The sequence below is a fragment of the Pseudomonas sp. EA_35y_Pfl2_R5 genome, from assembly GCF_963970805.1.
Lineage (GTDB): Bacteria > Pseudomonadota > Gammaproteobacteria > Pseudomonadales > Pseudomonadaceae > Aquipseudomonas.
Genome location: NZ_CAXAOW010000001.1, coordinates 683567 through 739812, shown reverse-complemented (window position 1 = coordinate 739812; position 56246 = coordinate 683567). Strand labels below are relative to the sequence as shown.

Sequence of the window (56246 nt, the reverse complement as noted above, 5' to 3'; positions counted from 1 at the left end):
CCATGGCCCTAACGCTGGCGTGCAGCGGCTCGACCTGGACGCGTAGCTCATCGGGCATCGACGGACGGTTGGCCTTGTACTCGGCGAACATTTCATCGCGGAAGGTCCCACCCTTGGCGTCGAACACCACGGCAAACGGGCTTTTCGGGTACTGCTTGCGCAGGCTCTTGAGCATGTTCAGCACGCCCTTCACCGCGCCGGTGGGCAAGCCCTTGGAGGTGGTCAGCGGCGGCAGGGCGTGGAAGGCACGGTAAAGGTAAGACGAACCGTCAACCAGAACGAGAGGGGCTTGGCTCATGAGCAGGATCAACCTTTTCGGCGGGGGCGGCGGTAGAATGGCCGCACCATTGGAATCAAAGGGACAAGGTTATCATGCGCGCACTCAATCGCCTGTTGCTGGCCAGCCTGCTGGCGTTCACCACCCTGGCAGTCCACGCCGAAGACCCGGTTTCGGCCGATCCAGACGTAACCATTCGCCAGGACGGCGACCGCACCATCCATGAATATCGGGTCAACGGTTTTCTCTACGCGGTCAAGGTCATTCCCAAAGGCGGTAAACCGTACTTTCTGGTACGCGCCGATGGCAGTGATGGCAACTTCGTCCGTTCGGACAGCCCGGATATGTTGATTCCGGCCTGGGAAATTTTCAGCTGGTAAGAAGGCAGTTCTGCAATGTCGGTGTTTACCCCGCTTGAGCGCCATGAGCTCGAGGCGTTTCTCGCCCCCTATGGCCTGGGTCGCTTGCGCGACTTCCAGGGCATTGCCGCGGGCAGCGAGAACAGCAATTTCTTCGTCAGCCTGGAGCAGGGCGAATTCGTTCTGACCCTGATCGAGCGCGGCCCGAGCGGCGACTTGCCCTTCTTTATCGAACTGCTCGACGTGCTGCACGACGTCGGTCTGCCAGTGCCCTATGCCCTACGCACAACCAGCGGCGAAGCGTTGCGCAGCCTGGCGGAAAAACCGGCGCTGCTCCAGCCGCGCCTAGCTGGCAAGCATGTGCATGAGGCCAACCCACATCACTGCCAGGAAGTCGGCGCACTGCTGGCGCGCATCCACTTGGCCACGCGCAATCAGCCACTGCCGCGCAAGAGTGACCGGGGCCTGGACTGGATGCTCGCTGAAGGGCCGAGCCTGGCCTTGCAACTGCCTGATGAACAGTTGCCTTTGCTGCGCGATGCGCTGGCGGAGATCCATGCACTCAGGCCGCGCATCCTCGCCTTGCCGCAGGCCAATCTGCATGCCGACCTGTTCCGCGACAATGTGCTATTCGACGGCAACCACTTGGCCGGGGTGATCGATTTCTACAACGCCTGCTCAGGGCCGATGCTCTATGACCTGGCGATTGCCCTGAATGACTGGTGCTCTTTCGAAGACGGCAGCCTCGACAACAAACGCGCGCAAGCGCTGCTCGGGGCCTATGCCGGCCTGCGACCATTCACCGCGGCAGAAGCTGAGCTTTGGCCGGCCATGCTGCGTATCGCCTGCGTGCGCTTCTGGCTGTCACGCCTGATCGCTGCCGAATCGTTCGCCGGACAGGAAGTACTGATCCATGATCCGGACGAATTCCAGCGTCGCCTGGCGCAGCGCCAGCAGATTGATCTAGCACTGCCGTTCGCGTTCTAAAGAAGTAGGTAGGTTGGGCTGAGCGAGGTCCAACAATTCCAAGAGCCGACTAGCGTTGGGCCTCGCTGCTGCGCAGCACAACCTATAGCGCCTCGAGACAACCCGCCAATTCGCCTGCCAGATTTTCCAGTAATACCTCATAGCCACGTGCGTCCACCTGCAAGGCGCCGCCCATAGCGTCCAGTTCAGCCAGGGTAACCGGCAGACCGGCGGTCAGGGTTTGTGCCAGCCGCGGGCGCAGCGGCGGCTCGTTGAATACGCAGGTTGGCCCCGCTTGCTGCAGACGTTTACGCATGGCGGCGACATGCTGGGCGCCCGGCTGCACTTCACCGAGCACGCTGAATACACCGGCGTGCTTGAGGCCATAGGCGGCCTCGAAGTAGTCATAGGCTTCGTGGAAGACGAAGTAGGGCTTGCCGGCCAAACCGTTCAAGCGGCTTTTCAGGCGCTGATCCAGTTCATCCAGACGCTCGCCGAACGCCTTGGCATTGGCATGGTAACGCGCAGCATTGCCCGGATCAGCCTGCGCTAGATCGCTGGCGATCTTGTCGGCAATCACCCGGGCGTTAGCCGGCAGCAACCAGAGGTGGGCATCCAGGCTGCCGGGGCGGTGTGCATGGTCATGCTGGTCGGCTGCGTGCGCGTGATCTGCGTGATCTGCGTGATCTGCGTGATCATCCTGATGCTCGGCATGTTGCCCTTCGCTATCGCCAAAATGCCGCAGGGACATACCCGGTACATCCTGCACTGCCACGCTTGGCTTATTCCGGCCGGCCAGCACGCGTGGCAGAAAGCTCTCAAGGTCCGCGCCAACCCAATACAGCAGGTCGGCATCGCGCACCCGGCGCACATCGGAGGGGCGCAATGCATAGTGATGCGGCGAAGCGCCCGGCGGCAGCAGTACGTCGGGCTGGCCGACGCCGTCCTGTACGGCAGCGGCAATCAGCTGCAGCGGCTTGATGCTGGTCAGCACCCGCAGCTGGGTTTGAGACTGGGCCTGGGCCACAAAACTCAGGGATAAAGTGATCAACAGCAGACTCAAAGCCGGAAAAAGACGTAACACGGGGAACACTCAAGCGGGAAGGAACGGGTAATATAATAACGTCTCTCACCTTATTCGTCGTTGCCCATGACTCAAGCGCCGCTGGCTTCACGCCCACACGACCATTCTCACTGCGTCACTCATGCCCTCGCAGAGGCGGAAAGCATCTGCGCGCGCCAGGGGTTACGCCTGACCACTCTGCGCAAGCGCGTGCTGGAGCTGGTCTGGGCCAGTCACAAGCCGCTAGGGGCTTATGACATCCTCGGCGTGCTGAGCGATGAAGATGGCCGTCGCGCCGCGCCACCGACGGTGTACCGCGCCCTGGATTTCCTCTTGGAAAACGGCCTGGTGCACCGCATCGCCTCACTCAACGCCTTTGTCGGCTGCAGTCATCCGGAACACGCTCACCAGGGCCAGTTCCTCATTTGCCGTGGCTGCCATGCGGCCATCGAGCTCGAACAGGCCGCGATCAGCAATGCCATCATCAACAGTGCGGCCGGGGTTGGCTTCGCCGTGGAAAGCCAGACGGTAGAAGTGGTAGGCCTTTGCGCAGGCTGCCAGGAGCCCGCATGAGCAACGCCCTGATCCGCCTCGCTGGGGTGGGCGTGACCTTCGCCGGACAGAGCGTGCTGCAGGATGTGCAGTTAAGCGTAAAGCCTGGAGAAATCGTCACCCTGATCGGCCCCAACGGCGCCGGTAAGACCACCCTGGTGCGCGCCGTGCTAGGCCTGCTCAAACCCGACACCGGTAGCGTCTGGCGCAAGCCCAAACTGCGCGTTGGCTATATGCCGCAAAAACTGCATGTCGATGCCACCCTACCGCTCTCGGTGTTGCGATTTCTGCGGTTGGTGCCCGGTGTAACGCGCGCAGATGTGCAGGCAGCGCTGGCGGAAGTGGGCGCTGAGCAGGTGATCGACAGCCCGCTGCAAAGCATTTCCGGGGGCGAGCTGCAGCGCGTGCTGCTGGCCCGCGCCTTGTTGCGCGAGCCGGAACTGCTGGTGTTGGATGAGCCGGTGCAGGGCGTCGATGTCGCCGGCCAGGCCGAGCTGTACCGGCTTATCACCCAGCTGCGCGACCGCCATGGCTGCGGCGTGCTGATGGTGTCCCACGACTTGCATCTGGTGATGAGCACCACCGATCAGGTGGTCTGCCTCAACCGCCACGTCTGCTGTTCCGGGCACCCAGAGCAGGTCAGCTTCGATCCGGCCTTTGTCGAGCTGTTCGGCGAGGACGCCAAGAGCCTGGCCGTCTACACCCACCACCATGACCATGAGCACGACTTGCACGGCGCTGTAGTTACGGACGCCCCCGCCGGGTTGAGCATCAAAGGCCCAGTAAAACCCCATATCCACGGAGATGGCTGCAAGCATGGCTGATTTTCTGCTCAACGCCCTGCTCGCCGGTCTCGCCCTGGCGCTGGTTGCCGGTCCACTGGGTTCCTTTGTGGTGTGGCGGCGCATGGCCTATTTCGGCGACACCCTGTCACATGCCGCGCTGCTCGGCGTCGCCCTGGGTCTGATGCTCGACGTCAGCCCGACCCTGGCGGTAACCGTCGGCTGCGTACTGCTGGCGGTGCTGCTGGTCACCCTGCAAAGCCGCCAGCCACTGGCCTCCGACACATTGCTCGGCATCCTCGCCCACAGCACCCTTTCGCTGGGCCTGGTGGTGCTGAGTTTTATGCAGGATGTACGCATCGACCTGATGGGCTACCTGTTCGGCGACCTGCTGGCCGTCGGCCCGACCGACCTGGCCTGGATCATCGGCGGCAGTGCGCTGGTGCTGGTGTTGCTGGCCATACTTTGGCGGCCGCTGCTGGCGATTACCGTGCACGAGGAGCTGGCCAAGGTCGAAGGCCTGCCCGTGGCGGCGATTCGCCTGAGCTTGATGCTGCTGATCGCTGTGGTGATCGCCGTGGCGATGAAGATCGTCGGCGTGCTGTTGATCACCTCTTTGCTGATCATTCCTGCCGCCGCCGCCCAGCGCCATGCGCGCACGCCGGAACAGATGGCCTTCGGCGCCAGCCTGCTGGGCATCGTCGCGGTGTGCGGTGGGCTGAGCCTGTCGTGGTTTCAGGACACTCCGGCCGGGCCGTCCATCGTGGTCAGCGCAGCAACACTGTTTTTACTGAGTTTTGCCCTGCCAAGACGCACCGCCTGAAACCTGCGGTTAAACGTCTTTTCGTGGGTTAGGCGCTTGTTACCAGCTGGATGGCCTGTGCGATTTGCCGTTGCGCCGTAACCCACCATCGACGCAACACGGGAGATCGCCTCGTGGGTTACACGACGCGCCAAAGGGCTGGTGTCTCGAGGTACGGAGCATGGCGTCGCTAACCCGCCCTACGATGAGCCTACCTCGGCCAACGGCTTGAACAGTTGGTGATGCTTTCGAGCGCAGTGTAGACTTGCGCGTTTTTTGCACAATTCGAGACGCGCAGTAATGAAATCGTTCATTTTCCGTGGATTCCCCCTGATTCTGGTTCTGCTGCTGGCCGGCTGCCAAAGCGCGCCGCAACCGGCCAACCTGCCGGTGGACGATCTGGTCAGCGCCTTTCGCCAGCTCGACCAAAGCCTCGCCAGCGGCGACCTGAGCGGTGCCGAAAGCCAGCTCGGTAGCCTGCAGCAACGCGCCGCCGGCGATACCCGCCTAGAGCAATACCAGCGCCAGCTCGCTGAAGCGCATCTGCAACAAGGCCAGAAAGCCCTGCAAGCCGGCGATCTGGATAACGCCACCAAAGCCCTGAGCCGCGCCCGCAGCCTGATGCCGCAAGCACCGGCGCTGACCACCGGCTTGGATGGTGCCATCGCCCAGGCCCGTGAAGCCGAACTAGCCGCCGCCGCACAACAGCGCCGCTCTGCTGAGCAGGCCGACGCCCGTGCCGAAGCCGCCCGCCTGGAGCAGGCGCGCCAGTTGCGTCTGGCTGCCGAACGCCAGGCTGCTGCGATCCAGGCCACTCAGCTGCCGAATACCCCGCCAGCAGAAGAACCAGCGCCAGCCAAGCCGCAGGCCCGACTGATCGACCCAGCAGCCGCCAGCAGCGTGATCGCCCTGCCGATGCTCGATAACCAGGACAACGAGCGCCTGCGCAGCCTGCTCGATGGGGTTGCGGCGGATATGGTCGCGTTCAATTGCGCAGTGCGCATCGAAGTGCGCCAGGCCAAAGATTTCCCCTGGGTCGCCTCCTTGCTCAACGCGCGGATCAAGCGCATCGACCCGAGTTTCAGCCCACGCATGAGCCAGGTGATCAAGCCGGCTCAGGTGCCGCAGCTGGTACTCAGCCCCAAACGCTGATGCGGCTTGGGCAGCACAACGACCGGGCTTGCCCGGTCGTTTGCATTGGCGCTGGCTACACTGCCCAGAGCGGCCAGGTATCTAATGCAATTTAGCTATAACCATAGGCCTACAAAGATTTTTGCGACCTAAACAGCGCCGGGTAGACTAGCCGCCGTTTCGGCCTACCCGGCAGCCCGAAAAACCCAAAAGGTTTATCCCGTGATCAATTTTCACCAGGTCCACAAGGCGTATCGCGTCAGTGGTCAGGACATCCCCGCTTTGCAACCGAGCGATCTGCAGATTGCCCGGGGCGAAGTGTTCGGCATCATCGGTCACTCCGGCGCCGGCAAAAGCACTCTGCTGCGTCTGATCAACCGCCTGGAACAGCCTTCCGGCGGGCGTATCGAGATCGACGGCGAAGACGTCACCGCGCTCGACGCCAGCGGCCTGCGGCGCTTCCGTCAGCAGGTCGGGATGATCTTCCAGCACTTCAACCTGCTCTCATCGAAAACCGTCGCCGACAACGTCGCCCTGCCGCTCAAATTGGCCGGCGAGCTGCCGCGTAGCGCTATCAATGCCCGCGTGACGGAGTTGCTGGCCCGCGTCGGCCTGCAGGATCACGCCAACAAGTACCCGGCGCAGCTCTCCGGCGGACAGAAGCAGCGCGTCGGCATTGCCCGCGCCCTCGCCACCGAACCGAAAATCCTGCTGTGCGACGAAGCCACCAGCGCCCTCGACCCGCAGACCACCGCCTCGGTGTTGCAGCTACTGGCCGAGATCAACCGCGAGCTGAACCTGACCATCGTGCTGATCACCCACGAGATGGACGTGATCCGCCGAGTCTGCGACCGCGTAGCGGTGATGGAAGCCGGGGTAATTGTCGAATCCGGCCCGGTGGCCGAGGTGTTTCTGCATCCACAGCACGCCACCACCAAGCGCTTCGTGCAGGAAGCCGAGCAGATCGACGAGAACGAACAGCGTGACGATTTTGCCCATGTCGCCGGACGTATCCTGCGCCTAACTTTCCAGGGCGAAGCCACCTACGCGCCCCTGCTGGGCACCGTGGCGCGGGAAACTGGAGTGGATTACAGCATCCTCGCAGGACGTATCGACCGCATCAAGGACACCCCCTACGGCCAGCTGACCCTGGCCCTGACCGGCGGCGATCTGGACGCCGCGCTGGCGCGCTTTGAAGCCGCCGACGTGCATCTGGAGGTGCTGCGCTAATGGAAGCCCTACTGACTCGCCTGCTGCCCAACGTGGATTGGGCGGAAATCGGCTACGCCAGCCTGGACACCCTGAGCATGCTCGGCGGCTCCATGCTATTTACCGTGCTTTTGGGACTCCCCTTAGGCGTGCTGCTATTCCTGACCAGCCCACGGCAGATGTTCGAACAGAAGGCCTTCTACGGCTTCCTCTCGCTGCTGGTAAATATCCTGCGCTCGGTGCCGTTCGTGATCCTGCTGATCGTGATGATCCCCTTCACGGTGATCGTCACCGGCACCTCGCTGGGCGTCGCCGGGGCCATTCCTCCGCTGGTAGTCGGGGCCACGCCGTTTTTCGCCCGTCTGGTGGAAACCGCGCTGCGTGAAGTCGACCGCGGCATCATCGAAGCGACCCAGGCCATGGGCGCAACCACCCGGCAGATCGTGGTCAACGCACTGCTGCCCGAGGCGCTACCAGGCATCATCGCGGCGATCACCGTGACCGCCATTACCCTGGTGTCCTACACCGCCATGAGCGGCCTGATCGGCGGCGGCGGCCTGGGCGACCTGGCCGTGCGTTACGGTTATCAGCGCTATCAGCCAGACGTGATGGCGGTGACAGTGATCCTGCTGCTGGTGCTGGTACAGATTCTACAAACCGTCGGCGACAAGCTGGTGGTGCATTTTTCCCGTAAATAGATCGTTTGACGTAGCGCGGCGACCCGCCGCCCCAAGCCAATCCCACAAGGAGCTTTATGATGAAAAAACTGATCGTCGCCGTTGCTGCCCTGGCAGCCTTTTCCGCCCAGGCTGAAAGCCTGAGCGTCGCCGCTACTGCCGTGCCGCACGCGGAAATACTCGAGTTCGTTAAGCCGGCCCTGGCCAAAGAAGGCGTTGAACTGAACATCAAAGTCTTCACCGACTACGTGCAGCCCAACGTACAAGTTGCCGAGCAGCGCCTGGATGCCAACTTCTTCCAGCACCAGCCGTACCTGGATGAGTTCAACAAGAGCCGCGGCACCGAGCTGGTCAGCGTTGCCGGCGTACACGTCGAGCCCTTCGGCGCCTACTCCAGCCAGCACAAAACCCTGGCCGACCTGCCGCAAGGCGCCAACGTGGTAATCCCTAACGACGCCACCAACGGCGGCCGTGCCCTGTTGCTGCTGCAAAAGGCTGGCCTCATCACCCTCAAGCCGGAAGCCGGCATCCTCGCCACGCCAAAAGACATCGCCGAGAACCCGAAAACTATCAAGGTGCGTGAACTGGAAGCCGCCACCCTGCCGCGCGTGCTGACCCAGGTCGACCTGGCGCTGATCAACACCAACTACGCCCTGGAAGCCAAGCTCAACCCGACCAAGGACGCGCTGATCATCGAAGGTAACGACTCGCCGTACGTCAACATCCTGGTTGCGCGTGCCGACAACAAGGACAACGCCGCCCTGCAGAAACTGGCCAAGGCGCTGAACAGCGCCGAAGTGAAAGCCTTTATCGCTGAGAAGTATCAGGGCGCTGTAGTTCCGGCGTTCTAAGACGCCGCGTTAGCTGCACCCTCTGCCAAACCCCGCCCCGTGCGGGGTTTGTCGTTTAGGGCAGCTTCGCTCAGGCACTCAAGCAGGCAATCCAGAGCCGGCTGACGCTGAGCGCGGCGCAATATCGCCACCAGTTCACGGTGGAAGGTCAGCTCGCCCAGATCGATCACCCGCAACTGGGTTGGCCGCTGCAGCCACAGACCGGCACGCGGAATTAGCGATACCCCAAGGCCGCATTCGACCATGCGTACAATCGCCTCCAGCTCATCCAGCTCCAGCGCTTCCTGTACCGTCAGGCGCTGCTCGCGGAGGAACTGATTGACCCGTCGCCCACCGAACGAACGTCGGTCGTAACGCACGAACGGCTGCTCGGCGAGGATCTGCAGCGGATTATCCGCCGTCACGCTGAGCGGCGTGATCAGCACAAACGGCTCACGCGCCAGGCTGATCTGCAGCAGTTCCTTAGGCAGCTCGAAGGGCGGCTTGATCAACAGCGCCAGGTCCAATTCGCCGGCATCGATCTGACTCAGCAGGTTCAGCGATACGCCCGGCACCAGCTTCAGCTCGACTCGTGGGGCGGCCGCGCGAAACTGCGGCAAGGCCTCGGGCAGCAGACCGGTCTGCAACGTGGCAATCGCACCTACTTTCAGTTCGCCTTGCCACTCGGCCGCGCTGGTCGGCAGGGCCATCTGCGCATACAGCCCGAGCATCTGCTCCGCCAGCGGCAAGGCATGTCGACCGACAGCATTCAGCACCGCCGAACGACCACTGCGTTCGAACAACCGGACGCCCAGCCCCCGCTCCAGCACACGCATTTGTGCGCTCACTGCAGACTGAGTCAGGCCAACCTGCTGGCCGGCCGCCGCGAAGGTGCCATGCCGCGCCACCGCCACAAAGGTTTTCAACTCGCGTAGCATCGACGCCTCAACTGATCAATTTTATTGGTGCTTGCGAGCAAGAATATTCGCTTTTCATCAGAATCGCTGTTGCTGAGAATCAGCAGACCGCCCTTTCAAGGAACTCCAGCATGGCTCTCGCACCTTTTCACCTGGCAATTCCCGTCTACGACCTGGCAGCTGCACGGCACTTCTACGGTGAGGTGTTCGGCTGTGCCGAAGGCCGCAGCAGTGAGCACTGGGTGGACTTCGACTTTTTCGGCCACCAGCTGGTGATTCATCAGGCGCCAAAGATGGCCTATCAAGAGGCGGCGCACAGCAACCCGGTGGACGGTCACGACGTACCGGTGCCGCATTTCGGTGTGGTATTGAGCTGGGAGGATTGGCAAACGCTGGCAGCGCGGCTACAGGCCAAGGGCACGCAATTTGTGATCGAGCCCTATGTGCGCTTCGCCGGTCAGGCGGGCGAGCAGGCCACGTTGTTCCTGCTCGACCCATGCGGCAACGCCCTGGAGTTCAAGGCGTTCAAGGACATCAGCCAGCTATTCGCCAAATAGTGCCTTATGAACGATCAAGCAGGCCGGGCAGCTGCGCGGCCAACTTGGAGTTGTTGATCGGCGCGCGGATAAAGCCGCGCTGCTTGCCATCCGGGCCGATGATCACCAAGTTGCCGCTATGGTCGACGGTGTAGTTTTCCTTGCTGGTATCAGCCGGGATATACGGAATGCTGACGCCGTTGGCGAGCTTCTGCAGAGTCGCCTGCTCGCCGGTCAGGCCGATAAAACCGGCATCGAAATAGTCCAGGTACTTCTTCAACTGCTCCGGCGTATCGCGATTGGGGTCAACCGTGACCAGCACGATACGCAACTTGGCCAGGGTTTCCGGCGGTAGCTGACCTTGCAGTTGGCGCAGCTGGGCGAGGGTGGCCGGGCAAATGTCCGGGCAGAAGGTGTAGCCGAAGAACAGCAGGCTCCACTGATCCTTGAGCTGATCGACCGCTACTTTCTGGCCATCCTGATTGGTCAGGCTCAGCTCCGGCAGGCTGCGGCTCTGTGGCAGCAGGACGATGCCGGCATCCAGCAGAACGGTGGGATCACCCTGGCCCTTGCTGGTCAGCACCTTGTTGACGGTCAGGCCCAGCACCAGGGCGACGATGGCAACGAGAACAAAAACGGTGATCTGGGTTCGGGTCATGGCACCAACGATTACAGGTTTAACAGCAGATTCTGATCATTTAGAAGCGTCGCGAGCGACGGTTATGCAAGGCGAAGTCAGCCGAGGAAGCGCAGTGTGCGAGTTGTACATGAGCATTCCGAGGCTGATTTCAACGCAGCAGAACCGAGCGCAGTAGCTTCTACATGATCAGATAGTGGTCGACCAGCAGGGCGATAAAAAGCGCGAAAAGATACCAGATGCTGTATTTGAAAGTGTTGATCGCGGCATGCGGCTTGCTGTCACGGTACAGCACCACCGCCCAATGCAGGAAGCGCCCGCCCAACACCACGGCGCAGGCCAGGTAGAGCAGCCCGCTCATATGGATGGCATAGGGCAGCAGGGTCACGGCAAACATCACCAGGGTGTACAGCAGGATATGCACCTTGGTGTAGTGCTCACCATGGGTCACCGGCAACATGGGGATGTCGGCCTTGGCGTATTCCTCTTTGCGGTGGATGGCCAGGGCCCAGAAATGCGGCGGCGTCCAGGCGAAGATGATCAGCACCAACAGCAACGGTTCGGCGCTGATATGCCCAGTCACGGCCACCCAGCCAAGCAGAGGCGGCGCCGCGCCGGCCAGACCACCAATGACAATATTCTGCGGCGTAGCGCGCTTGAGAAAGCCGGTGTAGAGCACGGCATAACCAAGCAGCGAAGCCAGGGTCAGCCAGGCCGCCAGCTCGTTGGTAAAGGTCAGCAGCAGGGCCATTCCCGCTACCGCTAGCAACAGGGCAAAACCCAGCGCGGCAGTCGGCGAGATGCGCCCCGAAGTGACCGGACGCTTGAGCGTGCGCGCCATTATCGAGTCGATGCGCCGATCGACCACATGGTTGACCGCCGCCGCCGCGCCAGCGCACAGGCCGATACCGAGATTACCGAAGATCAGCACTTGCCAGGCCACGCCCGCACGGGTGGCGAGAAACATGCCGACCAAGGAGGTGATCAGCATCAGCACCACCACCTTGGGCTTGGTCAGCTCCAGGTAGTCGCGCCAGCTGACGTGGGCTTGCTGTTCGCGCGCTAGAGTAGCCATAGGGTCTCTCCTCGATTGTTCTGATTATTTGCTGGGCAGTGCGGCAAAACCGCCCTGCGCGCTCGTCGTTTGGGATGCCCGCGCTAAGCTGCTACGCAGCCGGTAATTGATCAGCACTAAAGTCAGCAACAGAGCCGCACCGCCGAGGTTATGCGCCACCGCCACCAGCAGTGGCAGATGAAACACCACGTTGCTGATACCCAGGCTGATCTGCGCCGCCAGCGCCAGCACCAGCAACCCGGCCAAGCGTGCCAGGCCATGGCGCTTGAGTTGCCAGGCCAACAGCAGCAGCACCAGGGTCACCAGCAGCGCGCCAATGCGGTGGGTCATATGAATGGCGGTGCGCGCGTCGCTATCCAGCTGGCCGCCGAGGTAATTGGGGCCGATATGCTGGGTCAAGTGAAACCCGTTGGCGAAGTCCATCGCCGGCCACCATTCGCCATGGCAGGTCGGCAGATCGACGCAGGCAACCGCCGCGTAGTTGCTGCTGACCCAGCCGCCCAAGGCAATCTGGCCAATTACCAGCAGCAGACCGAGTGCCGCCAGGCTACGCAGTCGCGCGGGAAGGTTGGCCAAGGCGGCCGTCTTGCCGGAGAGACGCAGGGTCAATAGAAACAGCAGGCTGAGCGTGGCAAAGCCGCCAAGCAAGTGCGCCGTCACCACCTGCGGCCAGAGCTTCAGCGTCACCGTCCACATGCCGAAAGCCGCCTGCAATGTCACCAAACCGAGCAACAGCAGAGGCAGTTTGAGTGGCTGATTCGCCTCATCACGGCGGCGCAGCGCTTGTACCGCCAAGCCCAGAATCACCAGCCCCAGAGCACCGGCAAAATAGCGGTGGATCATTTCGTACCAGCCCTTGGCGACTTCGACCGGCGCTTCAGGAAAACGCACTTCGGCCAGGGTCTGCTTATGCTCGCTCATCGGCACAACAATAAAGCCGTAGCAGCCAGGCCAGTCCGGGCAACCCAGGCCGGCGTGGGTCAAGCGGGTATAGGCACCGAGTAACACCACAACGACCGCCAGCACGGTGGCGAACAGGGCAAAACGGTAACCAGGCTTACTCATCTTTTCTCCTTAGGTAGACCTTTGAAAACCCTAGCCAGCGAAGGTTCGACAAATACAACACCCTGGGGAAGCAACCGCCGAAGGCAAACATGCAGATCCGCTTAGCGCGTGAAATCTACGAGCGTTAGAAAAGCAGCCCGAGCCTGATTCCAGCGCGGGATAACAACGTGTATTAGTCCTCTAAGGGTCTATCAACCAATTTGCGAGATTTTCAGCAGATGCCGCAGATCATTGAGAATCGACTTGCCCTTGCTGGTGGCGTCATACCGCAGCACCAGGTTGCCGCGCGGGTCGACGATCCACAGCTGCGCACCGGGGGCGTTGCCGGCGGCCTTGCCGTAGGCATCCAGCTGCAACTGATAGCGCGCCAGTTGCGGATATTCGCGGCGCAGTTGGGCGTCATAGTCGTCAGCAATAGGCAGGGCACTGGCCAGGCCATGGGCAGCGCGGGCGACATCACGATTTAGGCCGATATGTACCTGGCGAGCGAGAAACACCAGCTCCTTGCAGGCGGCATCACAAACATCCGGCACGGTCACCAGCAACTGCCAGCGTTGCTCATCGGCACCCACGACACCAAGGTCGGCACGAGTCTGCCCAGTGCCGATCAGTTCGCCGTGATAGCTACGGGTTTCTGGTACCCAGAAACGCCACTGGTACATGGCACTGGCAAGGATCATCGGGCCGATCACCACGGCCAGGATCAGGATCAGTTGCAGCCGCCCGCGGCGCCGCTGTTCAGGCGACACTTCAGGCAGGGCGATGGCTGGGTTCATGGCGAGTCTCCCGCGCGTTAGATAGACCTAGATAGATAAACAGGCAGAGCAGGGCCGCCGCCAGGGCGAACCACTGCACGGCATAACCAAGGTGCTTGTCGGGGCTCATGGCGATAATCGGCCAATCGCTCTGAAATGACGCGGGGCCCGGCTCAAGGCGCACCTCATAACCCAGCCCACCGCGGCCCAGTTGCTGCCACAGAACATCAGGCTTCACTTCGTTGACCAGCCGCGGCCAGCCGCTTGCCGGCTCCACAGTCTGCAGCTGAAAGGCTTCACCTAGCGGTACATACACCGTGGCTTGCAGGCGCAGCGGCGTGTCCGGGGTGGCGAAGGTTGGTGTAATACGCCGATCTGGCCAGGGTAACCAGCCGCGATTGAGCAGCAGCCAAAGACCGCTGGCTTGATCATAAAAAGGTTGCAGCACCTCAACACCGACCTTGCCGTCGCGGGTGCGGTTGTCCAGCAGCAGGGTATGCCGCGCATCGAAGAAGCCCTGCAACTGCACACGCTGGTAAGCCGGGTTGGACTGCCGCTCCAGCTCAGCGATGCTGATGGGAGCAGCCAATTGCTGAGCTTGATGTGCGGCCAACAGCTCGCGCTTTTCTTCGGCCCGCGCCAGCTGCCAGAAGCCGAGGGCGATCAGACAAGGAAACAGCAGCAGCACCAGCACGCTGGGCAGCCAGCCAGGACGGAAGGCACTCATTGCGACCTCCCTAAAGCCCTGAACAAGCTGGCTATACTGCAGCTGAAACACATTTCCCTTCCCCCGAAGTTCCGCTTGGGAGTCACGCATGCTTAAAGCCGCGATCGTCCTGTTACTACTGGCTACTCTGGTCAGCCTGTTCAGTGGCCTGTTCTTTCTGGTCAAGGACGAAGGTAAAACCTCCCGTGTGGTCAACGCGCTGACTGTGCGCGTGACCCTTACCGCGCTGACCGTTGCCCTTATTGCCTGGGGTTTCTATAGCGGCCAACTGGTCTCGCATGTCACCTGGTAGCCGCGTCACAGCACATAAACGAAGACAAACAGACCAATCCACACCACATCGACAAAGTGCCAATACCAGGCCGCTGCCTCGAAGCCGAAGTGCTGCTCGGGGCTGAAATGCCCGCGAACAACCCGAATCAACATGATACTCAGCATCAGCGCTCCCAAGGTCACGTGGGCGCCGTGAAAGCCGGTAAGCATAAAAAAAGTCGCGCCGTAGATGCCCGAGCCCAGGGTCAGGCCAAGTTCGGTGTAGGCGTGGATATATTCTTCGACCTGCAGCACCAGAAAGGCGATACCGAGAATCACCGTCAGCGCCAGCCACAGGGTCAGCGGTTTGCGGTGGTTCTTGCGCAGCGCGTGGTGGGCAAAGGTCAGGGTAAAGCTGGAGGTCACCAGCAAGATGGTATTGATCAGCGGTAAGCCCCAGGCGCTGATGGTGCCACTCGGTGCCGGATAGAGTTTAGGGTCAGGCGTGTTAAGCAGCGGCCAGCTGTACTCGAAGCCAGGCCAGAGTATGTTGCTCACTCCTTTGTCGCCTTCACCACCGAGCCATGGCCCGGCCCAGGTGCGCACGTAGAACAGCACACCAAAGAAGGCAGCGAAGAACATCACCTCGGAGAATATGAACCAGCTCATGCCCCAGCGGAACGAGCGGTCCATCTGTGGGCTGTACATGCCGGAACGGCTTTCCTTGATCACATTGCCGAACCAGCCGAACAGCATATAGGCGAGAAACAGGCCGCCGATAAAGAAGATCAACGGGCCGTTGGAGTCGGCGCGATCAGCCTTCATATCGTTGAACCAGGTGCCTACGCCGTACACCGAAAACAGCATGCCCAGGGTGGCGATGATCGGCCACTTACTCTGGGCCGGGACGTAATAGCTTTCGTGACTTTCGTGACTCGACATTTATTGTTCTCCTTATGGAGTCGCCCGGGGAAGGGTCGCTTGTGCCACCGGCGGCTTGCGCTCGGTGATATCAAACAAGGTGTAGGCCAAGGTTAGGTGGCGAACATCTGCCGGTAAGTCTCTATCGACGATAAACCGCACCGGCATTTCGATGCGTTCACCGGGTTGCAGTACCTGTTGGGTAAAGCAAAAACATTCGGTCTTGTGAAAGTAGGCAGCCGCCTTGGACGGCGCCACGCTGGGGATCGCCTGCGCGGTCATCGGCTTGTCGGTGGGGTTGTAGGCGACAAACAACATCTGCGTGCTGTCCCCCGGATGCACCAGCACTTCGTCGGCCTCTGGGCCGAACTCCCAGACCATCTCGGCGGCGTTGGTGGCAAGAAATTGCACCCGTACCTGGCGCGATTGATCGGTGCTTTGCAGCCCAGCCTCATAGGCACCAGCGGTCTTACCGTTGATGCCAAAGGCCTGGCACATCACGTCATAAATCGGCACCAGAGCGAAGCCGAAACCGAACATGCCGACCACCACCAGTGACAAGCGGATAACCAGGCGGCGGGTCGACAGGGCTTCGCTCATCGGTCGGCTCCCTATTTCACTTCAGGCGGCGTGGTGAAGGTGTGATACGGCGCTGGCGACGGCACGGTCCACTCCAACCCTTCGGCACCGTCCCAAGGCTTGGCTGCTGCGGGTTTGCCGCCACGGATGCACTTGATGACGATAAACAGGAACAGCAACTGAGTGGCGCCGAACATAAAGGCGCCGATGCTCGAGACCATGTTGAAGTTGGCGAACATCATGTTGTAGTCAGGGATGCGCCGCGGCATGCCGGCCAGACCGACAAAGTGCATCGGGAAGAACGCCATGTTCATACCGATAAAGCTCATCCAGAAATGCAGCTTGCCGAGGGTTTCGTCATACATATGCCCGGTCCACTTCGGCAGCCAGTAATAAGCCGAGGCGAAGATACCGAAGATTGCTCCAGGCACCAGCACGTAGTGGAAGTGCGCCACCACGAAGTAGGTGTCGTGATACTGGAAATCCGCCGGAGCGATGGCCAGCATCAGCCCGGAGAAACCACCAATGGTGAACAGGATGACGAAGGCCACCGAGAACAGCATCGGCGTTTCGAAGGTCATCGAACCGCGCCACATGGTGCTGGCCCAGTTGAACACCTTCACCCCTGTCGGCACGGCGATCAGCATGGTCGCGTACATGAAAAACAGTTCGCCGGTCAGCGGAATGCCGACGGTGAACATATGGTGCGCCCAGACGATAAACGACAGAAAGGCGATCGACGCAGTGGCGTAAACCATCGAGGTGTAGCCGAACAGCGGCTTACGGGCGAAAGCCGGGATGATCGCACTGACCGCGCCGAATGCCGGCAGGATCATGATGTACACCTCGGGGTGACCGAAGAACCAGAACACGTGCTGGAACAGCACCGGGTCACCGCCGCCAGCGGCACTGAAGAAGCTGGTGCCGAAGTGGATATCCATCAGCATCATGGTCACGCAACCGGCCAGAACGGGCATTACCGCGATCAGCAGGAATGCGGTAATCAGCCAGGTCCAGACGAACAGCGGCATCTTCATCAGGGTCATGCCGGGGGCGCGCAGATTGAGGATGGTGGCGACCACGTTGATCGCCCCCATGATCGAACTAATGCCCATCAGATGAACGGCGAAGATAAAGAAGGTCACCGATTCCGGCGCGTAGGTGGTCGACAGCGGCGCATAGAAGGTCCAACCGAAGTTGGGTCCGCCGCCCTCCATAAACAAGGTGCTGATCAACATGCCAAACGCCGCTGGTAGCAACCAGAAGCTGAAGTTGTTCATGCGCGGCAAGGCCATATCCGGCGCGCCGACCATCAGCGGAATCATCCAGTTGGCCAGACCGACGAAGGCCGGCATCACCGCGCCGAACACCATGATCAGACCGTGCATGGTGGTCATCTGGTTGAAGAATTCCGGCTGCACAATTTGCAGACCCGGCTGAAACAACTCGGCGCGAATCACCATGGCCATGCTGCCGCCAAGCAGGAACATGGCGAAGCTGAACCACAGGTACATGGTGCCGATGTCTTTGTGGTTGGTGGTCAGTACCCAGCGCATCAGGCCCTTGGCGGGGCCGTGGTGATGGTCGTGCCCGGCATGACCATGCGTGTCGATCACTGCACTCATGTCCTTACTCCTGAGCCTTCTTGAACTCTAGAATGTCCTTGGGCGTGACCATGTCACCGACGTTATTGCCCCAGGCATTGCGTTCGTAGGTGATGATCGCGGCGATATCGACTTCCGACAGTTGCTTGCCGAAGGCGGCCATGGAAGTTCCCGGCTTGCCGTTGACCACGATATTGATGTGCCCTTTAGCTTCACCCTTGGCGATGGCCGAACCTTTCAGCGCCGGGAACATCGGCGGCAGCCCTTCACCCGTTGGCTGGTGACAGGATGCGCAATTGGTCTGATATGACTTCTCGCCACGGGCCATCAGCTCGTCCATGGTCCACTCTTTGCTGGTCAGTTCTTTCTCGGCGGCTGCCAGTTGTTTGCGCTCGGCGAGCCAGGCGGCGTAGTCCTCTTTCGACTTAGCTTCGACCACCACCGGCATAAAGCCATGATCCTTGCCGCACAGTTCGGTGCACTGGCCACGGTAGATGCCGGGCTCGTCGATGCGTGTCCAGGATTCGTTGATAAACCCGGGGATCGCGTCTTTCTTCACCGCCAAGGCCGGCACCCACCAAGAGTGAATGACATCGGCGGCGGTGATCAGAAAGCGCACTTTGGTACCGACCGGCACCACGAGCGGCTCATCGACCTCCAGCAGGTAATGCTCGCCCTTCGTGGCCTTGTTGTTGATCTGATCTTGCGGAGTAGTCAGGTTGCTGAAGAACTCGACGTCCTCGCCCAGGTATTTGTAGTGCCATTTCCACTGATAGCCGGTGACCTGGATATCCAGCTCAGATTCGGTGCTGTCGTAGATATCTATCAGCGTTTTGGTTGCTGGAATGGCCATGCCCACCAGAATCACCAGCGGTACGACTGTCCAGAGAATCTCGACCGTGGTGCTTTCATGGAAGTGCGCCGGCTGCTGGCCGGTGGAGCGGCGGTGAACAAGCATCGACCAGAACATCGCGCCGAACACGATCACGCCGATCACGACGCAGATCCAGAAGATGGTCATGTGCAAATCAAATACTGAGCGGCTGACCTCGGTGGCACCCGGCGCCATATTGACGCCCCAGCTGGCGTGCGCCGAGCTGAATACCAACCACAACAGGAGGCCCATCCAGACTCGTGGATGTCGCATCATTGCGGGTTCCCCTTAATTTTTCTTGTTATCCCGCCGAATCGCTTAGTGGCTAAGCCTCCGCACATTTCACGGTGAAAATGCTTGCGGAGACTGTCCATGCCGCAGTCGATTCGGAGTTATCAGGTACTGCCTTTCGAATTCGAGTATAGACACGGACTTGCACCTGGCAATGCGAAAGCCGAAATGAACAACAGACTGCAAGGCACGCGCTAGAGACCGCGGCTGGCGCGGGATAGGCCGGGGCGGCGAGTGCAGCATATAGCCGACTCGCATAACTGTTTAATAATTATGACAATCGGGTCTTAGCCGATGCGCTCAGCCAGCTAAGGTTCTCGCCCATGTCCTCATTTCAGGAGCAGTCATGAACATCGCCGCTTTGCACGCATTGATCCAGCGTGCGCACCAACACGAAGCCAGCACGGGCCACCTGGCCAGCCAGATGCAAGCCCACCTGGGTCAATTGCACCCGTCCATCCGCCTGCCTAATGAAGACACTCAAGGTGTGCTGCAGCGTTTTGTCAGCGCTTATATCGAGCAGGTACCCGAGCTATTGCAGGCGGCCCATCAGGTGTCGCAGGAAGCGGGGATCGAGGCGCAGATCAAGCCGGTGCTGAAGGTTGCAGAGCAGTTCTTTCTCCAGCCACCCGCACTGATGGCCGGTCATGAGGGGCTGGAAGGGCTGCTTGATGAAGCCTATCTGGCCCACCGGCTGGTCGAGGAAGTGAATGATCGCTACATCGCACACCTGGGCGCGCCGTTGATTCCGCTGGATACCACAGTTGCCAACCTGATCGCCCACCAACTGATCGGCGAAACCTTCGCCAACCAACTGGATGAGGCTGTGCATCATGCCGTCGATGGCATGCTCGACGATGCCAGCTTTGCCCAGGACTCAGTGCAGATTTACCGCGAACGCCTGAACAACCCGCAAACCGACGCGGCCTGGCAGCGCTGGCCATGCCTGTCTCGGCAGCTCGGAGTTGAGCTGCAGCTGGATGAAACCCGCGCGGCGGGTTAGCAGGCCTTAACCCCTCGCGCAGTTGCCGACCAGCAGGCCGTTGAAGAATGTAGGCGAGGCAGGCAAGACGAGGCAAAAACGGCTGAGGAAGCGGAGTTTACTGGCTGTAAATGAGCATCCGAGGCCGTTTTTAACGCAGTGTTGCCAACGCAGGTAATTTTTCAACAGCTGCTAGCTGCTCGGCAGATAGCGCGCGCGGGGAGTGGCCATCGGCAACGGCCCCTCGCCGATCAGGCGAAATTCGCCCTTCTCCGCGTCGTAAGCTTTGATCTCGCTGGTTTCGATGTCATACACCCAGCCATGGATAAACAGTTGGCCGCAGGCCATGCGCGAGGCCACCGAAGGGTGGGTGCGCAGGTGATCGAGCTGCGCCACCACGTTTTCCTCGGTGAGGATGCCCAGCGTGGTGTGATCGGCGCAGCCACAATTGTCTGCCACCACGGTCTTGGCCACTTCGGCATGCCGTAGCCAGGCTTTTACCGTGGGCATGCGCTCCAGATCAGCGGGGTTGAGCACAGCCTTCATCGCACCGCAATCGGAATGCCCGCAGATGATGATGTGCTGTACGCCCAGGGCCATTACCGCGTACTCGATAGCCGTAGAAACCCCGCCCATCATCTGCCCATAGGGCGGCACCACGTTGCCAACGTTGCGGTTGACGAACAGGTCGCCCGGCGAGCTCTGGGTGATCAGTTCCGGCACCACCCGCGAGTCAGCGCAGGTGATAAACATTGCGCGTGGGTTCTGCGCGGTGGCGAGCTTCTTGAACAGCTCTTCCTGCTGCGGAAATATCTCGCTGCGGAAGCGCTTGAAACCATCGACGATGCTCTGCAGGGCTTCCTCGGCACTCTCAGTACCTGTGCGCCCCTGCAGCGGGATCAACTGATGCTTGTATGGCATGTGTGCGACCTCTTATGAGCCTGAATAAACGCTGCTAAAACGACAGCCAAGGCCGCTAGCGAGTCACATGCCAAGTGTTACTGCCGCAGGCCCTCACGGCAACCGTCACCTTGCGAGCCTGTTAGAGCAGCGCCAACTGGCCACCCGGTGGACAGAAACGCGTGCAATCGAGGTTGAAGCCATCACGCCGATTCAGGCCCAGGCGTTTGCTGGCCAGAGCAAAGCGCTGTGCGAGCAACTCGGCAAAGGCACCTTCGCCACGAAAGCGTTGACCGAAGCGGCTGTCATACAGCGCGCCACCTCGGCTCTGACGGATCAGACTAAGGACATGCTCCGCGCGCTGCGGATAGTGCGCCTGCAACCACTCCTCGAATAACGGCGCAACTTCACGCGGCAGGCGCAACAGCATGTAGTTGGCGCTCTGCGCGCCGGCATCCTTGGCCGCAGCCAGCAAGTGCTCCAGTTCCATGTCGTTGATCATTGGGATCATCGGCGAACACAGCACACCAACCGGAATACGGTTGTCGCGCAATACGCGAATCGCCCGTAAGCGCGCCGCCGGTGCCGCAGCGCGCGGCTCCATGATGCGTTTGAGTTCGTCATCCAGGGTAGTCAGGCTGATCATCACCGCTACCAGGCGCTGTTGCGCCAGCTCGGTTAACAGGTCGAGGTCACGCAGAATCAACGAACCCTTGGTGATGATGGTCACCGGATGGCGGTGATTGAGCAGCACCTTGAGGCTATTGCGGGTCAGCAGGTGCTGACGCTCGATCGGCTGATAAGGATCGGTGTTGGAGCCCAGGTTGATCGGCGCACAGACATAGCCGGGCTTGCTCAGCTGCTGTTCGAGCAGGGCCACGGCATTGGTTTTGGCGATCAGCTTGGTTTCGAAATCCAGGCCCGGCGACAGGTCCCAATAGGCGTGGCTGGGCCTGGCGTAACAATAGATGCAGCCATGCTCACAACCGCGGTAAGGATTGAGCGAGCGGTCGAAGGGCAGGTCCGGCGACTGGTTGCGGGTGATGATGCTTTTCGCGGTTTCGCAGCGCACTTCGGTCACCCGGCTGGGCGGGACTTCCTGCAGCCAGCCGTCATCGCTGGCGATAATACGCTGCGGAGCAAAGCGGTTATGCGGATTACTGGCAGTGCCGCGACCGCGCGGCGGCAAAGAAACGGACATGGGCTGACTCCACAAATTACTGTATATAAATACAGTAATTTGTTTGCACCACCAAGCACCGACTGTCAGCCCACCGTCATGCCGTACCTGCCACCAGTAGCAACAATAGCGGCAAACTGGCTGCCGCCAGCAAGGTTTGCAGGGTGATGATGCCGGCCATCAACTGACTATCGCCGCCCAGCTGACGGGTCAGCACGTAAGCCGTTGGCGCGGTTGGCAGAGCAAAGAACAGCACCAGCACGGTGCTTTCCATCGCCGGCAGCTGCAGACCATGGGCTACCGCCCAAGCCAGCATCGGCATGGCCAACAGACGTAGCAGGCTGTTCCAACCCAGTGCCGGAATCTCACCGCCCAACTGTTCAGGCTTCAGCGCCGCACCGACACAGAGCAGACCCAGCGGCAGGCTGGCGGCGGCCAGCAGGCTAAGCAGACGATCACTACCGCCCGGCAGGCCAAGACCACTGAGGTTGACCAGCGCACCGCCCAGACAGGCAAGAATCAGCGGGTTTTTCAGGATGGGCAGCAACAGGCTGCGCGCACTGACACCACGCTCAGCGGTTAACGACCAGACTGAAAGTACATTCACCGTCGGCACCATCAGGGCGAGCATGATGGCCGCCAGGGTCAGGCCTTCCTGACCAAATAGGCTGCCGACCGCCGCCAGGCCGAGGTAGGTATTGAAACGCAGAATGCCTTGGCTAAAGGCCCCAAAGCGCCCCGCTGGCCAGCCACGCACGCGCCGCACCAGCAACAGCGCCAACCAGGCGATACCCAATGCCAATAACACGGCCAAGGCCAATCGCGGCAACGCCGGGTTATCCAGCGGCGCCGTGGCCAGGCTGCTGAACAACAGCGCCGGGAACAGCATGAAGTAGTTCAGCCGCTCGGCCCCCGGCCAGAACGCCTCATTGGGGAACGCCCAGCAGCGCAGGTAATACCCGGCCACGATCAAGGCAAACAGCGGCCACAAGGCCAATAACAACTCCAGCACGGCAACCTCCAGCCACAGGCAAGCCGCCATCTTGAGCAGCCGCATGAGGTGACGCAAGGACGATGTCGGTATTAGCAGGCCGTTGAAAAACTACCTACGTTGCTGATACTGCGTTGAAAACAGCCTCGGAATGCTCATTTACAGCCAGTAAGCTCCACTTCCTCGTCTGTTTTCGCCTTGTCTCAGCTGCCTCGCCTACGTTTTTCAACGGCCTGTTAGGCTGCTTTACCTGACCTTCACGACGAGAGTGTCTTATGTCCGCTATCCACCAAGGCGGTTGCCAGTGCGGCGCCTTGCGCTATCAGTTCGAGGCGCCGCTGCAGAACATCGCGCACTGCCACTGCAGCATCTGCCGGCGCAGCAGCGGCGGCATCGTCACCACCTGGATTACGGTCCCATTGGCGAGCTTTCGCTGGTTGGCCGGCACACCACGCGAGTACGCCTCGTCAGCCAGCTGCACGCGCAGCTTCTGCCCAACTTGCGGCGCGCAGCTGACGCTATTCACCACACTCAGCCCGCACAGCCTGGATATCACTATCGCCACTCTCGACCAGCCTGAACTGGCTCCAGCGGATCGGCATATCTGGGTGCAAAGTCGCCTGAACTGGCTGCACCTCGATCCGCAGTTACCCGAGGAAGATCAGGAAGTGATGGACTGATTCCCCTAGGGCAGCTGCAAGCCACCGCCGGCCTTGTGCAACGTGCGCAGATGCGTACCGAGCTGCGCCAGGTTGGCTTCAGTGGCCTGCAATTCAACGAGGCGGGCGGGCTCCAGCAGGGTGCGCACTTCCTGATCGAGGTTGTCGCTGAGCTGGCGCAGCTGCTGCTGTCGCGCCTGACTTTCGCTTTCCAGACGCTGCCATTCGGCGCGCTGCGGCAGGCCATAGCCACCCTCAAGCAGTTCGGCCGGGCGACTGAGAAAGCCGCTGTTGGCGAGGATTTGTTGCAGCGCACCGCCGGCCTTGTTCAACGCGGGATCAACGCCATCACGGCCACTCAAGTAGCGGCGCTTGAGCTCATCCTGGGCCAACAGTAACTGTCGGCGTAATGCCGCCTGCTCAAGCAACAGCAGGGCCGCGCTGGTACGCAGATCGGCACGGCCAAACCAGGGCTGGCGCTTATCGGCCGACAAGGTCAGCCAGTCCTCAACCTGCGCCTGCTCAATCGGCAACTGCGTCTGCAACACAGCGAACATGGCTTGGTAGCGATCACGAAACGAGTCGAAACGATAACCCAGGCGCAAGGCTTCGGTAGCGTCGCCCAGCACGCTGCGGTCTGCCAGATCGCGGGCCACCAGGGTATCAAGCAGGCCGTTGGGCATGATGCTGTCGAGCGCATGCAGGCGCGGGTGCTGGCTGCCGCTGCGCAGCAGCTTGAGGGTTTCCACGGCGCAGTTATTGGAGATAAACCAGTAGTCGCCGTCGTAGCTCCAATGCTGCTCAGCGGCGCGGGTCACCAGTTGCTCCAGCTGCGTGCGCTCCAGTTTGAGCGGCACCGAGGCGAGGCTGCGCAGCTCGACCTTGGTGTACTCCTCAATCACCTGGGCCAGCGGCAGAACGAACAGACGCGATGGATAAACGCCGGTCAGACCATCCCAGCTGGACAGCTGCACGTCGCCAACAAACGCGCGGTACGACAGCACCAGATGCTCCTGCAGATCCAGCCGGCAATCCGGCCCGCGCGGCCGCCCAAGCGCGCAGATGACCAGGCGCAGCATGCTGTGGCCCCAGCGGCTGGCCAGGGCATCATTGGCTTCAGCCAGCAGGTAATCGACCTGATAGACGCGCTGCGGGTCGATGCTGCCCAACGGCTGGCGGGCAAAATCTCGCCCGGCATTCAGGTAAGCCAGACCTTCGGCGCAGGACTGCTGGCTCGCCGGTGTCCAGGCGAAATGCACACTCAGGTAGCGTGCCAGTGAAGGCCGGCGACAGGCGTAACTGGGGTCAAGGAGGAAGTACTCCATATTGACGGCGAGAAACTCACGCGGGTTGCTCAGCTCATAGCTATCCGGGCTGCGCGCGACCTGATGGTTGTCCTGCTCACGCGCACCACGCCGCCCGACCTGCTGCGGCCAGCCGGCCAAGTCGAGCAGCAACGGATCATCACTCAGGGTAAAGCGCCGCGCCGTCTGGCCGCGGCAGCGATCCGGCAGGCCAACAGCGCCAAGGCTCTGGTCGCGCTGGCGACACAGGCGTTGCAGCTGCCGATCAGCCTGCGGCCAAAGTTGGGCACGGTCATATAGATGGGTAATTTCATGCAGCACGGTGGCCAACAGCTCGCGGCGCACAGTGCCGTGGGGGCGTGAGGTCCGGGTGGTGGCGCTGCTGCCGTCGCTTAACCCTGGCAGCAACGCGGCATTCAACTCAATACCGCTGAAACGCCCGGCGCGGCCATAAACCTGCGCAGGCATGCTGCGCCAGCGCACGCTGACACTACGATCAAGTCGCTGTTTGAGTTGTGGCGGCAAGGCGGCAGTCGCGTCCTGCAACAGTTGCTGGCTGGCCTGGCGCTCAGCAGGGCTGAGTCCAGCTTCCGCTAGCTGCAGGCGCAACTCGGCCTGGCTGCAGGTGCAGGTCAGTAACACCAGCGCCAGCAGCCAGGCACGCGGCCAACTCACAGGGCCAGAATGGCTTCGGCCAATACCAGGTCGGAAGCGCCCTGCGCCTCAGGTACTTGGCTACGAATAGTGCTAATGGCCGCTTCCAACTGCGCACCACGGATCTGCCCTTGGCTGGCGACGAAGCTGGCTGCATCGTCGCGCGCTGCGAGCACAACTTTCGAGTCGCGCACCGAAGTGGTGGTATCCGAGGTGAAATCAAAGGTGCGGTCGAGCGCACGTACGATGATATTGCTGGTCGCTACCAAGGTTTGCGCCTGTGTAGCGGCACTGAACAAAACAGCTGCAACGACGGCACTGAGCAGAATAGGGCGCATATACATCTCCAATAATCAGCCACATGGCGTATGACGGACAGAGTGCCACACAGTTCCGCCAACGCTTCTACCCAAACGCCAGCGGTGAGTGTTCTTAAAGGCTGAGGATCGCTGCCGCCAACTGCATATCGTCACCCCGTAATTCCGGTAACTGCTGACGGATATGCTGCAGAGCGGCCTCCAGGCGCACGCCACGGATCTCGCCCTGACTGGCGACAAACGCAGCCGCATCATCGCGCGCGGCCAACACGATCTTGTCGTCTGTAAAGGAAGAGGAGACATCGGAAGTTGCTTCCGAGGTAGCCCCAACCGCGCCCACCACCGCATCGGTAGTGACCACAAAGCTGGTGGCGCTTGCCGTGCCCGCCAGCGCCAGCAATGCCGCAAGGCTCAACGTCTTTATCACATTCATGTTTACGCTCCTGAAAAGGCCCTACAGACAGGCTGGTTTCAGTGTAGACCCTTGCTAAACGGGTTGGTTGCCAGGCGGCTCAGCGCCAGAACGGCCTTGCCAATTCGGCCTGCCGCTGCGCCTCGGTAATGCCTGCGTCGGCCAGCTGGCGGCTATCGAGGCGCGCCAATTGGCGGCGAGTACGCAGCTTGCGCCGCCAACCGCAGAGCGCAGCGTATGCGCGCAACCAGAGCGGGTGATTCACCTGAGTGTTTTGCGGGGGCTGGTGTTTGAGCGTGCGTTCCATGGCGCAATTCCTTGTCAGAGACGGAAGAAGGCAACCTATGGTGCGTGAGCGCGGAAAACAGGGGCAGGGACAGCACCTGCGAATTGTTATGGCGCAGTTAGCTATTTAAAAGAACTGTACTGCTGAATAGCGCAGCAGACTGTTGCAGCCAAGCAATTGGCTGCGCACTTTCTACCGACACATAAAAAGAAAGCCCCAGCACGCAAGGCGCTGGAGCTTTCAAAAATCCCATAAAGGGAGGAGCAGAAATCGGTGTCTGGCAGCAGTTAACGCCAGAAAGGCTTGCTCAGTTCAGCGTGACGCTGTGCTTCGCTGATACCGGCGTCTGCGAGCAGACGGGCGTCCAGGCGAGCAAGCTGGCGGCGGCTAACAACGCGGCGCTGCCATTGCAGAACAGAGGCGAGCATACGCAGCGGCAAAGCGCTGGTGCCGGTGGATTGGCTGTGATCGAAAAACAGGTCGGAACTGAGGGTACGTTCCATGATGGTCATCCTTCCGCTTGTGGCGGGTCAGTGGTGTGTTGCGATGGGAGAATTATTGCCGTTGCCCCCACTGCGCTGTAGCCACAGCTGAATGAAATTGCAGCACAAATAGATAGTTTGCTTTGTAACTGTTTGACCTGTTTTACAGTCAACTGTACTGGTCATAAGTGCCTTAGCCTAAAAGGCGCATAAAAGCAGATAAAAGACCTGCCTATAACGCCATTCACTAGTGAATCAATATAGGTACAGTTGCAAATTGCACTTATGTGACAGCTGACCTGTTTTTCAGATTTTTCCCTGGCAATAACACTTTTCTGATCGAGCAGACAGAAAAAAGCCCGGCTAACGAGCCGGGCTTTTTTCTACAGCGTTGCGGCAAGTGTTAGTCGACCGCTTTAACCATATCTTCGATGACTTTCTTGGCGTCGCCGAAGACCATCATGGTCTTGTCCAGGTAGAACAGTTCGTTGTCCAGGCCGGCGTAGCCGCTGGCCATCGAGCGTTTGTTGACGATCACGGTCTTGGCTTTGTAGGCCTCGAGGATCGGCATGCCGGCGATCGGCGACTTCGGATCGTTCTTCGCGGCCGGGTTGACCACGTCGTTGGCGCCGAGCACCAATACCACGTCGGCCTGGCCGAACTCGGAGTTGATGTCGTCCATCTCGAACACCTGCTCGTAAGGCACTTCGGCCTCGGCCAGCAGCACGTTCATGTGGCCCGGCATACGCCCGGCAACCGGGTGGATCGCGTACTTTACGGTCACGCCACGGTGGGTCAGCTTCTCCGCCAGCTCCATCAGCGCGTGCTGAGCACGGGCTACCGCCAGGCCGTAGCCCGGAACGATGATCACGGTGTCGGCGTTGGTCAGCAGGAAGGCCGCGTCGTCGCTCGAACCGGATTTCACCGGGCGAGCTTCCTTGGCGCCAGCCGGGCCGGCTTCTTCAGCCGCGCCGCCGAAGCCACCGAGGATCACGTTGAAGAACGAGCGGTTCATCGCCTTGCACATGATGTACGAGAGGATCGCGCCCGAAGAGCCGACCAGCGAACCGGCGATGATCAGCATCGAGTTGTTCAGCGAGAAACCGATACCGGCCGCCGCCCAGCCCGAGTAGCTGTTGAGCATCGACACGACCACTGGCATGTCCGCGCCGCCAATCGGGATGATGATCAGCACGCCGATCACGAAGGCCAGGGCCAGCAGGATGGCGAACGCAGTCAGGTTACCGGTGAAGGTGAAGTACAGACCCAAACCGAGAATGGCCAGGCCGATGGCCAGGTTGACCCAATGCTGGCCCTTGAACTGCACCGGTGCGCCCTGGAACAAGCGGAACTTGTACTTGCCCGAGAGCTTGCCGAAGGCGATCACCGAACCGGAGAAGGTGATCGCACCGATGGCCGCGCCGAGGAACAGCTCCAGACGGTTACCGGATGGAATCGCATCGCCCAGCGCAGCAACGATACCCAGCGACTGCGGCTCGACCACTGCAGCAATGGCAATAAACACCGCCGCCAGGCCGATCATGCTGTGCATGAAAGCGACCAGTTCCGGCATCTTGGTCATTTCCACGCGCTTGGCCATGATCGAACCGGCAGTACCGCCGACCAACAGGCCAACCAGCACGTAACCGATACCGGCAGTGGCGATTTCAGCACCGAGCTTGTAGATCAGGCCGACGGTGGTGAGCACGGCGATGCCCATACCGATCATGCCGAACAGGTTGCCGCGACGCGAAGTGGTCGGGTGCGACAGACCTTTAAGCGCCTGGATAAAGCAGATTGAGGCGACGAGGTAGAGAACAGTGATCAGATTCATGCTCATCAGTGCTTCTCCACTGCAGCGGCTTTAGGCGCTTTCTTCTTGAACATTTCCAGCATGCGTCGAGTGACCAGGAAGCCACCGAACACGTTGACCGCAGCCAGCGCCACGGCCAGGGTGCCCATGGTCTTGCCCAATGGGGTCACAGTCAGCGCGGCAGCGAGCATGGCACCGACGATAACGATCGCGGAAATCGCGTTGGTTACCGCCATCAGCGGGGTGTGCAGGGCCGGAGTCACGTTCCACACCACGTGGTAGCCCACGTAAATGGCCAGCACGAAGATGATCAGGTTGTAGATGCCGTCGGAAATCATATCCATGAGCGGTGCTCCCCTTAGCCGTTAGTGCGCACGACGTTGCCGTCGCGGCACATCAGGCACGCGGCGACGATGTCGTCTTCAAGGTTGAGGTGGAACTTGCCTTCGCCGTCGATAACCAGCTTGAGGAAGTCCAGCAGATTGCGTGCGTACAGCGCCGAAGCATCGGCCGGCACCAGGGCCGCCAGGTTGCTGTGGCCGACGATGGTCACGCCATGCTGCACCACCACTTGCTCGGCGACAGTCAGCGGGCAGTTGCCGCCTTGCGCTGCAGCGAGGTCGATGATCACCGAGCCGGGCTTCATTTCCGCCACGGTGGCGGCATGCAGCAGGGTCGGCGCCTTGCGGCCCGGGATCAGCGCGGTGGTGATAACGATATCGGCCAGCTTGGCCTTCTCGTGCACCGCCTTGGCCTGACGCTCCATCCACGAAGCCGGCATTGGGCGGGCATAGCCGCCAACACCCTGAGCGCATTCACGCTCTTCATCGGTTTCGAATGGTACGTCGACGAACTTGGCGCCAAGTGATTCGATCTGCTCTTTAACGGCAGGACGCACATCGGAAGCCTCGATCACCGCACCCAGGCGCTTGGCCGTGGCGATGGCCTGCAAACCGGCAACACCAGCACCGAGAATCAAAATGCGCGCGGCCTTAACGGTACCAGCAGCGGTCATCAGCATCGGCATAAAGCGCGGGTAGTGGTGCGCAGCCAGCAGCACGGCCTTGTAGCCGGCAATGTTGGCCTGCGAGCTGAGCACGTCCAGGCTCTGCGCGCGGGAAGTGCGCGGAGCAGCTTCCAGGGCAAAGGCGGTGACGCCGCGAGCATTGATGCGCGCGATGGTCTCGTTGCTGAACGGGTTGAGCATGCCCACCAACACCGCACCGGCTTTCATATGCGCCAGCTCGGCATCGGTCGGGGCAACTACTTTCAGCACCAGATCGGCGCCGAAAGCAGCAGCATCGCTGCCGATAGCCGCGCCAACAGCTTCATAGGCGCTGTCCGGAATGCTTGCGCTCACGCCTGCACCGGTCTGTACCGTCACCTGATGGCCTTGGCCAACCAACTTCTTGATGGTTTCGGGAGTTGCGGCAACGCGCGTCTCACCAGCATGGGTTTCGAGAGGAACACCGATGTGCACTTCAATTCTCCTGCGTGATCTTTATTAGTGAACCGGCGCACTGCGGATGGCACGCGGGCATTAGGGAGGATCAGCACAAACCCGCTCAGGCGACTATTGCACAATAGCGGGGCGCGGCATTTTGCAGGCGATAGCTATAGCCTTCAAGGCGTTATGAAGTAAAACCTTGTGATAACTACAAGTCACTGGATGACCTTACAGGCAGCTAATTTATGGCAGCCCTTTTGGGGCAAGGCCTGTAGCGCATTAGCTGCGACAAAACAGCGCTTATCCATTCCTGAGATAAATACTGGGCCATCAGATCAACGGCGCCACCCGCCATTACCAGAAAAGGCGCTGTTTCATTGGGCTGCAGCAGCGTTCGTGTGCAGAAAATTCAACACCAAAACCTACCATGCGCAGAGAAAGTGTAGCCATTCAGATAACTGACTACGGGGTCAACATAACTCCGGCGCGCACACTAGGCGGCCTGTCTCGCGCGGTAAAGATATTTCCGACAGATTGCCGCCGAAGCTTTGACGGCCTTTTCCGCCAACAACCTGACAGGCTGTTGCCTATTTCAGGCCATTGGCTAACGCATAAGCCTGCGCCTCACGCACCAGCCAGTCGCGCAGCAACAGCAATGCAGCCGACTCCAGCTTCCGCTCGGGAATCATCAGGTAATACGCCTTGTCGGCCGGCAGGCTCAGCGGCGCGGCAATCACTAGGCGCCCCTCGTCCAATTCGCGGCGAATCAGAAACGGCGGAATCAGCGCCACGCCCATCTCGTGCATGGCCGCCTGGGCCAGCATGGAGAACAGCTCATAACGCGGCCCGGCCATATCCCGCGCGTTATTCAACCCCTGGGCATTAAACCACTGACGCCAGGCATAGGGCCGCGTGGTCTGTTGCAGCAGCGGCAGGCTGGCAATCTGCTCGGCACTAAGCTGCGCCTGCTCAGCCAGCAATACCGGGCTGCATACCGGCATCGGGTTCTCACCCATGAGTAAATGCGCCTGGGTGCCGGACCAGTCGCCATCGCCGAAGTACACCGCCGCGTCGAACTCGGTATCGGCAAACAGAAAGGGCCGCGTGCGATTGGTCAGGTTGACCGTGATCTCCGGGTGCAGGCGCTGAAAGTCCTTCAGCCGTGGCAGCAACCACTGCGTGCCGAAGGTCGGCACCACCGCCAGTTCGATGCTCATCGCGCCCCGCTGGCCCATCACCGCCAGGGTGTCGCGCTCCACCGCATCAAGCTGACCGGCTACTCGTCGCGCATAGGACTGCCCCGCCTCCGTCAGCACCACGCCACGGCGCGAACGGCGGAACAGCTCGATGTTAAGGAAGGCCTCCAGCGCGGCTATCTGCCGGCACACTGCGCCCTGAGTCAGGCTCAGTTCCTGCGCCGCCTTGGTAAAACTCTGGTGCCGAGCAGCGGACTCGAACGCGATAAGGGCGGCTGTGCTGGGAATCTTGCGGCGCATCTGTGCGTCACCATCACTTTGATCGGTTAAATATGCCCACTAAAGCTATCTCGAAGTGAGCAAATCGCACAACTGCGTGCGCAATACTCGTTTGCCTGCCTGCCACAAGCGGCCTAGGATCAATCCACTCACCGGCGGACGTAGCACGACTGCGCAGACACCCGCCCTACCACTGTCTGATTTCGAGGTTTTCGCGATGGCCAAGGCAAGCTTCAACTGGATCGACCCGCTGCTGCTCGACCAGCAACTGACCGAAGAAGAACGCATGGTGCGTGACAGCGCCCAGCAGTTCGCCGCCGACAAGCTGGCCCCGCGCGTACTCGAAGCCTTCCGCCATGAGCAGACCGACCCGAAAATCTTCCGCGAGATGGGCGACACCGGCCTGCTCGGCGCCACCATTCCCGCCGAATACGGCGGCAGCGGCCTGAATTACGTGTGCTACGGCCTGATCGCCCGCGAAGTGGAGCGCATCGACTCTGGCTACCGCTCGATGATGAGCGTGCAGTCCTCTCTGGTGATGGTGCCGATCTTCGAGTTCGGCAACGAAGCGACCAAGCAGAAGTACCTACCGAAACTGGCCAGTGGCGAATATATCGGCTGCTTCGGCCTGACCGAACCGAACCACGGCTCCGACCCCGGTTCGATGATCACCCGCGCAAAGAAGGTCGATGGCGGCTATCGCCTCAGCGGCGCGAAGATGTGGATCACCAACTCGCCAATCGCCGATGTATTCGTGGTCTGGGCCAAGGATGATGCCGGCGAGATTCGCGGCTTCGTCCTGGAAAAAGGCTGGCAAGGCCTGAGCACCCCAACCATCCACGGCAAGGTCGGCCTGCGCGCGTCGATCACCGGCGAGATCGTCATGGACAACGTGTTCTGCCCCGAAGAAAACGCCTTCCCCGATGTACGCGGCCTGAAAGGCCCGTTCACCTGCCTCAACTCCGCCCGTTACGGCATCAGCTGGGGCGCACTAGGCGCCGCCGAGTTCTGCTGGCATACCGCACGCCAGTACACCCTCGACCGCAAACAGTTTGGCCGTCCGCTGGCGCAAACCCAGCTGATCCAGAAGAAACTGGCTGATATGCAGACCGAAATCACCATGGCCCTGCAAGGCTGCCTGCGCCTCGGCCGGATGAAGGATGAAGGCACCGCTGCGGTGGAAATCACCTCGATGATGAAGCGCAACAGCTGCGGCAAATCCCTGGATATCGCCCGTATGGCCCGCGACATGCTCGGCGGCAACGGCATCAGCGACGAGTACGGCGTGGCCCGTCACTTGGTCAATCTGGAAGTGGTCAACACCTATGAAGGCACCCACGACGTCCATGCGCTGATCCTTGGCCGCGCGCAGACCGGCCTGCAGGCATTCTTCTAAGCCGCTTCGTAGGATGGGTTAGCCACGCAGCGGCGTAACCCATCACTCGGCCCGATGGGTATCGCTGCGCTCAGCCTGCGCGGCCCGACTTATCCTACGTTTCCACTTTTGAGATATCCCTATGCCCGGCGCCCTATCGCATATCCGCGTTCTCGATCTGTCCCGCGTACTGGCCGGCCCCTGGGCCGGGCAGATTCTCGGCGATCTGGGTGCCGAGGTAATCAAGGTCGAGCGCCCCGGCTCAGGCGACGACACTCGCCACTGGGGCCCGCCCTATGTGAAAGATGCCGAGGGCAACGACTCGCGCGAGGCGGCGTATTTCCAAAGCGCCAACCGCAACAAGCAGTCGGTAACCCTGGACTTCACCCAGGCGGAAGGCCAACGCCTGGTCCGCGAACTGGTGCAGAACTGTGACGTGCTGCTGGAGAACTTCAAGGTCGGCGGCCTAGCGGCTTACGGCCTCGACTATGAAGCGCTGAAGGCCATCAACCCACGGCTGATCTACTGCTCCATCACCGGTTTCGGGCAAAACGGGCCCTACGCCAAGCGCGCCGGTTATGACTTTATGATCCAGGGCCTCGGCGGGCTGATGAGCCTAACCGGCAAGCCAGACGGCGAGGAGGGTGCTGGCCCCATGAAGGTCGGCGTCGCCCTCACCGATATTCTCACCGGCCTGTACGCCACAGTCGGTGTACTGGCGGCACTCAACCAGCGCGAGCAATCCGGCCTCGGCCAGCATATCGATGTGGCCCTGCTCGACGTGCAGGTGGCCTGCCTGGCCAACCAGGCGATGAATTATCTGAACACCGGCGTTTCGCCCAAACGCCTGGGCAACGCCCACCCGAATATCGTGCCCTACCAGGATTTCCCCTCGGCCGACGGCAACTTCATTATCGCCGTGGGTAACGACGGGCAGTTCCGCAAACTTTGCGAGGTTGCAGGCTGTACGGCTTTGGCCAATGACCCGCGTTTTTCTACCAATAAGACCCGCGTCGCGCATCGCGCCGAGCTGATCCCGCTGCTGCGCCAGGCCACGGTATTCAAAACTACCGCCGAATGGGTGACGCTGCTGGAGGCCGCTGGCGTACCGTGCGGGCCGATCAATGACTTGGCTCAGGTGTTTGCCGACCCACAGGTTAAAGCCCGTGGCCTGCGTATCGATCTGCCCAATAGCCTGGGCAGCACCACCCCGCAGGTCGCCAGCCCGCTGCGCCTATCGGAAACCCCGGTGCAATACCGCAACGCACCACCCCTGCTCGGCGAACACACCGAACAGGTACTGAGCCGCCACCTGGGCCTAAGCGCCGAGCAGATCGCGGCGCTGCGTGAAGCGGGCGTGCTCTAAACCCAGCGTAAAAGTGCCGCACTGTCAGATCATGTGGGAGGGGCTTTAGCCGCGATGCGTTCCGCGCCTTCTAGCCCTGCGCGGCTAAAGCCCCTCCCACCAACATGACGTTAACCCGGCTGCCCATCCACCCGCGCCGTCCAGAACATCACCGCGTAGTGACGCACAAACAGAGTAAAGGCCACGATCCACAGCAGGCTGGAAAGCCCCAATCCCGCAGCAGGCGCAAACGACACCAGCAGCACCCGCGCCACAACCGCCAGCTGCAGACTGGCAAACGCCCAGCCCATAGCGGCCGGCGGCTGTAACGGCCGACCGGTATGACCGAGGCTAACCCGCGCCAACATCGCCAGAATCGCCCCACCGACCGCGCCCAATGCCAGGGCGTGATAGGCCAAGCTGACGTTGTGCAACCAGACGATATGCCAGGCCGCCAGGGCCAGTAAGGCCAGCGGCAACCAGGCATAGGCTAAGTGCAGTGACCAGAGCAGCGGTACGCGCCAGATCCCGGCGTCGTACCAGTGCCATAGGCGCAAGCCATGCAGCGTGGCCAGAGCCAGCAACAACGGCAGTAGCCATAGCGACGGTTGCATGGCCAGGCCACAAGCAAACAGCAACGCCAGGCTGAGCGACAAAACCAGTACCAGCAGATCCAGACGCGGCCTTGGAGCAACAGGTGCCAGTCGATTGAGACCACGCTGGGTGAAGAACGGAATCACCCGCCCGCCGATAATGCTCACCAGCGCCGCAATCAGCCATAAGCCGGCCAAGGCACCGCGCCGCTGCAGGGCATCATCACCCAGCGCCAGGCCATACAGCAGCAGCCATTCGCAGCCGGCCATCAGCAACACCACGACCACCAGCGGGTAGTTGCGCCACTGACGCACCTGCCACAGCTGTCGCCCAAGCAACAGCGCCAGCAGCGGTAGAAAGGGCAGCTGCAGCGCCAGCAAGAGTGGCAACGGCGCACCGAACAGCCAGGCCAGTCGCGCCACTAACCAGAGGCCGAACAGCGCCGCCAGCGGCCAACCGCTCAGGCCTGGCCGCCCCGTCCAGTTCTGCACCGCCGTCAGCAAAAAGCCGGTAATGATCGCCCCAGCGAAACCGAACGGCAGTTCATGCCGATGCCAAGCCAGGCTACCGCCCACCGGCTGCCAACCCGGCAGATAACCCAGTAATGCCGCCGCCCACAGACCGATTGCCAGCACGGCAAACAGCGCGCCACCGAGAAAGAACGGGCGAAAACCCAGCCGCCACAGTGGCGCAATGGCCAGTTCCTGCTGGCGATCACGCAATTGCACAGCAAGGCTCCTGTTGTTTACGTAGATGCTGCTGCGCGGCCAGGCGCAGCACATAACCGAGCTTGAGCAGGCCTGGGCCGATGATTGTCAGCGCATGCGCCGTAACCAGGCTGCCCATGCTCAGCTGCGCCTCCAGTCCATAAGCGCCCAGCAGGCCGCTGAGCAACAGCAGCACGCCGGCCAGCAGCATGCGATTCGCCAATTGCAGTGCCCGCGATGGGCAGGATAGATACGCCAACATAATCACCTCCTGAGCCGCTAGCAGCTCGTTGAAAACTGCCTGCGTTGGCAATCCAGCGTTAAAAACGGCCTCGGAATGCTCATTTACAGCCAGTAAACTCCGCTTCCTCGGCCGTTTTTGCCTTGTCTTGCCTGCCTCGCCTACGTTTCAACGACTGCTAGGCCATTGTTTCAACTATCCAGCGCGCTGGCCGGACCAAAGAACTCGTAATGGCTCTGCGCCGCCGGCACACCAAGGCTGTGCAGATGCCGTTTGACCTGCGCCATAAAAGGCTTGGGCCCCAGGAAGTAGGCATCCAGATCGCGCTGCTCGGGCAGCCATTCAGCCAACAGCTCCAGGCTAAGCAAGCCCTCGGCATCGGCCATATCGCCCGTACGCGGCTCGCTGTAACACACGTAATGACGCAGCTGCGGACGCTCAGCGCGTTGCGCCTCTACCCAGTCACGGAAGGCATGCACGCCGGCGTGACGGGCGCAGTGGATAAAGTGGATATCACGGCCCGTGTCGCGCGCCGCCTCTAGCATGCTCAACGCCGGAGTGATGCCGACGCCGGCAGTGATCAGCACCAGCGGCTTGTTGGAGTCGCGCAGTACGAAATTCCCAGCCGGGGCGAACAGCTCCAGGCTGTCGCCGACCTGCAGTTGGTCATGCAGGTAATTGGAGACCTTGCCACCCACCTCACGCTTGACGCTGATGCGGTACTCGCGGCCATTGCTCAGGGCCGACAGCGAGTAGTTGCGACGCTGCTCGCCGCCATCCAGCAGCAGGCGCAGACCGATGTATTGGCCCGGCTGGAAGGCCGCCAGCGCTCCGCCGTCGGCCGGCACCAGGTACAACGAAACGATCTCCTCGCCCTCCTGCACCTTGCGGCTCAGGCGGAAGCTGCGCGCCCCACGCCAGCCACCCTCGGCCATGGCGTTGGCGCTATAAGCAGCCTCTTCGGCACCAATAAGGATGTCCGCCAGTTGCCCATACGCTACAGCCCAAGCTTCGATCACCGCATCGGTAGCGATCTCGGCACCGAGCACTTCACGAATCGCCCGCAGCAGGCAGCTGCCGACAATCGGGTAATGCTCCGGCAGGATCTGCAGCGACACATGCTTGTTGACGATCTGTCCTACTAGAGGCCCCAACGCCTCCAGCCGGTCGATATGCCGCGCATACATCAGCACCGCATTGGCCAGCGCACGCTGTTGGCCCCCGCTGGCCTGGTGCGCCTGGTTGAACAAGGCGCGCACCTCGGGGTACTCGCTGAGCATCATCTGGTAGAAGTGCCGGGTTAGGGCCTCGCCACCGCTTTCCAGCAGCGGTACGGTGGCTTTGATCAGGGCGGTTTGGTCGCTGGTTAGCATGCAAGGCTTCCTCGTCAAGTCGACACGCTGTACTTGCGCAGCGGTCTGGTTCATATCACTCTGACTATTACAGGAAACGTGCCAATTATTTTATTTATATTAATCATACACTTATAAGTGACAGTGTCTTTATGACAACAGACATTACGAGTCTTAATGACAGCTAGCGTGTCCTTATGACAGCAAACCCGCTGCTTACTACGCTGATTCCCCTGGTCGCCGACTTGTCCCGCGAGTTGCCGGAAGCTGAGCGCTATCGCCGCCTGCTACAAGCGCTCAAGCAGCTGCTGCCGTGCGACGCAGTGGCGCTACTCAAGCTCGACGGTGACATGCTGATTCCGCTGGCCGTTGAAGGCCTGAGCGCCGACACCCTTGGCCGGCGTTTCAAGCTCGACGAACACCCGCGTCTGCAGGCGCTGCTGGCGCAACGCGGGCCGACCCGCTTTGCCACCGATTGCGAGATGCCCGACCCCTACGACGGCCTGGTCGATGGCCATCGCGGTCACCTGCCCGTACACGACTGCCTCGGCTGCCCGCTGTATGTGCAGGACCAACCCTGGGGCCTGCTAACCCTCGATTCGCTGGATCCGGCGAGCTTCGGCCGCGTCGATCTCGACAACCTGCAGGCTTTCGCCAGCCTGGCCGCTGCTACCGTGATGGCCAGCGAACGGATCAACGCACTGCTGCAACGCGCCGAGGATCAGCACCAGTTGGCCGAAGCCTACAAACAGGCCGCCGGCCAGCAACGGCCGCGTGAACTGATCGGCCAGAGCGCTGTGCACAAGCGCCTGCAGGAGGAAATCGCGCTGGTCGGCAACAGCGAACTGAGCGTGCTGATCAGCGGTGAAACCGGGGTCGGCAAGGAGCTGGTCGCCGAAGCCCTGCACGCGGCCTCGCCCCGCGCAGCCAAACCACTGATCAGCCTCAACTGCGCGGCCCTGCCGGACAACCTGGTGGAAAGCGAACTGTTTGGCCACGTGCGCGGCGCCTTTACCGGCGCGCATAACGAGCGTCGCGGCAAGTTCGAACTGGCCGACGGCGGCAGCCTGTTTCTCGATGAAATCGGCGAACTGCCGCTGGCCGCGCAAGCCAAGCTACTGCGCGTGCTGCAGAGCGGCCAACTGCAACGGGTCGGTGCCGATCAGGAACAGCGGGTCAACGTGCGCGTACTGGCCGCCAGCAACCGTGACCTCGCCGAGGAAGTACGCGCCGGGCGCTTTCGCGCCGACCTCTATCACCGCCTCAGCGTCTACCCGCTGAAAGTCCCGGCGCTGCGTGAACGCGGCCGCGATGTACTGCTATTGGCCGGCTACTTCCTCGAAGAAAACCGCGCCCGCCTGGGGCTGCGCAGCCTACGCCTGACCGCCGACGCTCAAGCCAGCCTGCTGGCCTACAACTGGCCGGGCAACGTGCGCGAACTCGAACACCTGATCGGCCGCGCCGCCCTCAAGGCCCTCGCCGGTTGTAACGAGCGGCCGCGGATACTCAGCATCAACAATGCGCACCTAGACTTGCCGACCAGTCAGCCAACAGCAGCGCCTGCACTGCAAAGCGCAGCAGAGCCACACAGCGAACTGCCGCTACGCGAAGCCATCGACGCCTACCAGAAACAGCTGATCAGCCAGGCGCTGGAGCGCCACCAGAACAAATGGGCTGCCGCCGCCCGCGAACTGGGCATCGACCGCGCCAACCTGATCCGCCTGGCCAAACGATTGGGATTGCAGTGAACAAACCCTGAAACGCAAAAAGCCCCGGATTTTCATCCGGGGCTTTTTGCTTTAGTAAGGTGGCGCACCAGGCGGGATTCGAACCCACGACCCCTGCCTTCGGAGCCCTAAAAGTCGACGTTTAGAATCAATACGTTAGCGCTGATTAGCTGGAAAATCAAAGGGTTGCCGTAGCGGGTGTTAGCGGGTTTTCGCTCCGTTTAGCGGGGCGAGTGTGGCAAATTTGTGGCAATTCTGACTGGCGTCCTATTTAACTCACCGGCCAGTAGATCCTTACCAGCGGCACCAGTGCACGCCCTTCCAGATCGAAGCTCTCGTAATGGCTTACGATCAGGTCGGCCAAATCGTCCAGGTCGACCAAGGTGAGCGGAATGCTAGATCGTTCGGCCTCATAGCGGGCCTCACGAGTGAAACCGCCGGTACTGATGAACAAGCCCGAGTCACCTTCACGTAGGGCACCGATAAAGCTACGAATCGCGGGAGCCCCCATCGAACCGTTGCGGTGTTTTACTTCGGCCTTTATGCGCGGCTGGGTCAGGCCTAATCCATCGGGCGAGGCGATAACGTCTACCCCGCGATCTGGCCCCTTGGGTGAGACCTTGGCTTTGTAGCCCATTGCGCGGAGGATACTTGCTACCAATTCTTCCATCTCGTCAGGTAGCAGAGCGACGACTTTGTCTTTAATGAGCTCATGGCTTTGGGCCACAGTTTCATCTTTTAACTGCTCCACTTCAGTTTCAACTGCATCTGTCTCATTGACCAGGAGACTGGGAGCTTTGCCCTCCAGCACAGCTGTAAACACGTCGATGATTTCCTGACTTATGGAGAACAGCGTCAGGGTTGAGCCAAGGGAGTTTTTCGCTTTCTGTGGTAGCTGATCCCGGCTGACTTTACCCAACCACTCAACCTTGCGCAGGTTGGCATAGTCGCCAACGGTATCAGGCTGGTACAGGTACTCGCCCTGATCAATACCCAGCAGGTATTCCCGCGCTTCTGGGTTATAGCTAACGATGTGATCACCAGCGGTGATCTGATCACGGAACTTGAGAATCATAGCGACCGCATTGGCGGTGGCCGAAGGTTTATCGTTGCCGTAAACCTCTATGTACTTTTGGCGCAGACTGTCGCCCGTAGCGTATTGGGTTAAATCGCCCAGCTGTGACCAGCCAATAGCGGCGTAACCCCTCTCAAAATCTTCTATGTAAACTCCTCCGCGTCCGGCGCGGATCATCCATGCGTTGTTCATTTGCGACAGCCTGCTTCGGGTATGATTGATTGAGTGCCCCTGCTTAATGCAGTTTTACGGAACGCGCCATACGCAAGTCACGAAGATTATTAAATATACTAGAGATTAATCTCTCTCAAATGCTGCTTGCAATTTTCATTGCCATCGGTTCACCCGTTTTCAAGAGTGATGCTTTCGCAACTGATGAAAACTCGGCGTCTCGCCTAAGCAAAGCTTGCAGCTTTTTTAATTCACTTTCAGCATATTCTCTTTGCGCAACACTCTTCGTTGTGTTTGCATCTTTGAGCGCATTTAAATAGCTATTGTATAACTCCCTTACCGTCAGCCACTTCTGCTGACGCCTAGTGTTTAAAACTCGCTCATCAAGGTAGTATTTTTCAATCGTAAAACTGACCCGCTGAAGGTCATCATCACCGATAAAATCTTCTGGTACAGGTTTACCGGTATCATCAAAACTAAGCAACAACACATCACTAGATTTTAGCGGGTCTAGGAAAAATGGAATTTCATCTTGCCAGGGGTCAGATGCAATGATCGCCCGGCACCGCTCGTTTACAATTGGGAAGAATGTTCCTTTCTTTCTATTCGGCCGTGATTTACAAAGTCGATAGTTAGATATTTCAAAGGCCAGCCAGTAATATCCAGTATGATTTACATGCCCAGAGCCATCTATGTTTTTCGTGGCTTTTTTGGGACGATAATGCTCGACTTCTTGGTAGTCACCACCAAACTTCGTCTCAGTATACCAGCATTTTTCAAAAGAAATATCAGACAGAAACTTTATTAAAGCATCATTACGCCAATGGTCCTTATAGCGATCAATTAGAATATGTTTTTCCTCTAATGTGGCAGCTTTCAATATGTCTTTAGTTATCTCTAATGCTCTGGATTTCCAGTTTTCTATTTCCTCAGGTACTTCGCGGGGTATTTCTATGAGAATCATTTGTTCGCACCCGCAGAAATAGAGTCACTGAGAATGCTATCCGACAAGCTTTGAATTTCATCATATTCGTCAGTGCTAAAATCAGGCCGTCTGAATTTTGGGTTGCGGCTCATAGCTTTGGCGAAATTTGAAAAATAGGGATTTGGATGCGCCTGTGATAAACCAAGGTTGTCTAACTCGATATTTAAACTGATCAGCTCTTCAGATGGGCTAGTTCCATCAGCCTGCATGGATAGTAGCCTATTTCTCAAGTCGATCTTTTTCTGTATTTCTTTATCAAGACTCGTACGAATACCATAAAGCCCAGACTGAATAATCGCCTCAACACCCATATTAATGGGGTCTTCCTCGGGCACTACAGATTGCTTCCCGAGCTCTTGGCTTTCCGTTAGTACTCGGATCTGTTCGGCATACAGCGAGGTCAGCATTATCGGGTCATGGGTAGTCAAGACCACCTGACTGGTTTGCCAGGCGCTAAGATTACTACCTTCAATCTTGTGATCTAAGATTTTCTCGATTTGATCAAAATAGCTTAACTTCCACCGAGGATTTAAGTGAGTATCCGGCTCATCTAGCAGGAACAAAGATTCATCATCCCTAGTGAACTTCATCAAACCTAATACAGTTAATAACTGGCGCTCACCTTCAGAAAGAGCTGAGAAGGTCAATTTCTTACCGTCGGTCAACTTTACTGTTACTTGAACATCTTCAAGCAGATCTGCGATATAAGTGCTTTCAATATTTTTAAATAACGATGCGGTATCTGAATAATTTGAAGCCAAGCCTTTTAGCGCGCTATCATCTGGCAAAAATAAGTATAGACGATCCTGGTTTTCTGAGCGACCTCGAAAGTCAACCACCTTCCGTTCTGTGTTATCAATCGGAGCAATAGCGTAGTGCCATAGTTTATCGAGAAAGTCTTTAACCACACCACGTGAGTACCAGAATCTTGGGTCACCCTCCTCACGCATAACATCAGAAGGCTTACCTTTGTACCAATATGGTTTTTTCAGGCAGAAGAGTACCGAGTCCAACGAGGCTATATGCAACTGCTCCAAAAGCTGCTTGCAGGAGGGGTCATCATCTACCAAGAAGGCGAGCAGCACAAAGAAGCTGTGGACATCACGACAATAGAAAAACCGCCGAATGAGTTGGTCATCCCCCTTGGTAAGGGCATCATAAAATCGTGTCTGATGCTTTACAAATAGCTGCTCAACCCGCTCATTGGTGCCGGAGTAATAGGTGAAGATATTCAAGGGAAGGTATTCGTTAGCATTACTTTTAAGAAATGCTAACGACTTCTTTTCACCATTTATCAAAACTGAGCTTTTAGATTTATCTTCAGAATCAAACCTAACCTGAATATCATGACCACGACATTCATAAATAATGGTGTAGCTAAAATCAGTCGACTCACCTAGATCGATTGCTCTAAAAATGCAGACAATTATTTCAATAAGATTTGATTTTCCGACACCGTTCTGACCAATTATCGTGGTGATTGGCGATTTCTCGTCAAACGTTGTTCTAAAGTTAATAAACCCTTTGTGACCGGGTATCGTTAGCTCCTTTAACTTCACTTATTCTATACCTCTTAAAAATCCGCGCGTGCTGGCCGAGCAATATACTGGGCATCGATCTCTATTTTTAACTGCGCATAAAAAGCAGGGAGACTAAGTTTTGTTTTACTCCATACATCCTTCGCATCAGCCGAACCACCTAACTCAAAAATAATTGGTGCAATAACCGCATCACTCGCAAAATCTTCATGATTGAGTGAGAGTATCGTCGTGACTTTCATGATTCTTGTATCAGTGTCCATGCCGTCTATACTCTTTACCGGTTTACCAATAATCTCATGAGCCACGGCGTCAGCCATATGCAATTGCGTTGTTTGAATTTCGCTTAACTGCGATTTTAGCTGGTCACAGAGAGCCCATATTTCATTGACCTTACTAACTATTCGGTCTTGCTCGTTTCGAGGAACAGACGGCATTAATAGATTGCTAATCTCAGTGCTATTAATATTTTTTACGCCGCTTGTAGTTCGAATTGGAAACTCTATCTGGTCTCTTATTGTTTTTGAAGAGAGAACCAACCTTATGAACTCAGGGCTATAAAGGCTTGTATTTAGCCTGGCTCTGACTAAGTAGCCCGCATATGCATATCCAGCGTGCTTCTCGTCAACAACTGCCGCCGTCCCAACAATCGATACACTACCGTTGGATCTAATTATTAATATATCCCCTTTTTCTAGCCTCAATTCATCTAAAGCTCTCTTTTCTAATGGTGAAAACTTTAAGTCTTTCGAATCTAAATAACCTTTTACAATGTTTGGAATTCTGAGTACTGGCGCTCCTTCAAATAAATAGTCAGACTTATTTGAAGTTCCATATTTTAGATCATAAATGATTTGACCAAAACGGCACCAGCCCCAGCCTGCAGGCAGCTGAAACGACTTCTCTTCGTCAGTAATTTCACGTAGATTTTTTTGATTTTTGATTTTTTTGTCTTTAGTTAATTTATTTTTTTCAGCAACGATGCGCTGTAGCAATTGGCCAGCTGGTTCATCATTTTGGTCTTGCGGAACAAGTTTCCCCATAACAGCTAATTGCAGGATGGTTTTCTTTAGCTGTTCGACTGCGTAGTCGGTGGTAAATAGAACGTCGAAGTTTTTACTTAGCCGCTTCCAATTTTCGCTGAATTCACTGGAGTCTCTGACTGCAACTAATGACTCCAGCAATGTCTCAACCAACAGCTGATGATAATCCAGACTGATTTCGGATTCTTGCTCTACCTGATCGCAGAGAGAAATTAACTCATCAACTTTTGCGACTATGCGATGCTGTTCCGATTTAGGAGGAACAGGAACCTCTAATGTTTCTATTGCACTAGTATTTAATTCGACTTGATTTGTTGACCCAGAGACTAATGACCTTTTATGGTCTGAGTTAATTCGACTTTGTATCCCCGGTGCTGCGATGTAGATTTTTAAAAACCCACTTAGAACTTCGAGAGGCCGAACAACCGTCACATGAGAATCTGCCACTAAGGCTTTAGCAGGTATCCCGCCGAGCTCAACAATACGGCCGACTGTTCCTGTACCTGTTGAATTCCAAAGAAGATCCCCTGCTTGCAAGAAGCGCTCTTCTTGGTATTTCCCTAGACTCTCATTGGCAACGTAACGTGAGGTTTCTAAATCAAAGCCAGACCATTGCACACACTTTTGGGAAACAACTCGAACAGTTCCAAACTCATCGTATTGAGGCCCCATGCCGCGTTGGATATAGCGAGTAATATCCTGAAGACGAGCCCATGCCCATCCAGTAGGCAAAGTAAACGGTAGTTCACCGGCAACAATCTCAGCCTGCTTTTTAGACTTTTTGATCATCGTCTGCTTCACCAACCGCTGTTTCTCCGACGCGATGCGCTCCAGCAATACAGACGCGGGCTCATCGTTCGGATCTTGCGGTACCAGCTTGCCGCGCACAGCCAGCTCCAGAATCAGCTCGCGCAGTTTTTTGGTCCCATAGAGTTCGCGTTTCTTGTTACTACCACGACCCTGAGTAGCCTTGGCTTTGATGACAGAGGTCCAGAGGTCAATATTCTCGGTAATCAGTTGTTCAACACCCATTACTGCTGGCCTTCTGTGTTGCCAGACAACGCTTCGGACAAAATGGCTTTGAGCTGATCACGCAGTGCTTGAATACCCACTTGCTGCTCGTGGTACTCGGCCAGCAGCACGTCTGGATCGTGGCTGACTTGTTCTTCTTGATGAGGGTTTTTGATATCGAGGTTGTAGTTGCGCGCGACAATTTCCTCAAGGCTCACACGCCATGACTGCTCATTGGCTTGGCGATTGTTGCGGGCCATCTTTTTTTGCGGGGTATCGCCTTCGCCCCACCAGGCGGCGCAATTGTTAAAGTCTTCCAGCTTCATGGGTTTGGTTTTGTTAAAGGCTTTAACGCCTGCAGGCAGTGGCACTTCGTAGTACCAAATATTTTTAGTCGGCTGACCCTTTTCAAAAAACAGAATGTTGGTCTTAATGCTGGTGTATGGCGCGAACACGGAGTTCGGTAGACGTACAATGGTGTGCAGGTTGCACTCGTCGAGCAGCATTTTTTTGATTTTTGTTTTTACGCCCTCACCAAACAGGGTGCCGTCTGGCAGTACCACGGCAGCACGGCCCTTATCTTTCAGTACTTCAACAATCAGCTGAAGGAAAAGATCTGCAGTTTCGCGGGTTTGCATTTCGGCAGGGAAGTTTTTCTCTATGCCGTCTTCTTCAGTACCGCCGAATGGCGGGTTAGTAACTATGACATCGATATCCGAGGCCCAACTGGAGAGAGGCTTGTTGAGGGTGTTGCCATGTTTGATCTGTACAGGTACTTCGATACCATGCAACAACATGTTGGTAGTACACAGCAGGTGTGGTAGCTGCTTTTTCTCGACGCCACGTATCTGCCCCTGCAGCGTTTGCTGGTCTTCGGCCGTGGTGACGTAGTTTTGCTCAATATGATCAAACGCGCAGGCAAGGAAGCCGCCAGTACCGCAAGCGGGATCAAAAATAGTCTCGCCCAGTTTCGGATCGATCATTTGTACGATAAAGCGGGTAACGGCCCGCGGGGTGTAAAATTCACCCGCGTTACCGGCACTCTGAAGGTCCTTCAGGATTTGCTCGTAGATATCTCCGAACAAGTGCCGCTCTTTCGAATCTGTAAAGTCGATTTCGTTGAGCTTGTTTATTATCTGACGCAATAGCGTGCCGTTCTTCATATAGTTGAAGGCATCACTAAAGGCTTCTTTGGCGACAAAGCCTCGGGGATTTTTATCGATGGATACAGTGAGGTTCTTGAGTGTGGGGAAAAGATCTTCATTTATAAACGCAAGCAATGCATCGCCAGTAATGCCTTGGTCGTCAGCGGCCCAATTGCGCCAAAGGTATTTCTCTGGAATTGGGTGGCGATAATTATCATGTTCGAATTCAAGCTGTTGTTCCTGGCCATCGAATATTTTAAGGAACAACAACCAGGACATCTGGCCCAAGCGTTGGGCATCGCCATCGACGCCAGCGTCTTTTCGCATAATGTCTTGAATAGATTTTATTACAGAACTGACGGACATGATTTTCTCTTTAGCAATTAACGCTAGACGGAGGCGCGCTTTGTGATGGCGACTGCGCTTGTCACGACTAACATAAACGGTGTTTTACGCAATTTTATCGGTTGTATAGAGCTGTTCTTCTAACTCGCTCAAAGCCTGTTTATATTGAGGCTTACCGCCGAATTCATTTTGGACAATTTGCATGGGGTTACCCAAGACTTTCAGTTTTGGCACCTTGAGCTCGGCAAAACCGGCTTGCTCTAGCTGACTGATGCCAGCATCGGCGTACTGCTCAACCAGTACGTTGAGTACGGTCTGGGCAACCTCCGAATACTTAGCGAAGTAGTTGCGCTTTTTGACATTCTCGGCGCGCTCTTTGCGGGTGAGCGGAGGCTGGTCGTAGGCTATGTGGCAAATGAGATCGAAAGGATCCATATCCTTACCGACTTCATCCTCCAATGCCTGCCAGATCACACCCTCGGCGGCCAATTCGTCAATCACCGCCTGCTTGCGCTCACTGTCTTTCCATTTGTGAACAAAGTCATCCAGCGAGGCAAAGTGCCTGGTAACTGCATTGCGGGTGTAATCCTTAAACGACTCGGTCACCAGCTTGCCGTCGGTGTCGTAATACTGGACACGCTCGGCGATTTTATTAACGGCGACGCCTTTAACGCGGTATTTGACGTAGGGCTCACCTTCACCGCCACCTGAACCACCGTCACCTATGTTGGTGCCGACATCGATACTGCCTTCGCCTGACTCAGCGGTGTTATCTGGGCAGCCTTCATCGTCGTCTTCGTTGAACTCATCATCAAAGCTCGGGTCATCTTGGTCGATGATCTTGCTGGGATCAGTGATCATGACCTTCTCGGGGATGCCGTCGAAACGCTCATCGGCGAAGAGTTCGGTGGCCTTCTTGAAGTCGAGAATGGTAAACCAGAGCTTATTGAACTTGTCGTTAATGCGGGTACCGCGACCAATGATCTGCTTGAATTTGGTCATCGATTGGATGGTTTGGTCCAGCACCACCAGCTTGCAGGTTTGGGCATCGACGCCGGTGGTCATCAATTCTGAGGTGGTGGCGATAACTGGGTAGGCGCGTTTTGGGTTAATGAAATTATCCAGCTGAGCTTTGCCGATTTCATCGTCGCCAGTGATCTTCATCACGTACTTGTCGTTCTTGGCGACCTGATCTTTGTTGAGGTTGACCAGCGCACGGCGCATGCGCTCGGCATGATCGATGTCGTTACAGAACACAATGGTCTTGGCCATGGGATCGGTGCGCTTGAGGTAGGCTGTAATGGTTTCAGCCACTAGCTGGGTGCGCTCGTCGATAACCATGACGCGGTCGAAGTCTTTCTGGTTGTAGATGCGATCTTTGATCAACTCGCCATTTTGATCGAGCTGGCCCTTGGTTGGCCTCCAGCCCTGTAAATCGACATCCAGATCCACGCGCACCACTTTGTAGGGGGCGAGGAAACCATCCTCAATACCTTCTTTGAGCGAGTAGGTGTAAACCGGCTCGTTGAAGTAATCGATGTTGGAGACTTCATCGGTCTCTTTGGGCGTGGCAGTGAGGCCGATTTGGGTGGCCGAACCGAAGTACTCAAGGATCTCGCGCCAGGCACTATCATCTGCAGCGCTACCACGGTGGCATTCGTCGATAACGATCAGATCGAAGAAGTCGCGATCAACCTGCTTGTAAGCCTTCTGGTGTTCTTCTGGGCCAGTGAGCGCCTGGTAGAGCGCCAGATGAATCTCGTAGGCAGGATCCACCTTACGACCAGTGATTTTGGTCATGGCTGGCCCAAAGGGCTGAAAGTCATTGAGGCGGGTTTGATCAACAAGGATGTTACGGTCGGCCAGGAACAGGATGCGTTTCTTCTCCTTGGCTTTCCACAAACGCCAAATTATCTGGAAGGCGGTGTAGGTCTTGCCTGTACCGGTGGCCATCACCAGCAGAATGCGATCTTGCCCGGCCGATACGGCTTCAATGGTTTTGTTAATAGCTTGCAGCTGGTAGTAGCGCGGAGACTTGCCGCTGCCATCGTCATAGTAGTCTTGGGTAATGAGCGGCAGCTGGTCTTCTGTGAAGCCCTTCCAGGCACAATATTTCTGCCACAGAGCCTCGGGGCTAGGGAAGTCGGCAAGGGTGATTTCACTCTCTAGCTCACCGCCTTGGTCGACAGCAGTTTTGTCGTGAAAGGCAAAGCCGTCACCGTTACTGGCAAACACAAAGGGCACGTCCAGCAGACGGGCATAATCCAATCCCTGCTGCATGCCTTTGCCTATTTCGTGCTTATTGGCCTTAGCCTCTATCACCGCCAACGGCATATTGAGCTTGTGATAGAGCACGATGTCCGCCGACTTAACCGTTTTACGGGCACCCACCTGACCACGAACGATGACTTTACCGTCGCGTAGCTTCACCTCTTGGCGAAGCTGAGTCATTGGATCCCAGCCGGATTGCTCGATGGCTGGGAGGATGAACTTGGTGATGATGTCCGTTTCTGACAGTCGCTTCTTGTCCATAGTAATTTGCTGTGCCGGCGGTATGGTCTATGACGCAACTATACGGTAATTCGCCATAGAATCAGCCGCTGACTGCCATCGCTTTTGGGGTCTCGGGGCTTGCCCTGAGCAGGGTGGTAGGTCGGGAAGGGAGTGCAACGACTGCAGCCGACAGATTGCTATTTCGCCGTTTACGGCGGTATAGCAAACCCTACCTTGTCCAGCGTATATCCCCCGCTTGAGTGGATAATCCGGTGAACAGTTTGAGAAAAAAGCGAATCAAGATTGCAGATACATTCCACACGGAAAATTGAACAGATCGGTGTAGTCGAGAACGAGCCCTCAGACATATCAACGGGAACTATTAGCGGAACGTTTCTGGGAATGAATAGAGGAACGATTTTGGGCTTTTGCGCTGCGCAGGTTGGGGAGGGATGTTAGTCTTCAAACAAGCTACTCCTGAGGAATGCTCCGATGAGCCAGCCCCGTGAATCTGATAGCAGCTTCGAAGAGATCTTGGAAACCAAGCGGCTGAATCGTGAACGCCTGCTCCAAATTCTCAGGGAGGCCCCGCCCGAGGTTATCGAAGCGGACGCTGAGAGGCTGCGCGAGGCGATGCGAAAACGAGAGGGCACACCAAAACGGCGCCGATATGGTCCTCCCGACTTCCACAAGCCCAGCAAGTAAATCTGCCTGCTGACGGCAAGGCTCTGCATTGGCGGCAGAAGGCAGACATCTCCGACCGCGCCGGTGGGCTCGTATGCATCTTTAAATTTCTCTTCTTGTTTGGGTGACTCTCCGGCACCTGTACAGATGTTTCCCCTGCCAGGTAGTCACCTGAACTACCCTCTGACCTGACTCACAGACAGGTGACAGGCAGTCACATGAGTTAGTCGCATTCGGGCCTATTCATGGCCTTCCCGATCGACAGGAGTATGCGGTGCAAACTCGGGCTGCTCTGGGACAACTGCTGTAGTGCTTCCCGTCCGCCAACCTGGATGTCGATGTTGTTCTCACACTGAATGACTTGCAGCTTCTCGATGTGAATGCTGGTCCCCGCGAACTGCTGAGTGCGCAGCATCTCTTTGAGCTCCCTCACCAGCTCTTGAATCTTGGCCGGCTGATACTCCAGCTTGACCACTGCTTTTTTCTCGCCCAGCGGGTCGAACACGGAAAGACGCTCTTGCAGGCGATAGCCGTTGTGCTTCCTTACCCGGGTCTTTTTAACATAGCCATGCTCCTGAAGCGTTTTCAGCTCGCGGATCACCTGCCTGGGGCTAATTCCCGCTTTCTTAGCAATTGTCTCGATACCAGGCTCAGCCAAGCCACTTTCGAGCCTGCAATGCGATTTGATCACGCAATACACGGCAAAAGCGTATGGGCCGAGGGTTCTAAGATCGTTGTCCACCATGGACTTGAAAACGTGGAACCAATGAGGATCAAATTTCATATCCTCATTTTGGGGTCCTACTCCGGACGGTTCCGGGGCCTGAATATCCTGAGTCATTTCCGCCCCTCCACCTGCGATTTCTTGGTAGGTCGCCCGACCGGCCGAGATGGATCGTTCACAGTGGCTGCAGTATCTATGGCTGCCTTGCTCTGAGGGCCGCAGCGCATCCACTGCCGTAAATCACCCAGCCGCCAACGGAGACGCGACAAGCCCGGTATCGGGTCAAGTCCCGGCAGCTTTCGTTGCCGAACGGTGAGGATGCTGAAGCCGGTCAGCGCGGCTACCTCCACAACACCGATCAGCACATCGTCGCCGAGCTTCTGAATTTTCTGGATGGTTTCGTAATCGACACTCATTGTCTCTTTCGCCTGATTGCATTTCGATGCATTCAGTTTTCGCCAGAGGAAGCTGAGCCACCTAGGACAGCTTTTTGACATGAGCAGGTGTTAGCTAAAGAATCATTACATGCACGCCGAATCCGAACTCACCGATGACGAAGCAATCGATCTTGTGATTCGAGAGATACGCATGCATCTCGAAGAGGGGCGGAAAAATTTTGTCTTACGTGCTCCGCGAGGGATAGCGGTCTATTTGCTCAGCGGGTTGTTGAAGTTCTCAGGGCTGTCGATGGTGGCTCTCGAGCGCCTGATGTCCGAGCAGGCAATTTCTGGAATCCGTAGCTCGCATGACGGCAGAGTCTTACGGCGCTACATGAGTGGCGAAACTCGTATGACTTGGCCGACTTATCGACGCATGATTTTTTGGGCGATAGCAAACAACTGGATCCGCATGTGGATTGCGCAAGACCTGTTCTTCCGCTCCCTACAATTGGAGGCAGCCCAGGTAACGGCACGCCAGCTGCTACGTAAGCTGAAAAAGGGGCAGCCGGCCGACTCGCTACCCCGAGAACTAATTGCGGTGAGCTTCTTCCAAACCTTCGAGCAGCAACGCGGTGAAGACGTACTGACGGCGAAGAGGGCTATAGAGCGAAGTAGTGAATCCAGGGAGCTCGCGCACTCCCTGGAACTGGATATCTAACGATCAAGCTAGTTTGGCCGCCAACTCTTCCGCCGTGATGTTGTAGTAGCGCTTCAGCATGTTGACCTCCCGGTGACCGGTCACACTGGCCAACTCGATCAGGTTGGGCAGTTTTGTAGCCAGACGGCAGGTCGCTTCGTGGCGCAGGTCATGGAAGCGCAGGTCGAGCAGAAAGTCCTCCTGTGGTGTCACCTGTGCTTTTTCACAATCATCTAGGTATCGGGCTCGTGCCCTTGCCAAACCGCGCGTAAAAGCCTTCTTAAGGGCATCAGCGGTAGTGGGGAACACTCGTCCGCAAAGCGATCTGGGCAGGTCCTTCAACAACTGCGCAGCTTTGGGCGTGAGCGGTAGCGTTCTCGGTAAGCCATTTTTGGTGGAGGGTAAGTGGGCCGTTCGGCGATCCAGGCTTACATGCTTCCACAGCAGCTGGAATAGCTCGCCACGGCGCATGGCAGTTTCCAGCGCAAGCTGCACGATGGGGCGTATCCAGGGATTGTGTGAGCCGTCGGCGTAGGTCCCGTCTGCGCGGCGCTCGAAATACTCCAGGGCGGCCAGCAGATACTCTTCTTCATCCGGGGCCAGGCGGCGGGAGCGCTCATCGTTGTAGCTCGGCCGGCTGACCATGCGCACCGGATTCTCGGCCAGGTGAATACCCCATTCGCGGCGCGCTACTTCCAACACGCATTGAAATAGCGCCAGCTCGCGCTTAACCGTATTGCCCTTGCGTATCTTCAAACGCTCATCACGGTAGCGGGCGAAGTCGGAAGAGGTGAGGGTGGCGACGATTCGGGTAGCCAGTGGATTACGCTTCAACGCTTCGAGGCGTTTGATTTCCGAATAGGCACCTTTGTGCTTCGGGGCGACCTCGGAAATGTAGCGGTCGATCAACTCATAAAAGGCGGTGCGTTCGGCTTCCACGCGGGAGACGAAAATGCCTCGGTCGATTTCGCTTTCGATCATGCGGGCCCAGGCTTGGGCGTCGGCTTTGGTTTCGAAGGTTTTGCGCTGGGCTGGATAGCCCTTACGGCGGATTTGCGCTTCCCACTGATACTCGCCGCGATTCCTGATTGTTGCCATTTCGACCATTCCCGCCACGTTCAAGTGTGGCAAATTTGTGGCAAAAACGACTTTCAGGACTAGGACAGGTTTCTGTCAGAAGCGCTAACCCCTTGATAAGCAAGGGAAAGGAGGTGGCGCACCAGGCGGGATTCGAACCCACGACCACTGCCTTCGGAGGGCAGTACTCTATCCAGCTGAGCTACTGGTGCAGCGCGGGCGCAATCATACGCATCTCGCTGGCGGGCGTCCATGCTGCTTCCTTGTGCGCAATTCTGAACGGTATTCGCTCATTAGCTGTCAGTCCATATACGGCGGGTGAATAAGCGCAATATTCCGTTAATTTTTTCGAACAGACTCTTGCCCTTTACCCCTCATGACCCTAGGATTCGTTTGAGATTTCAAACGCTCCTGCTCAAACTGTGTGCAATTCCGGATGTTGGTCATCCGCAAGGCATGCATCGGTGGCAAGGACGTACACACTGAACCTACGCGCGCCGTCTTTGCGGCGCATCCACGCGCAAGTGCCGATACCAGGGTGTCGGAATTTAGGAGACTGCCATGCAACTGAAAGACACCCAGCTGTTCCGTCAGCAGGCTTATATCGACGGCACTTGGCTGGACGCCGACAGCGGCCAGACCATCAAGGTAAACAACCCGGCCACCGGCGAAATCATCGGCAGCGTGCCAAAGATGGGCGCAGCGGAAACCCGTCGCGCCATCGAAGCCGCCGACCGTGCGCTGCCGGCCTGGCGTGCCCTGACCGCCAAGGAACGCTCGAACAAACTGCGCCGCTGGTTTGAGCTGCTGATCGAGAACCAGGACGACCTCGGCCGCCTGATGACGCTGGAGCAGGGCAAGCCGCTGGCCGAAGCCAAGGGCGAGATTGTCTACGCCGCTTCCTTTATCGAGTGGTTCGCCGAAGAAGCCAAACGCGTGTATGGCGACGTGATCCCAGGCCACCAGCCGGACAAGCGCCTGATCGTGATCAAGCAGCCGATCGGCGTGACTGCAGCCATCACTCCGTGGAACTTCCCCGCGGCGATGATCACCCGTAAAGCTGGCCCGGCCCTGGCCGCCGGTTGCACCATGGTGATCAAGCCGGCTTCGCAGACACCATTCTCCGCCCTGGCCCTGGTTGCTCTGGCCGAGCGTGCTGGCATTCCGAAAGGCGTGCTGAGCGTGGTTACCGGCAGCGCTGGCGATATCGGCAGCGAGCTGACCAGCAACCCGATCGTGCGCAAGCTGAGCTTCACCGGCTCCACCGAAATCGGTCGCCAGCTGATGGCCGAATGCGCCAAGGACATCAAGAAGGTCTCGCTGGAACTGGGCGGTAACGCGCCGTTTATCGTGTTCGACGATGCCGATCTGGATAAAGCCGTCGAAGGCGCGCTGATCTCCAAATACCGCAACAACGGCCAGACCTGCGTGTGCGCCAACCGCCTGTACATTCAGGACGGTGTTTACGACGCCTTCGCCGAGAAGCTGGCCGCCGCTGTGGCCAAGCTGCAGATCGGCAACGGTCTGGACGAAGGCACCACCACCGGTCCGCTGATCGACGACAAGGCCGTGGCAAAAGTGCAGGAACACATCGCCGACGCCCTGAGCAAAGGCGCGCGCCTGCTCACCGGCGGCAAGCCGCACGCACTGGGCGGCAGCTTCTTCGAGCCGACCATTCTGCTCGACGTGCCATCGACCGCCGCCGTGGCCAAGGAAGAAACCTTCGGCCCGCTAGCACCGCTGTTCCGCTTCAAGGACGAAGCCGACGTGATCGCCATGTCCAACGACACCGAGTTCGGTCTGGCCTCGTATTTCTATGCCCGTGACCTGGGTCGCGTGTTCCGTGTGGCGGAAGCTCTGGAATACGGTATGGTCGGCGTTAACACCGGGTTGATCTCCAATGAAGTGGCGCCGTTCGGCGGCATGAAAGCCTCGGGCCTCGGCCGCGAAGGTTCGAAGTACGGCATTGAGGATTACCTGGAAATCAAATACCTCTGCCTGGGTATCTAATCCTGGCGAAGTAGCAGTAACCCCGCCGAAGACGCACGAGAGCGCTGCGCCTTCGGCTTTTATATGGACATACCTTGTGGCCGGGCGTGCTGTGACAGTCGATCATCGAATACTGCCAAGCCGCCGCCGGTGACACATCCTTGAACCACGCCGAGATTAACCGGCGAATGAGGACATCATGAGCAAGACCAACGAATCCTTGATGCAACGCCGCACCGCTGCCGTTCCGCGCGGCGTGGGCCAGATCCACCCAATCTTCGCCGACCGCGCAGAGAACGCCACCGTAACCGACGTTGAAGGCCGTGAGTTTATCGACTTCGCCGGCGGCATCGCGGTGCTCAACACCGGCCACCTGCACCCGAAAGTGATTGCTGCCGTGCAGGAACAGCTGACCAAGCTGACCCACACCTGCTTCCAGGTGCTGGCGTACGAGCCTTACGTCGAGCTGTGCGAGAAGGTCAACGCCAAGGTGCCGGGTAACTTCGCCAAGAAGACCCTGCTGGTGACCACTGGCTCCGAAGCCGTGGAAAACGCGGTGAAGATCGCCCGTGCCGCCACTGGCCGTGCTGGCGTGATTGCCTTCACCGGCGGCTACCACGGTCGCACCATGATGACCCTGGGTCTGACCGGTAAAGTCGTACCTTACTCGGCCGGCATGGGCCTGATGCCCGGCGGTATCTTCCGCGCGCAGTACCCGTGTGAACTGCACGGCGTCAGCACGGATGACGCAATCGCCAGCATCGAACGCATCTTCAAGAATGACGCCGAGCCGCGCGATATCGCCGCAATCATCATCGAGCCGGTGCAGGGCGAGGGCGGTTTCTACGTCGCGCCGAAAGACTTTATGCAGCGCCTACGCGCGCTGTGTGATCAGCACGGCATCCTGCTGATCGCCGACGAAGTGCAGACCGGCGCGGGCCGTACCGGCACCTTCTTCGCTATGGAACAGATGGGCGTCGCTGCCGACCTGACCACCTTTGCCAAATCCATCGCCGGCGGTTTCCCGGTGGCCGGTGTGTGCGGCAAGGCTGAATATATGGACGCCATCGCTCCAGGCGGCCTGGGCGGCACCTACGCCGGCAGCCCGATTGCCTGCGCCGCAGCCCTGGCCGTGATGCAAGTGTTCGAGGAAGAGCAGCTGCTGGATCGCTGCAAAGCGGTTGGCGAGCGCCTGGTCACGGGCCTCAAAGCCATCCAGACCAAGCACAAGGCCATCGGTGACGTGCGCGCCCTCGGTGCGATGATCGCCGTCGAGCTGTTCGAAGGCGGCGACCTGCACAAGCCAAACGCCGCACTGACCGCCGCTGTGGTGGCCAAGGCGCGCGACAAGGGCCTGATCCTGCTGTCCTGCGGCACCTACGGCAACGTGTTGCGCGTACTGGTACCGCTGACCGCCGAAGATGCGCTGCTCGACAAGGGCCTGGCGATCATCGCCGAGTGCTTCGCCGAGCTGGCCTAAGCCCGCAGCGTTAACACAGCAATAAAAAGACCCGCTTCGGCGGGTCTTTTGCGTTAGGCATTCAAGCGCCTATTCAGCCGCGCACCACGAACTGCTCAGGCCAGTATCTCGGCCAGCAGATCGAAGACGATGCGGATACGCCGTGCAGTACGCAGCTCGCGGTGGGTGACAAGCCAGATCGGCAGCTGAAAGGGGGCAACATCCTCCAGCACGCGAACCATGCCCGGCGTTTCCCGCGCGATCTCCTCCATGATTGCGCCGATGCCCAATCCCTGACGGACCATT

Annotated in this window: 57 protein-coding genes and 1 tRNA gene (2 of these 58 running past the window's edge); 20 read left to right on the top strand and 38 right to left on the bottom strand. The window is 58.4% G+C overall.

The window, feature by feature from the left end:
* A protein-coding gene (polA, locus tag AACX99_RS03360; RefSeq protein ID WP_339409483.1) for a DNA polymerase I crosses the window boundary here: on the bottom strand, positions 1-298 show its start. The gene continues 2558 nt to the left of window position 1, outside the view; only the first 298 of its 2856 coding nucleotides appear in the window; the start codon lies at positions 296-298; its stop codon lies off the left edge, out of view.
* A 74-nt stretch (positions 299-372) separates the two neighbouring features.
* On the opposite strand from polA, the gene AACX99_RS03355 reads away from it, so the two are divergent.
* Together AACX99_RS03355 and AACX99_RS03350 are read left to right on the top strand one after the other, a co-directional pair.
* On the top strand, positions 373-657 hold the full coding sequence (locus tag AACX99_RS03355) for a DUF2782 domain-containing protein (RefSeq protein WP_339409481.1): 285 nt from the start codon (positions 373-375) through the stop codon (positions 655-657).
* A gap of 15 nt (positions 658-672) precedes the next feature.
* Entirely contained in the window at positions 673-1623 is a 951-nt protein-coding gene (locus tag AACX99_RS03350) for a homoserine kinase (RefSeq protein ID WP_339409480.1), read from the top strand.
* 82 nt (positions 1624-1705) lie between these two features.
* On the opposite strand, the gene znuA is transcribed toward AACX99_RS03350, so the two are convergent.
* Complete coding sequence (znuA, locus tag AACX99_RS03345; protein ID WP_339409663.1) at positions 1706-2665, bottom strand: zinc ABC transporter substrate-binding protein ZnuA; 960 nt, start codon at positions 2663-2665, stop codon at positions 1706-1708.
* Between the two features lie 87 nt (positions 2666-2752).
* Between znuA and AACX99_RS03340 the strand changes: the two genes are divergently transcribed.
* From AACX99_RS03340 to AACX99_RS03310, 7 genes are all read left to right on the top strand, one after another.
* Positions 2753-3238 (top strand): Fur family transcriptional regulator, encoded by a 486-nt coding sequence (locus AACX99_RS03340; RefSeq protein ID WP_339409478.1) that lies wholly within the window; start codon positions 2753-2755, stop codon positions 3236-3238.
* Positions 3235-4041, top strand: a complete 807-nt coding sequence (gene znuC, locus AACX99_RS03335) for a zinc ABC transporter ATP-binding protein ZnuC (protein WP_339409476.1) — start codon at positions 3235-3237, stop codon at positions 4039-4041. Before AACX99_RS03340 ends, znuC begins: the two co-directional genes overlap by 4 nt.
* Positions 4034-4822: a zinc ABC transporter permease subunit ZnuB gene (gene znuB, locus AACX99_RS03330; RefSeq protein ID WP_339409474.1), complete on the top strand. Its 789-nt coding sequence runs from the start codon at positions 4034-4036 to the stop codon at positions 4820-4822. The genes znuC and znuB overlap by 8 nt, the downstream gene beginning before the upstream one ends.
* Before the next feature lie 279 nt (positions 4823-5101).
* On the top strand, positions 5102-5953 hold the full coding sequence (locus tag AACX99_RS03325) for a PA5502 family lipoprotein (RefSeq protein ID WP_339409473.1): 852 nt from the start codon (positions 5102-5104) through the stop codon (positions 5951-5953).
* Between the two features lie 201 nt (positions 5954-6154).
* The gene (locus AACX99_RS03320) at positions 6155-7162 is read left to right on the top strand and encodes a methionine ABC transporter ATP-binding protein (RefSeq protein WP_339409472.1); all 1008 of its coding nucleotides are present in this window, start codon (positions 6155-6157) and stop codon (positions 7160-7162) included.
* The gene (locus tag AACX99_RS03315; protein WP_090254404.1) at positions 7162-7839 is read left to right on the top strand and encodes a methionine ABC transporter permease; all 678 of its coding nucleotides are present in this window, start codon (positions 7162-7164) and stop codon (positions 7837-7839) included. The genes AACX99_RS03320 and AACX99_RS03315 overlap by 1 nt, the downstream gene beginning before the upstream one ends.
* 59 nt (positions 7840-7898) lie before the next feature.
* A complete protein-coding gene (locus AACX99_RS03310) occupies positions 7899-8669 on the top strand; it encodes a MetQ/NlpA family ABC transporter substrate-binding protein (protein ID WP_339409470.1) in 771 nt (256 codons plus the stop codon).
* Here the strand turns inward: AACX99_RS03310 and AACX99_RS03305 are convergent.
* Positions 8666-9586: a LysR family transcriptional regulator gene (locus AACX99_RS03305; RefSeq protein ID WP_339409468.1), complete on the bottom strand. Its 921-nt coding sequence runs from the start codon at positions 9584-9586 to the stop codon at positions 8666-8668. The two genes, AACX99_RS03310 and AACX99_RS03305, sit on opposite strands and share 4 nt — an antisense overlap.
* Positions 9587-9696: 110 nt before the next feature.
* Here AACX99_RS03305 and AACX99_RS03300 point away from each other — a divergent pair, with 110 nt between their 5' ends.
* Positions 9697-10122: a VOC family protein gene (locus AACX99_RS03300; protein ID WP_339409466.1), complete on the top strand. Its 426-nt coding sequence runs from the start codon at positions 9697-9699 to the stop codon at positions 10120-10122.
* 4 nt (positions 10123-10126) lie between these two features.
* Here the strand turns inward: AACX99_RS03300 and AACX99_RS03295 are convergent, their stop codons facing one another.
* From AACX99_RS03295 to AACX99_RS03275, 5 genes are all read right to left on the bottom strand, one after another.
* The gene (locus AACX99_RS03295) at positions 10127-10759 is read right to left on the bottom strand and encodes an SCO family protein (protein WP_339409464.1); all 633 of its coding nucleotides are present in this window, start codon (positions 10757-10759) and stop codon (positions 10127-10129) included.
* Positions 10760-10919: 160 nt separating this feature from the next.
* A complete protein-coding gene (gene cyoE, locus AACX99_RS03290; protein WP_339409462.1) occupies positions 10920-11813 on the bottom strand; it encodes a heme o synthase in 894 nt (297 codons plus the stop codon).
* Positions 11814-11837: 24 nt separating this feature from the next.
* Positions 11838-12878 (bottom strand): COX15/CtaA family protein, encoded by a 1041-nt coding sequence (locus AACX99_RS03285; protein ID WP_339409461.1) that lies wholly within the window; start codon positions 12876-12878, stop codon positions 11838-11840.
* 191 nt (positions 12879-13069) lie between these two features.
* Positions 13070-13654, bottom strand: a complete 585-nt coding sequence (locus AACX99_RS03280; RefSeq protein ID WP_339409459.1) for a hypothetical protein — start codon at positions 13652-13654, stop codon at positions 13070-13072.
* Positions 13629-14360, bottom strand: a complete 732-nt coding sequence (locus AACX99_RS03275) for an SURF1 family protein (protein WP_339409457.1) — start codon at positions 14358-14360, stop codon at positions 13629-13631. The genes AACX99_RS03280 and AACX99_RS03275 overlap by 26 nt, the downstream gene beginning before the upstream one ends.
* A gap of 88 nt (positions 14361-14448) precedes the next feature.
* On the opposite strand from AACX99_RS03275, the gene AACX99_RS03270 reads away from it, so the two are divergent.
* Positions 14449-14652 (top strand): twin transmembrane helix small protein, encoded by a 204-nt coding sequence (locus AACX99_RS03270; RefSeq protein ID WP_108486646.1) that lies wholly within the window; start codon positions 14449-14451, stop codon positions 14650-14652.
* Between the two features lie 5 nt (positions 14653-14657).
* Here AACX99_RS03270 and AACX99_RS03265 read toward each other — a convergent pair whose 3' ends face one another.
* From AACX99_RS03265 to coxB, 4 genes are read right to left on the bottom strand one after another with little or no spacing between them, the layout of a single operon-like run.
* Positions 14658-15554 (bottom strand): cytochrome c oxidase subunit 3, encoded by an 897-nt coding sequence (locus tag AACX99_RS03265; RefSeq protein WP_339409454.1) that lies wholly within the window; start codon positions 15552-15554, stop codon positions 14658-14660.
* Between the two features lie 12 nt (positions 15555-15566).
* Positions 15567-16133 (bottom strand): cytochrome c oxidase assembly protein, encoded by a 567-nt coding sequence (locus AACX99_RS03260; protein WP_339409453.1) that lies wholly within the window; start codon positions 16131-16133, stop codon positions 15567-15569.
* An 11-nt stretch (positions 16134-16144) separates the two neighbouring features.
* Positions 16145-17737, bottom strand: coding sequence for a cytochrome c oxidase subunit I (gene ctaD, locus AACX99_RS03255; RefSeq protein WP_339409451.1), 1593 nt, complete (start codon positions 17735-17737; stop codon positions 16145-16147).
* Between the two features lie 4 nt (positions 17738-17741).
* Positions 17742-18866 (bottom strand): cytochrome c oxidase subunit II, encoded by a 1125-nt coding sequence (gene coxB, locus AACX99_RS03250; RefSeq protein ID WP_339409448.1) that lies wholly within the window; start codon positions 18864-18866, stop codon positions 17742-17744.
* A 361-nt stretch (positions 18867-19227) separates the two neighbouring features.
* Between coxB and AACX99_RS03245 the strand changes: the two genes are divergently transcribed.
* On the top strand, positions 19228-19884 hold the full coding sequence (locus AACX99_RS03245) for a hypothetical protein (RefSeq protein ID WP_339409446.1): 657 nt from the start codon (positions 19228-19230) through the stop codon (positions 19882-19884).
* 171 nt (positions 19885-20055) lie between these two features.
* On the opposite strand, the gene AACX99_RS03240 is transcribed toward AACX99_RS03245, so the two are convergent.
* The 3 genes from AACX99_RS03240 to AACX99_RS03230 form a co-directional block, all read right to left on the bottom strand.
* On the bottom strand, positions 20056-20784 hold the full coding sequence (locus AACX99_RS03240; RefSeq protein WP_339409444.1) for a carbonic anhydrase: 729 nt from the start codon (positions 20782-20784) through the stop codon (positions 20056-20058).
* A 121-nt stretch (positions 20785-20905) separates the two neighbouring features.
* Positions 20906-21964, bottom strand: a complete 1059-nt coding sequence (locus tag AACX99_RS03235; RefSeq protein ID WP_339409442.1) for a PA0069 family radical SAM protein — start codon at positions 21962-21964, stop codon at positions 20906-20908.
* 76 nt (positions 21965-22040) lie between these two features.
* On the bottom strand, positions 22041-22985 hold the full coding sequence (locus AACX99_RS03230; protein ID WP_339409662.1) for an AEC family transporter: 945 nt from the start codon (positions 22983-22985) through the stop codon (positions 22041-22043).
* A gap of 224 nt (positions 22986-23209) precedes the next feature.
* Here AACX99_RS03230 and AACX99_RS03225 point away from each other — a divergent pair, with 224 nt between their 5' ends.
* Positions 23210-23614 (top strand): GFA family protein, encoded by a 405-nt coding sequence (locus AACX99_RS03225; protein ID WP_339409440.1) that lies wholly within the window; start codon positions 23210-23212, stop codon positions 23612-23614.
* A 5-nt stretch (positions 23615-23619) separates the two neighbouring features.
* On the opposite strand, the gene AACX99_RS03220 is transcribed toward AACX99_RS03225, so the two are convergent.
* From AACX99_RS03220 to AACX99_RS03180, 9 genes are all read right to left on the bottom strand, one after another.
* A complete protein-coding gene (locus AACX99_RS03220) occupies positions 23620-25572 on the bottom strand; it encodes a DUF7844 domain-containing protein (protein WP_339409439.1) in 1953 nt (650 codons plus the stop codon).
* Positions 25569-25889, bottom strand: a complete 321-nt coding sequence (locus tag AACX99_RS03215; protein ID WP_339409437.1) for a DUF2388 domain-containing protein — start codon at positions 25887-25889, stop codon at positions 25569-25571. The genes AACX99_RS03220 and AACX99_RS03215 overlap by 4 nt, the downstream gene beginning before the upstream one ends.
* A gap of 94 nt (positions 25890-25983) precedes the next feature.
* A complete protein-coding gene (locus AACX99_RS03210) occupies positions 25984-26301 on the bottom strand; it encodes a DUF2388 domain-containing protein (protein WP_339409435.1) in 318 nt (105 codons plus the stop codon).
* A 79-nt stretch (positions 26302-26380) separates the two neighbouring features.
* Complete coding sequence (locus tag AACX99_RS03205) at positions 26381-26587, bottom strand: DUF1127 domain-containing protein (protein WP_339409433.1); 207 nt, start codon at positions 26585-26587, stop codon at positions 26381-26383.
* Positions 26588-26853: 266 nt separating this feature from the next.
* Complete coding sequence (locus AACX99_RS03200; protein ID WP_339409431.1) at positions 26854-27069, bottom strand: DUF1127 domain-containing protein; 216 nt, start codon at positions 27067-27069, stop codon at positions 26854-26856.
* Between the two features lie 382 nt (positions 27070-27451).
* The gene (locus AACX99_RS03195) at positions 27452-28888 is read right to left on the bottom strand and encodes an NAD(P)(+) transhydrogenase (Re/Si-specific) subunit beta (protein WP_339409429.1); all 1437 of its coding nucleotides are present in this window, start codon (positions 28886-28888) and stop codon (positions 27452-27454) included.
* A complete protein-coding gene (locus tag AACX99_RS03190; protein ID WP_090378897.1) occupies positions 28888-29205 on the bottom strand; it encodes an NAD(P) transhydrogenase subunit alpha in 318 nt (105 codons plus the stop codon). The genes AACX99_RS03195 and AACX99_RS03190 overlap by 1 nt, the downstream gene beginning before the upstream one ends.
* Before the next feature lie 14 nt (positions 29206-29219).
* Positions 29220-30341: a Re/Si-specific NAD(P)(+) transhydrogenase subunit alpha gene (locus tag AACX99_RS03185; RefSeq protein WP_339409426.1), complete on the bottom strand. Its 1122-nt coding sequence runs from the start codon at positions 30339-30341 to the stop codon at positions 29220-29222.
* A gap of 554 nt (positions 30342-30895) precedes the next feature.
* On the bottom strand, positions 30896-31804 hold the full coding sequence (locus AACX99_RS03180) for a LysR family transcriptional regulator (protein ID WP_339409424.1): 909 nt from the start codon (positions 31802-31804) through the stop codon (positions 30896-30898).
* A 196-nt stretch (positions 31805-32000) separates the two neighbouring features.
* Here AACX99_RS03180 and AACX99_RS03175 point away from each other — a divergent pair, with 196 nt between their 5' ends.
* Together AACX99_RS03175 and AACX99_RS03170 are read left to right on the top strand one after the other, a co-directional pair.
* Positions 32001-33179: an acyl-CoA dehydrogenase gene (locus AACX99_RS03175; RefSeq protein WP_339409422.1), complete on the top strand. Its 1179-nt coding sequence runs from the start codon at positions 32001-32003 to the stop codon at positions 33177-33179.
* A 121-nt stretch (positions 33180-33300) separates the two neighbouring features.
* Positions 33301-34524 carry a CaiB/BaiF CoA transferase family protein gene (locus tag AACX99_RS03170; protein ID WP_339409420.1) on the top strand — a complete coding sequence of 408 codons (1224 nt, stop codon included), beginning with the start codon at positions 33301-33303 and terminating at the stop codon, positions 34522-34524.
* A 110-nt stretch (positions 34525-34634) separates the two neighbouring features.
* Here the strand turns inward: AACX99_RS03170 and AACX99_RS03165 are convergent, their stop codons facing one another.
* The 3 genes from AACX99_RS03165 to hmpA all read right to left on the bottom strand — a co-directional run bounded on the left by AACX99_RS03165 (position 34635) and on the right by hmpA (position 37418).
* The gene (locus AACX99_RS03165) at positions 34635-35825 is read right to left on the bottom strand and encodes an NnrS family protein (protein ID WP_339409418.1); all 1191 of its coding nucleotides are present in this window, start codon (positions 35823-35825) and stop codon (positions 34635-34637) included.
* A complete protein-coding gene (locus AACX99_RS03160; RefSeq protein WP_339409417.1) occupies positions 35812-36066 on the bottom strand; it encodes a transmembrane sensor/regulator PpyR in 255 nt (84 codons plus the stop codon). Before AACX99_RS03160 ends, AACX99_RS03165 begins: the two co-directional genes overlap by 14 nt.
* 170 nt (positions 36067-36236) lie before the next feature.
* Positions 36237-37418, bottom strand: a complete 1182-nt coding sequence (gene hmpA / locus AACX99_RS03155; protein ID WP_339409415.1) for an NO-inducible flavohemoprotein — start codon at positions 37416-37418, stop codon at positions 36237-36239.
* Between the two features lie 176 nt (positions 37419-37594).
* On the opposite strand from hmpA, the gene norR reads away from it, so the two are divergent.
* Positions 37595-39145 carry a nitric oxide reductase transcriptional regulator NorR gene (gene norR, locus AACX99_RS03150; RefSeq protein ID WP_339409413.1) on the top strand — a complete coding sequence of 517 codons (1551 nt, stop codon included), beginning with the start codon at positions 37595-37597 and terminating at the stop codon, positions 39143-39145.
* A gap of 250 nt (positions 39146-39395) precedes the next feature.
* On the opposite strand, the gene AACX99_RS03145 is transcribed toward norR, so the two are convergent.
* The 6 genes from AACX99_RS03145 to hsdR all read right to left on the bottom strand — a co-directional run bounded on the left by AACX99_RS03145 (position 39396) and on the right by hsdR (position 48969).
* Positions 39396-40391, bottom strand: a complete 996-nt coding sequence (locus AACX99_RS03145) for a restriction endonuclease (protein WP_339409411.1) — start codon at positions 40389-40391, stop codon at positions 39396-39398.
* A 115-nt stretch (positions 40392-40506) separates the two neighbouring features.
* Complete coding sequence (locus AACX99_RS03140) at positions 40507-41334, bottom strand: hypothetical protein (protein ID WP_339409410.1); 828 nt, start codon at positions 41332-41334, stop codon at positions 40507-40509.
* Entirely contained in the window at positions 41331-42914 is a 1584-nt protein-coding gene (locus AACX99_RS03135) for an AAA family ATPase (protein ID WP_339409409.1), read from the bottom strand. The genes AACX99_RS03140 and AACX99_RS03135 overlap by 4 nt, the downstream gene beginning before the upstream one ends.
* A gap of 14 nt (positions 42915-42928) precedes the next feature.
* A complete protein-coding gene (locus AACX99_RS03130) occupies positions 42929-44968 on the bottom strand; it encodes a restriction endonuclease subunit S (RefSeq protein WP_339409408.1) in 2040 nt (679 codons plus the stop codon).
* Positions 44968-46458 (bottom strand): class I SAM-dependent DNA methyltransferase, encoded by a 1491-nt coding sequence (locus AACX99_RS03125; protein WP_339409407.1) that lies wholly within the window; start codon positions 46456-46458, stop codon positions 44968-44970. Before AACX99_RS03125 ends, AACX99_RS03130 begins: the two co-directional genes overlap by 1 nt.
* Before the next feature lie 84 nt (positions 46459-46542).
* Positions 46543-48969, bottom strand: a complete 2427-nt coding sequence (gene hsdR, locus AACX99_RS03120) for an EcoAI/FtnUII family type I restriction enzme subunit R (protein WP_339409405.1) — start codon at positions 48967-48969, stop codon at positions 46543-46545.
* Positions 48970-49422: 453 nt separating this feature from the next.
* On the opposite strand from hsdR, the gene AACX99_RS03115 reads away from it, so the two are divergent.
* On the top strand, positions 49423-49635 hold the full coding sequence (locus AACX99_RS03115) for a hypothetical protein (RefSeq protein ID WP_339409404.1): 213 nt from the start codon (positions 49423-49425) through the stop codon (positions 49633-49635).
* A gap of 202 nt (positions 49636-49837) precedes the next feature.
* On the opposite strand, the gene AACX99_RS03110 is transcribed toward AACX99_RS03115, so the two are convergent.
* A complete protein-coding gene (locus AACX99_RS03110) occupies positions 49838-50455 on the bottom strand; it encodes a helix-turn-helix domain-containing protein (RefSeq protein WP_339409402.1) in 618 nt (205 codons plus the stop codon).
* Positions 50452-50754: a hypothetical protein gene (locus AACX99_RS03105; protein WP_339409401.1), complete on the bottom strand. Its 303-nt coding sequence runs from the start codon at positions 50752-50754 to the stop codon at positions 50452-50454. The genes AACX99_RS03110 and AACX99_RS03105 overlap by 4 nt, the downstream gene beginning before the upstream one ends.
* Before the next feature lie 109 nt (positions 50755-50863).
* Here AACX99_RS03105 and AACX99_RS03100 point away from each other — a divergent pair, with 109 nt between their 5' ends.
* On the top strand, positions 50864-51436 hold the full coding sequence (locus AACX99_RS03100) for a hypothetical protein (protein WP_339409399.1): 573 nt from the start codon (positions 50864-50866) through the stop codon (positions 51434-51436).
* Between the two features lie 3 nt (positions 51437-51439).
* On the opposite strand, the gene AACX99_RS03095 is transcribed toward AACX99_RS03100, so the two are convergent.
* Together AACX99_RS03095 and AACX99_RS03090 are read right to left on the bottom strand one after the other, a co-directional pair.
* Positions 51440-52522 (bottom strand): site-specific integrase, encoded by a 1083-nt coding sequence (locus tag AACX99_RS03095; RefSeq protein ID WP_339409397.1) that lies wholly within the window; start codon positions 52520-52522, stop codon positions 51440-51442.
* Between the two features lie 105 nt (positions 52523-52627).
* Positions 52628-52704: transfer RNA gene (locus tag AACX99_RS03090), tRNA-Arg, on the bottom strand.
* A gap of 349 nt (positions 52705-53053) precedes the next feature.
* Between AACX99_RS03090 and gabD the strand changes: the two genes are divergently transcribed.
* Positions 53054-54502: an NADP-dependent succinate-semialdehyde dehydrogenase gene (gene gabD, locus AACX99_RS03085; protein WP_339409396.1), complete on the top strand. Its 1449-nt coding sequence runs from the start codon at positions 53054-53056 to the stop codon at positions 54500-54502.
* Positions 54503-54680: 178 nt separating this feature from the next.
* Positions 54681-55961: a 4-aminobutyrate--2-oxoglutarate transaminase gene (gabT, locus tag AACX99_RS03080; RefSeq protein WP_339409395.1), complete on the top strand. Its 1281-nt coding sequence runs from the start codon at positions 54681-54683 to the stop codon at positions 55959-55961.
* A gap of 95 nt (positions 55962-56056) precedes the next feature.
* On the opposite strand, the gene AACX99_RS03075 is transcribed toward gabT, so the two are convergent.
* Positions 56057-56246 carry the final stretch of a LysR family transcriptional regulator gene (locus AACX99_RS03075; RefSeq protein ID WP_339409394.1) on the bottom strand. Its footprint extends 695 nt past the window's final position, so only the last 190 of its 885 coding nucleotides appear in the window; the start codon falls outside the window, past its right edge; its stop codon occupies positions 56057-56059.

Bases quoted from the DNA above. Each gene is read 5' to 3' on its own strand.
- AACX99_RS03355 (WP_339409481.1), top strand. From the start codon at position 373: ATGCGCGCACTCAATCGCCTGTTGCTGGCCAGCCTGCTGGCGTTCACC.
- AACX99_RS03350 (WP_339409480.1), top strand. From the start codon at position 673: ATGTCGGTGTTTACCCCGCTTGAGCGCCATGAGCTCGAGGCGTTTCTC.
- AACX99_RS03340 (WP_339409478.1), top strand. From the start codon at position 2,753: ATGACTCAAGCGCCGCTGGCTTCACGCCCACACGACCATTCTCACTGC.
- znuC (WP_339409476.1), top strand. From the start codon at position 3,235: ATGAGCAACGCCCTGATCCGCCTCGCTGGGGTGGGCGTGACCTTCGCC.
- znuB (WP_339409474.1), top strand. From the start codon at position 4,034: ATGGCTGATTTTCTGCTCAACGCCCTGCTCGCCGGTCTCGCCCTGGCG.
- AACX99_RS03325 (WP_339409473.1), top strand. From the start codon at position 5,102: ATGAAATCGTTCATTTTCCGTGGATTCCCCCTGATTCTGGTTCTGCTG.
- AACX99_RS03315 (WP_090254404.1), top strand. From the start codon at position 7,162: ATGGAAGCCCTACTGACTCGCCTGCTGCCCAACGTGGATTGGGCGGAA.
- AACX99_RS03310 (WP_339409470.1), top strand. From the start codon at position 7,899: ATGAAAAAACTGATCGTCGCCGTTGCTGCCCTGGCAGCCTTTTCCGCC.
- AACX99_RS03305 (WP_339409468.1), bottom strand. From the start codon at position 9,586: ATGCTACGCGAGTTGAAAACCTTTGTGGCGGTGGCGCGGCATGGCACC.
- AACX99_RS03300 (WP_339409466.1), top strand. From the start codon at position 9,697: ATGGCTCTCGCACCTTTTCACCTGGCAATTCCCGTCTACGACCTGGCA.
- AACX99_RS03295 (WP_339409464.1), bottom strand. From the start codon at position 10,759: ATGACCCGAACCCAGATCACCGTTTTTGTTCTCGTTGCCATCGTCGCC.
- cyoE (WP_339409462.1), bottom strand. From the start codon at position 11,813: ATGGCTACTCTAGCGCGCGAACAGCAAGCCCACGTCAGCTGGCGCGAC.
- AACX99_RS03285 (WP_339409461.1), bottom strand. From the start codon at position 12,878: ATGAGTAAGCCTGGTTACCGTTTTGCCCTGTTCGCCACCGTGCTGGCG.
- AACX99_RS03280 (WP_339409459.1), bottom strand. From the start codon at position 13,654: ATGAACCCAGCCATCGCCCTGCCTGAAGTGTCGCCTGAACAGCGGCGC.
- AACX99_RS03275 (WP_339409457.1), bottom strand. From the start codon at position 14,360: ATGAGTGCCTTCCGTCCTGGCTGGCTGCCCAGCGTGCTGGTGCTGCTG.
- AACX99_RS03270 (WP_108486646.1), top strand. From the start codon at position 14,449: ATGCTTAAAGCCGCGATCGTCCTGTTACTACTGGCTACTCTGGTCAGC.
- AACX99_RS03265 (WP_339409454.1), bottom strand. From the start codon at position 15,554: ATGTCGAGTCACGAAAGTCACGAAAGCTATTACGTCCCGGCCCAGAGT.
- AACX99_RS03260 (WP_339409453.1), bottom strand. From the start codon at position 16,133: ATGAGCGAAGCCCTGTCGACCCGCCGCCTGGTTATCCGCTTGTCACTG.
- ctaD (WP_339409451.1), bottom strand. From the start codon at position 17,737: ATGAGTGCAGTGATCGACACGCATGGTCATGCCGGGCACGACCATCAC.
- coxB (WP_339409448.1), bottom strand. From the start codon at position 18,866: ATGATGCGACATCCACGAGTCTGGATGGGCCTCCTGTTGTGGTTGGTA.
- AACX99_RS03245 (WP_339409446.1), top strand. From the start codon at position 19,228: ATGAACATCGCCGCTTTGCACGCATTGATCCAGCGTGCGCACCAACAC.
- AACX99_RS03240 (WP_339409444.1), bottom strand. From the start codon at position 20,784: ATGCCATACAAGCATCAGTTGATCCCGCTGCAGGGGCGCACAGGTACT.
- AACX99_RS03235 (WP_339409442.1), bottom strand. From the start codon at position 21,964: ATGTCCGTTTCTTTGCCGCCGCGCGGTCGCGGCACTGCCAGTAATCCG.
- AACX99_RS03230 (WP_339409662.1), bottom strand. From the start codon at position 22,985: ATGGCGGCTTGCCTGTGGCTGGAGGTTGCCGTGCTGGAGTTGTTATTG.
- AACX99_RS03225 (WP_339409440.1), top strand. From the start codon at position 23,210: ATGTCCGCTATCCACCAAGGCGGTTGCCAGTGCGGCGCCTTGCGCTAT.
- AACX99_RS03215 (WP_339409437.1), bottom strand. From the start codon at position 25,889: ATGCGCCCTATTCTGCTCAGTGCCGTCGTTGCAGCTGTTTTGTTCAGT.
- AACX99_RS03210 (WP_339409435.1), bottom strand. From the start codon at position 26,301: ATGAATGTGATAAAGACGTTGAGCCTTGCGGCATTGCTGGCGCTGGCG.
- AACX99_RS03205 (WP_339409433.1), bottom strand. From the start codon at position 26,587: ATGGAACGCACGCTCAAACACCAGCCCCCGCAAAACACTCAGGTGAAT.
- AACX99_RS03200 (WP_339409431.1), bottom strand. From the start codon at position 27,069: ATGGAACGTACCCTCAGTTCCGACCTGTTTTTCGATCACAGCCAATCC.
- AACX99_RS03195 (WP_339409429.1), bottom strand. From the start codon at position 28,888: ATGAGCATGAATCTGATCACTGTTCTCTACCTCGTCGCCTCAATCTGC.
- AACX99_RS03190 (WP_090378897.1), bottom strand. From the start codon at position 29,205: ATGGATATGATTTCCGACGGCATCTACAACCTGATCATCTTCGTGCTG.
- AACX99_RS03180 (WP_339409424.1), bottom strand. From the start codon at position 31,804: ATGCGCCGCAAGATTCCCAGCACAGCCGCCCTTATCGCGTTCGAGTCC.
- AACX99_RS03175 (WP_339409422.1), top strand. From the start codon at position 32,001: ATGGCCAAGGCAAGCTTCAACTGGATCGACCCGCTGCTGCTCGACCAG.
- AACX99_RS03170 (WP_339409420.1), top strand. From the start codon at position 33,301: ATGCCCGGCGCCCTATCGCATATCCGCGTTCTCGATCTGTCCCGCGTA.
- AACX99_RS03160 (WP_339409417.1), bottom strand. From the start codon at position 36,066: ATGTTGGCGTATCTATCCTGCCCATCGCGGGCACTGCAATTGGCGAAT.
- hmpA (WP_339409415.1), bottom strand. From the start codon at position 37,418: ATGCTAACCAGCGACCAAACCGCCCTGATCAAAGCCACCGTACCGCTG.
- norR (WP_339409413.1), top strand. From the start codon at position 37,595: ATGACAGCAAACCCGCTGCTTACTACGCTGATTCCCCTGGTCGCCGAC.
- AACX99_RS03145 (WP_339409411.1), bottom strand. From the start codon at position 40,391: ATGAACAACGCATGGATGATCCGCGCCGGACGCGGAGGAGTTTACATA.
- AACX99_RS03140 (WP_339409410.1), bottom strand. From the start codon at position 41,334: ATGATTCTCATAGAAATACCCCGCGAAGTACCTGAGGAAATAGAAAAC.
- AACX99_RS03130 (WP_339409408.1), bottom strand. From the start codon at position 44,968: ATGGGTGTTGAACAACTGATTACCGAGAATATTGACCTCTGGACCTCT.
- AACX99_RS03125 (WP_339409407.1), bottom strand. From the start codon at position 46,458: ATGTCCGTCAGTTCTGTAATAAAATCTATTCAAGACATTATGCGAAAA.
- hsdR (WP_339409405.1), bottom strand. From the start codon at position 48,969: ATGGACAAGAAGCGACTGTCAGAAACGGACATCATCACCAAGTTCATC.
- AACX99_RS03115 (WP_339409404.1), top strand. From the start codon at position 49,423: ATGAGCCAGCCCCGTGAATCTGATAGCAGCTTCGAAGAGATCTTGGAA.
- AACX99_RS03110 (WP_339409402.1), bottom strand. From the start codon at position 50,455: ATGACTCAGGATATTCAGGCCCCGGAACCGTCCGGAGTAGGACCCCAA.
- AACX99_RS03105 (WP_339409401.1), bottom strand. From the start codon at position 50,754: ATGAGTGTCGATTACGAAACCATCCAGAAAATTCAGAAGCTCGGCGAC.
- AACX99_RS03100 (WP_339409399.1), top strand. From the start codon at position 50,864: ATGCACGCCGAATCCGAACTCACCGATGACGAAGCAATCGATCTTGTG.
- AACX99_RS03095 (WP_339409397.1), bottom strand. From the start codon at position 52,522: ATGGTCGAAATGGCAACAATCAGGAATCGCGGCGAGTATCAGTGGGAA.
- gabD (WP_339409396.1), top strand. From the start codon at position 53,054: ATGCAACTGAAAGACACCCAGCTGTTCCGTCAGCAGGCTTATATCGAC.
- gabT (WP_339409395.1), top strand. From the start codon at position 54,681: ATGAGCAAGACCAACGAATCCTTGATGCAACGCCGCACCGCTGCCGTT.